Origin of the sequence: Kitasatospora sp. NPDC051164 (assembly GCF_044455625.1) — a bacterium.
Lineage (GTDB): Bacteria > Actinomycetota > Actinomycetes > Streptomycetales > Streptomycetaceae > Kitasatospora.
This window is the reverse complement of the sequence record NZ_JBITFB010000051.1, coordinates 1-41,443: the sequence shown is the minus strand read 5'-3', so window position 1 is coordinate 41,443 and position 41,443 is coordinate 1. Positions and strand designations below refer to the sequence as shown.

The 41,443-nt window shown below is 73.4% G+C and carries 38 protein-coding genes; 15 read left to right on the top strand and 23 right to left on the bottom strand.

All coding sequences use genetic code 11. The features are described 5' to 3' along the window. A partial coding sequence (locus ACIBEC_RS43485) for a hypothetical protein (RefSeq protein ID WP_360507989.1) occupies positions 1-289 on the top strand: 289 nt, incomplete at its 5' end. Positions 290-455: 166 nt separating this feature from the next. On the opposite strand, the gene ACIBEC_RS43480 is transcribed toward ACIBEC_RS43485, so the two are convergent. Beyond that, the gene (locus tag ACIBEC_RS43480; protein WP_360507986.1) at positions 456-1,460 is read right to left on the bottom strand and encodes a stage II sporulation protein M; all 1,005 of its coding nucleotides are present in this window, start codon (positions 1,458-1,460) and stop codon (positions 456-458) included. Between the two features lie 306 nt (positions 1,461-1,766). Here ACIBEC_RS43480 and ACIBEC_RS43475 point away from each other — a divergent pair, with 306 nt between their 5' ends. After that, complete coding sequence (locus tag ACIBEC_RS43475; RefSeq protein WP_360507983.1) at positions 1,767-2,771, top strand: RDD family protein; 1,005 nt, start codon at positions 1,767-1,769, stop codon at positions 2,769-2,771. A gap of 79 nt (positions 2,772-2,850) precedes the next feature. On the opposite strand, the gene ACIBEC_RS43470 is transcribed toward ACIBEC_RS43475, so the two are convergent. Continuing rightward, positions 2,851-3,486, bottom strand: a complete 636-nt coding sequence (locus ACIBEC_RS43470) for a hypothetical protein (RefSeq protein ID WP_360507980.1) — start codon at positions 3,484-3,486, stop codon at positions 2,851-2,853. A gap of 110 nt (positions 3,487-3,596) precedes the next feature. On the opposite strand from ACIBEC_RS43470, the gene ACIBEC_RS43465 reads away from it, so the two are divergent. Next, on the top strand, positions 3,597-4,109 hold the full coding sequence (locus tag ACIBEC_RS43465) for a SigE family RNA polymerase sigma factor (protein ID WP_360507978.1): 513 nt from the start codon (positions 3,597-3,599) through the stop codon (positions 4,107-4,109). Continuing rightward, complete coding sequence (locus tag ACIBEC_RS43460; RefSeq protein ID WP_360507975.1) at positions 4,106-5,191, top strand: hypothetical protein; 1,086 nt, start codon at positions 4,106-4,108, stop codon at positions 5,189-5,191. The genes ACIBEC_RS43465 and ACIBEC_RS43460 overlap by 4 nt, the downstream gene beginning before the upstream one ends. Before the next feature lie 120 nt (positions 5,192-5,311). Here the strand turns inward: ACIBEC_RS43460 and ahcY are convergent, their stop codons facing one another. The 6 genes from ahcY to ACIBEC_RS43430 form a co-directional block, all read right to left on the bottom strand. Beyond that, positions 5,312-6,760, bottom strand: a complete 1,449-nt coding sequence (ahcY, locus tag ACIBEC_RS43455; RefSeq protein ID WP_360507972.1) for an adenosylhomocysteinase — start codon at positions 6,758-6,760, stop codon at positions 5,312-5,314. Positions 6,761-7,150: 390 nt separating this feature from the next. Beyond that, the gene (locus tag ACIBEC_RS43450; RefSeq protein ID WP_360507969.1) at positions 7,151-8,128 is read right to left on the bottom strand and encodes a cation diffusion facilitator family transporter; all 978 of its coding nucleotides are present in this window, start codon (positions 8,126-8,128) and stop codon (positions 7,151-7,153) included. A gap of 84 nt (positions 8,129-8,212) precedes the next feature. Continuing rightward, entirely contained in the window at positions 8,213-9,460 is a 1,248-nt protein-coding gene (locus tag ACIBEC_RS43445; RefSeq protein WP_360507966.1) for an SIS domain-containing protein, read from the bottom strand. A 60-nt stretch (positions 9,461-9,520) separates the two neighbouring features. Beyond that, on the bottom strand, positions 9,521-9,703 hold the full coding sequence (locus ACIBEC_RS43440) for a Trm112 family protein (protein ID WP_280686052.1): 183 nt from the start codon (positions 9,701-9,703) through the stop codon (positions 9,521-9,523). Between the two features lie 136 nt (positions 9,704-9,839). Then, a complete protein-coding gene (locus ACIBEC_RS43435; RefSeq protein WP_360507963.1) occupies positions 9,840-11,225 on the bottom strand; it encodes a phosphomannomutase/phosphoglucomutase in 1,386 nt (461 codons plus the stop codon). Positions 11,226-11,357: 132 nt separating this feature from the next. Further along, positions 11,358-11,723, bottom strand: coding sequence for a DUF3499 domain-containing protein (locus tag ACIBEC_RS43430; RefSeq protein ID WP_350520082.1), 366 nt, complete (start codon positions 11,721-11,723; stop codon positions 11,358-11,360). Between the two features lie 163 nt (positions 11,724-11,886). Here ACIBEC_RS43430 and ACIBEC_RS43425 point away from each other — a divergent pair, with 163 nt between their 5' ends. After that, a complete protein-coding gene (locus ACIBEC_RS43425) occupies positions 11,887-12,339 on the top strand; it encodes a metallopeptidase family protein (protein ID WP_360507960.1) in 453 nt (150 codons plus the stop codon). Positions 12,340-12,446: 107 nt separating this feature from the next. Here the strand turns inward: ACIBEC_RS43425 and ACIBEC_RS43420 are convergent, their stop codons facing one another. The 3 genes from ACIBEC_RS43420 to ACIBEC_RS43410 all read right to left on the bottom strand — a co-directional run bounded on the left by ACIBEC_RS43420 (position 12,447) and on the right by ACIBEC_RS43410 (position 18,651). After that, entirely contained in the window at positions 12,447-14,174 is a 1,728-nt protein-coding gene (locus ACIBEC_RS43420) for a DUF5719 family protein (RefSeq protein ID WP_360507957.1), read from the bottom strand. 6 nt (positions 14,175-14,180) lie between these two features. Beyond that, the gene (locus ACIBEC_RS43415; RefSeq protein WP_360507954.1) at positions 14,181-18,170 is read right to left on the bottom strand and encodes a glycosyltransferase family 2 protein; all 3,990 of its coding nucleotides are present in this window, start codon (positions 18,168-18,170) and stop codon (positions 14,181-14,183) included. Between the two features lie 208 nt (positions 18,171-18,378). Next, positions 18,379-18,651, bottom strand: coding sequence for a WhiB family transcriptional regulator (locus tag ACIBEC_RS43410; RefSeq protein ID WP_063349134.1), 273 nt, complete (start codon positions 18,649-18,651; stop codon positions 18,379-18,381). A gap of 770 nt (positions 18,652-19,421) precedes the next feature. Between ACIBEC_RS43410 and ACIBEC_RS43405 the strand changes: the two genes are divergently transcribed. From ACIBEC_RS43405 to ACIBEC_RS43395, 3 genes are read left to right on the top strand one after another with little or no spacing between them, the layout of a single operon-like run. Then, entirely contained in the window at positions 19,422-19,949 is a 528-nt protein-coding gene (locus tag ACIBEC_RS43405; protein ID WP_360507998.1) for a cysteine dioxygenase family protein, read from the top strand. Positions 19,950-19,990: 41 nt separating this feature from the next. Further along, positions 19,991-20,950 (top strand): 2-phospho-L-lactate transferase, encoded by a 960-nt coding sequence (cofD, locus tag ACIBEC_RS43400; protein WP_360507951.1) that lies wholly within the window; start codon positions 19,991-19,993, stop codon positions 20,948-20,950. Then, positions 20,947-22,245, top strand: a complete 1,299-nt coding sequence (locus tag ACIBEC_RS43395; RefSeq protein WP_360507948.1) for a coenzyme F420-0:L-glutamate ligase — start codon at positions 20,947-20,949, stop codon at positions 22,243-22,245. Before cofD ends, ACIBEC_RS43395 begins: the two co-directional genes overlap by 4 nt. Positions 22,246-22,319: 74 nt before the next feature. On the opposite strand, the gene ACIBEC_RS43390 is transcribed toward ACIBEC_RS43395, so the two are convergent. Beyond that, the gene (locus tag ACIBEC_RS43390; RefSeq protein WP_396290432.1) at positions 22,320-23,258 is read right to left on the bottom strand and encodes a DNA-3-methyladenine glycosylase family protein; all 939 of its coding nucleotides are present in this window, start codon (positions 23,256-23,258) and stop codon (positions 22,320-22,322) included. 40 nt (positions 23,259-23,298) lie between these two features. On the opposite strand from ACIBEC_RS43390, the gene ACIBEC_RS43385 reads away from it, so the two are divergent. After that, a complete protein-coding gene (locus ACIBEC_RS43385; RefSeq protein ID WP_360507945.1) occupies positions 23,299-23,799 on the top strand; it encodes an SgcJ/EcaC family oxidoreductase in 501 nt (166 codons plus the stop codon). Between the two features lie 117 nt (positions 23,800-23,916). Here ACIBEC_RS43385 and ACIBEC_RS43380 read toward each other — a convergent pair whose 3' ends face one another. Further along, a complete protein-coding gene (locus tag ACIBEC_RS43380) occupies positions 23,917-25,038 on the bottom strand; it encodes a peptidoglycan recognition protein (RefSeq protein WP_360507942.1) in 1,122 nt (373 codons plus the stop codon). Positions 25,039-25,142: 104 nt separating this feature from the next. Here ACIBEC_RS43380 and ACIBEC_RS43375 point away from each other — a divergent pair, with 104 nt between their 5' ends. From ACIBEC_RS43375 to ACIBEC_RS43365, 3 genes are all read left to right on the top strand, one after another. Then, positions 25,143-25,934, top strand: a complete 792-nt coding sequence (locus ACIBEC_RS43375; RefSeq protein WP_360507939.1) for a TIGR03089 family protein — start codon at positions 25,143-25,145, stop codon at positions 25,932-25,934. Positions 25,935-25,971: 37 nt separating this feature from the next. After that, positions 25,972-27,246, top strand: coding sequence for an LCP family protein (locus tag ACIBEC_RS43370; RefSeq protein WP_360507936.1), 1,275 nt, complete (start codon positions 25,972-25,974; stop codon positions 27,244-27,246). 237 nt (positions 27,247-27,483) lie between these two features. Next, a complete protein-coding gene (locus ACIBEC_RS43365) occupies positions 27,484-29,067 on the top strand; it encodes an LCP family protein (RefSeq protein WP_360507933.1) in 1,584 nt (527 codons plus the stop codon). A gap of 121 nt (positions 29,068-29,188) precedes the next feature. Here ACIBEC_RS43365 and ACIBEC_RS43360 read toward each other — a convergent pair whose 3' ends face one another. The 3 genes from ACIBEC_RS43360 to ACIBEC_RS43350 form a co-directional block, all read right to left on the bottom strand. Further along, positions 29,189-30,229: a glycosyltransferase family 2 protein gene (locus ACIBEC_RS43360; RefSeq protein WP_360507930.1), complete on the bottom strand. Its 1,041-nt coding sequence runs from the start codon at positions 30,227-30,229 to the stop codon at positions 29,189-29,191. A 272-nt stretch (positions 30,230-30,501) separates the two neighbouring features. Next, positions 30,502-33,075, bottom strand: coding sequence for an FtsX-like permease family protein (locus ACIBEC_RS43355; RefSeq protein WP_360507992.1), 2,574 nt, complete (start codon positions 33,073-33,075; stop codon positions 30,502-30,504). A gap of 16 nt (positions 33,076-33,091) precedes the next feature. Beyond that, positions 33,092-33,880, bottom strand: coding sequence for an ABC transporter ATP-binding protein (locus tag ACIBEC_RS43350; RefSeq protein WP_360507927.1), 789 nt, complete (start codon positions 33,878-33,880; stop codon positions 33,092-33,094). Positions 33,881-34,437: 557 nt separating this feature from the next. Between ACIBEC_RS43350 and ACIBEC_RS43345 the strand changes: the two genes are divergently transcribed. Then, the gene (locus ACIBEC_RS43345) at positions 34,438-35,790 is read left to right on the top strand and encodes an LCP family protein (RefSeq protein WP_360507924.1); all 1,353 of its coding nucleotides are present in this window, start codon (positions 34,438-34,440) and stop codon (positions 35,788-35,790) included. A gap of 405 nt (positions 35,791-36,195) precedes the next feature. Here ACIBEC_RS43345 and ACIBEC_RS43340 read toward each other — a convergent pair whose 3' ends face one another. From ACIBEC_RS43340 to ACIBEC_RS43330, 3 genes are all read right to left on the bottom strand, one after another. Then, positions 36,196-36,987 (bottom strand): arylamine N-acetyltransferase, encoded by a 792-nt coding sequence (locus tag ACIBEC_RS43340; RefSeq protein WP_360507922.1) that lies wholly within the window; start codon positions 36,985-36,987, stop codon positions 36,196-36,198. Between the two features lie 161 nt (positions 36,988-37,148). Beyond that, positions 37,149-37,643 (bottom strand): peptidylprolyl isomerase, encoded by a 495-nt coding sequence (locus ACIBEC_RS43335; RefSeq protein ID WP_360507919.1) that lies wholly within the window; start codon positions 37,641-37,643, stop codon positions 37,149-37,151. A gap of 71 nt (positions 37,644-37,714) precedes the next feature. Then, the gene (locus ACIBEC_RS43330) at positions 37,715-37,873 is read right to left on the bottom strand and encodes a hypothetical protein (protein ID WP_360507916.1); all 159 of its coding nucleotides are present in this window, start codon (positions 37,871-37,873) and stop codon (positions 37,715-37,717) included. A gap of 85 nt (positions 37,874-37,958) precedes the next feature. On the opposite strand from ACIBEC_RS43330, the gene ACIBEC_RS43325 reads away from it, so the two are divergent. Further along, positions 37,959-38,336: a MerR family transcriptional regulator gene (locus tag ACIBEC_RS43325; RefSeq protein WP_360507914.1), complete on the top strand. Its 378-nt coding sequence runs from the start codon at positions 37,959-37,961 to the stop codon at positions 38,334-38,336. 8 nt (positions 38,337-38,344) lie between these two features. Here ACIBEC_RS43325 and ACIBEC_RS43320 read toward each other — a convergent pair whose 3' ends face one another. Continuing rightward, positions 38,345-39,004 (bottom strand): class I SAM-dependent methyltransferase, encoded by a 660-nt coding sequence (locus ACIBEC_RS43320; RefSeq protein ID WP_360507911.1) that lies wholly within the window; start codon positions 39,002-39,004, stop codon positions 38,345-38,347. Between the two features lie 71 nt (positions 39,005-39,075). Here ACIBEC_RS43320 and ACIBEC_RS43315 point away from each other — a divergent pair, with 71 nt between their 5' ends. Then, the gene (locus tag ACIBEC_RS43315) at positions 39,076-39,690 is read left to right on the top strand and encodes an NAD(P)H-dependent oxidoreductase (RefSeq protein WP_360507908.1); all 615 of its coding nucleotides are present in this window, start codon (positions 39,076-39,078) and stop codon (positions 39,688-39,690) included. A 9-nt stretch (positions 39,691-39,699) separates the two neighbouring features. Here ACIBEC_RS43315 and ACIBEC_RS43310 read toward each other — a convergent pair whose 3' ends face one another. The 3 genes from ACIBEC_RS43310 to ACIBEC_RS43300 all read right to left on the bottom strand — a co-directional run. Continuing rightward, positions 39,700-40,212, bottom strand: a complete 513-nt coding sequence (locus ACIBEC_RS43310; protein ID WP_360507906.1) for a GNAT family N-acetyltransferase — start codon at positions 40,210-40,212, stop codon at positions 39,700-39,702. A 70-nt stretch (positions 40,213-40,282) separates the two neighbouring features. Next, complete coding sequence (locus ACIBEC_RS43305; protein ID WP_360507904.1) at positions 40,283-41,149, bottom strand: oxidoreductase; 867 nt, start codon at positions 41,147-41,149, stop codon at positions 40,283-40,285. Positions 41,150-41,353: 204 nt separating this feature from the next. Continuing rightward, positions 41,354-41,443, bottom strand: a 90-nt coding sequence (locus ACIBEC_RS43300) for an acyl-CoA dehydrogenase family protein (protein ID WP_144385854.1), incomplete at its 5' end; no start/stop codon positions are given.

Here is a 41,443-nt window from a genome sequence, read left to right as displayed (position 1 = left end):
CCAGGAAGTCCTGAGGCCGGGGATGTCAACATATCTGGCGTTGACTTTTGGCACGCTGTTGAGTTCTCAAGGAACGGACGCTTCCTTCGGACCGCTTTCCAGCGGACCCTCCGGGCTTCGTTCTTTCGTGTTTCCAGCTTACCAGATGTTTTCCGCTCCGTTTTCCGGAGTTTCATTCATCCGATTCCCGCTGGCGGGATTTCCTGCAAACTTCGCTCCGAAGCTTATCAAAGCTTTCGGTGTGCTCAGTTCGTGGGATTTGCTTCGTCGGAGGGCGCGCATTTCGTGAAACGCGCTCGCCTCGATTCGGCGGTGTCGTAGACACTAACGCCCGGGCCCGACCGTTGTCCAGTCAGTCCCAACCGTTCAAACCTACTAGCCCGCCCTCACCACGTCAATGGTTTGGCCGGGATGAGAGAAGACTAGCAGGTCAGAGGAGTGCTGATCACATCGCCTCAGGCCGCGACGGGCTGCAGGTCCGCCCGGTCGGCCGCGTCCACATCACCGGATTCTCCGCCTTCCGCGGCCTTTCGGCCCAGCACGAGGGCGTACAGAAGGAAGGCCAGCTCTGCCAGCGCACCGATGGCGATGCGCGCCCAGGTGGGCAGGCCGGACGGGGTCACGAAGGCTTCGAGGATGCCGGAGACCGCCAGCACCGTCGTCAGCCCCATCGCCATTCCGATGATCGAGCGGCCCTGCTCCGCCAGGGCCACCGCGCGCGTGCGCGGACCGGGGGCGATGACGGTCCAGCCGAGGCGCAGGCCGAGGCCGCCGGCCACGAAGACCGCGGTCAGCTCCAGCAGGCCGTGCGGGATGAGCAGACCGAGGAAGACGTCGAGGCGTCCGGCGGAGGCCATCAGCCCGACCCCGATGGCGAGGTTCACGACGTTGCCCCACATCACGTAGAGCACCGGAATGCCCAGCGCGATCCCGTAGAGCAGGCACTGCACGGCGATCCAGGCGTTGTTCGTCCAGACCTGCGCGGCGAAGGAGCTGGCCGGCCGGTCCGAGTAGTAGGCCTCGTACTGTCCGCCGGGGCGGGTCAGCTCCCGCAGGCGGTCGGGGGCGACGAGGCTGTTGCGGACCTCCGGATGGGTGGCCACCCACCACGCGAGCACGGCGGTGGCGAGCAGCGAGACGATCGCGACCGGCACCCACCAGCGGCGCGCGCGGTAGAGCGCGGCCGGGAAGCTCACCGTGTAGTAGCGGGCGACGTCCTGCCAGCCGTTGGTCCGGGAGCCGGTCACCGCGCTGCGGGAACGTGAGACCAGGCTGGTCAGGCGGCTCAGCAGCGCCGGGTCGGGCGCGGCGGCCTGGACCTTGGCGAGGTGGCCGGTGGTGCGCTGGTAGAGGGTGACCAGTTCGTCGGCCTCCTCTCCGCTGAGCCGGCGCCGGCGTGCGAGGGCGTCCAGCCGGGCCCACTCCCCCTGGTGGGTGGCGACGAAGACGTCCAGGTCCATTCGGCGGCTCCATGATCGGCGGTGGGCGCGGACGTGCGTGCGCGGGCGGGCGGGTACGCGGCGGGCAGGCACGTACGGACAGGTGCGGCCCAGCATGCCAGCAGGGGCCCGGGTCGCGGCCTCCGGGATCTCACTTCCCGTGCGCCCACCGGGCCCCGTATGTTTGCGGCTGCGGATCAGACTGCGGCGGGCGGAGCCTGGGGGGCCGATCCGGGCCGATTCCCTCCCCGGCGCTGCCGCCCCCGGCGGTCCCGGATCCCCATGGGCGAGCCGTACGGGCTCCAAGAACGTGAACGGACAGGTGTCTTGAGCGACCTGGTGACGGGTGAGGCGGTCGTCCTCGGCCTGCAGACGGCGAAGCTTCCGAGCCGGGCATTGGCGATCGTGCTCGACCTGCTCGTGGAATTCGCCGCCCTGCTGGTGGTCACGCTGCTGCTGGGCGTCGTGCTGGTCGACATCGACAGCGCGGCGCTGGCGGCCGTCATGATCGGCCTGATGGTGTTCTTCCTGGTCGCTGTCCCGGTGATGGTCGAGACCTTCAGCCACGGACGCTCGCTCGGCAAGGCAGCACTCGGCCTGCGGGTGGTGCGCACCGACGGCGGCCCGGTGCGGTTCCGGCACTCGCTGGTGCGCGGGCTGGTCGGTTTCTTCGAGCTGATCGCGCTCACCGGCTCCCCGGCCGTGATCACCTCGGCGGTGCACTCGGAGGGCAAGCGGCTCGGCGACATCTTCGCCGGGACGGTGGTCGTGCGTGAGCGCACCCCGGGGGCGGGCGGCTCCGCCACCCCGCTGCCGCCGGTGCACCCGCACCTGCTGCAGACGATGGGCCACGAGCTGGTCGCGATGGACTTCTCCGCGGTTCCGGAGCCGCTCTGGCTCGCTGTCCGCCAACTGCTCGGCCGGATCGGCCAGTTGGACCCGGCGGTGATGAGCCGGATGACCGCCCGGCTGGCCGACGACCTGTCCGACCGGATCGGCCACCCGGTGCCCCCGGGGCTACACCCGGCGGCGTACCTGGGCGCGGTGCTCACCGAACGCCAGCGGCGGGAGTGGCTGCGCGCCCAGCAGCAGCTGTGGGCGGCCGCGCCGATACCCGTCCAGGTGCCCGTGCCCCGCCCGGCCTCCGGCCCGGTGCCCGGCACGGCCGACGGACGCCCCCTGCGGGTCCTCGGCATCCCGACGGCGCCCGTACCGACCGCACCCACCCCGGTCGCACCGGCCGCACCGGTCGCCGCTGTCGCACCGGCGGCCCCGCCGGCGCCGTCCTTCGACAAGCCCGCCGCCGGCACCGGCTTCGCCCCGCCCTCCTGAGGTCCCAGGCGTTCTGACGCCCGACGAGGACCCCGAGACGAGGACCCCAAGGGGGCAAGCACCCGAACCCGGCGGCCCGCTACTCCTCGTCCCCCACCCGCCAGGCGTTCGGCGGAGACTCCAGTTCCTCCAGCTCGACCCCGTCCGCCGACAGCACTACGTCCCCCGCCAGGTGCACGACCTGCTGCTCCCCCGTCTCCAGGTCCCCGACCTGGTACCGCTCGACGAGCAGCGGCCCCGAGTCCGTCTCGTGGGTGTCGACGCCCTCCAGCAGCCATCCCTGGTCGAGGGTGCGGGGTGCCAGCACCGGCTCGGTGAACGCCACCAGCCGCACCCGCGCGCTCGCCCCTTCCCGCAGCCGCAGCAGCCGGGCGGTGGCGACCAGGAAGCCCGGCGAGCGGCCGGTGAAGGCGTGCGCCCGGTCGTGTCCCTCCACCGTGTGCTCGCCGCCCGGGTCGGCCGCGTCGGTCCGGACCCAGGCGACTCCGTCCACCGCGCCGCCGCGCACCTGCCAGCCCCCGGCCCGCAGTTCCATCCGCAGCGGCCGGGCCCGGGAGTCCAGGGTGAGGTCGACGCCGCCGATCACCCGGCCGTCCGGCGCGTAGGTCTTGGAGACGTACCGCCACCCGGCCGGCCCGGGAGCGCAGCTGAAGCGCTCCTCGCCGAGCAGGACGTGGTCGTGCGTGTCGGAGAGGGAGTAGCGGCCGTTGGGCATGCCCGAAAGCCTACGTGCGCACGTCGCGTGCAACCTTCTCCGGTGGTGCGCGCATTAGGGGGGTGGACGGCGCCGGAGCGGTGCCGCCGTCACGACGAGAGGGGGTGCGGATGGCGAAGCAGACGCGCGACGAGGAGTTCACGGAGTACGTGGCCTCCAGGACCGGCTGGCTGCGGAAGGTCGCCTATCTTCTGTGCGGGGACTGGCACCGGGCCGACGACCTGGTCCAGGAGACGATCACCAAGCTGTACGTGAACTGGGCGAGAGCCGCGCGGATGGAGAACCGGGACGGCTACGCGCGCCGGGTACTGGTCAACACCTTCCTGGCCGAACAGCGCTCCCCGTGGTGGCGCCGCACCGTCCGTTCCGGGACCGATCCGGACGCGGCGGCCGGCGGTGTCGACCTGGACGCCGCCCTCGACCTGCGCCGCGCCCTCGCCGCCCTCCCGCCCCGCCAACGGGCCACGGTGGTGCTCCGCTACTACTGCGACCTGTCGATCGAGCAGGCCGCCGAGGCCCTGGGCTGCTCCTCCGGCAACGTCAAGAGCCAGAGCTCCCGCGCCCTGGACACCCTCCGCAGCAGGCTCACCGCCCGTCCCGCCGTCGCCGAGAGGATGTCATGAGCACCATCGACCCGCACGACCTGGCCAACCGTCTGGCGGCCCTGGCCGACGAACCGGCACCGCCTCCGGGCTTCGCCGCCGGCCGGTCCCTGGCCGAGGGCGCGACGCGGCTTCGCCGGCGCAGGCTGGCCGTGATCGGCACCGTCGCGGGCGCGACGGCCGCGGTGGTGGCCGGCGGCGCCCTCCTGCTGCCGGGCAGCGGCACCGCCGCCCCCGTGCTGCCCGCCGCACCCACGGTGGCCACCACCGCACCCCCGACGCTCGCGCCGTCCCCGACCGCCGCACCGGATCGGGCCGGGGCCGACCCGCTGACCCCCGAGCTCCGGTTCGGCTGGCTGCCGGAGTGGGCCGGCGGTGACAACGGCGTGGGGTACCAAACCGCCTTCCACGGAATCGAGTTGCAGGCGAGCGGCCGGGGCGAGAACGCTCCGCAGCTAAAGCTCTCGCAGTACCCGGCCGGGTCCCGTCCCCCGATGACCGGAGCACCCGGAAGCGCGGTCCGCACGGAGGAGGCCGAGCCGGTCGACGGCCGGACCGCCTACTGGGTGGTCTCCGACGCGCAGCCGGACTACCAGCACACCCTGCGGTGGCTGACGCCCTCGGGCAGCTGGGCGGAGCTCGCGGGCTCCGGCGGCCGGCCCGCGGACATCACGCGGGAGGTCCTGCACAAGGTGGCCGCCGAGGTCCGGTACGGCACGTGGGACGTCCCGCTGCCGGTCCGGATCACCGGACTGCCCGCGGCGTTCGAGGTCACCAACGTCCAGCTGGCGCGTCCGGACGCAAACGCCAAGGTCCCCTGGAGCATGTGGCTGATGCTGGAGGCGGAGGGCAGGAACGTCTGGTTCAGCGTGAAGCCGTCCACCCCCGGGGCACCGGCGTCGCCGACCGGGAAGGACGGGTCGCCGAACACCGGCCCGAACCCGCCGTCGTGCTCCGCGGACAACGGGGTGCAGGTGTGCGTCGGAGCCGGGGCCGAGCTGCCGCCCTCGCTGGCGCAACTCGGCGGACTGCCGTGGATGCTCGCCCACACCAAGGCCCTCGGCCCGGACGCGAGCGCCTGGACGACCGACGTCATGCGCTGAGCACGACCGGAACGCGCCGAGCGGGACCGGAACGCGCCGAGCGGGACCGGAACGCGCCGGTGGCCGGCACCCCCACGCGGGGGTGCCGGCCACCGGCGTTCGTACCTCAGCGGCACCGCATCAGTAGCGGTACTGCTCCGGCTTGTACGGGCCCTCGACCGGAACGCCGATGTAGTCGGCCTGCTCCTGGCTCAGGGTGGTCAGCTTCACGCCCAGCGCGTCGAGGTGCAGGCGGGCGACCTTCTCGTCCAGGTGCTTCGGCAGCACGTAGACGCCGATCGGGTACTGCTCGGTCTTCGTGAACAGCTCGATCTGCGCGATCGTCTGGTTCGCGAAGGAGTTGGACATCACGAAGGACGGGTGGCCGGTCGCGTTGCCCAGGTTCAGCAGGCGGCCCTCGGACAGCATGATGATGGTGTGGCCGTCGGCGAAGCGCCACTCGTGGACCTGCGGCTTGACCTCGGTCTTCACGATGCCGGGGAGCTTGGCCAGGCCCGCGATGTCGATCTCGTTGTCGAAGTGGCCGATGTTGCCGACGATCGCCTGGTGCTTCATCTTCTCCATGTGCGAGGCAAGGATGATGTCCTTGTTGCCCGTGGTGGTGATGAAGATGTCCGCGATCGAGACGACGTCCTCCAGGGTGGTGACCTGGTAGCCGTCCATCGCCGCCTGCAGCGCGCAGATCGGGTCGATCTCGGTGATGATCACGCGGGCGCCCTGGCCGCGCAGCGACTCGGCGCAGCCCTTGCCCACGTCGCCGTAGCCGGCGACGACGGCGACCTTGCCGCCGATCAGCACGTCGGTGGCGCGGTTGATGCCGTCGATCAGCGAGTGGCGGCAGCCGTACTTGTTGTCGAACTTCGACTTGGTGACGGCGTCGTTGACGTTGATGGCCGGGAACAGCAGGTTGCCGTCACGGTGCATCTCGTACAGGCGGTGGACACCGGTTGTGGTCTCCTCGGTCACGCCCTTGATGGTGGCGGCGACCTCGGTCCACTTGTTCGGGGTGTCCTTGAGGGTGCGGTTGAGCAGCTCCAGGATGATCCGGAACTCGTCGTTGTCCGCGGTGGACGGGTCCGGCGCGGCGCCGGCCTTCTCGAACTCGACGCCCTTGTGGATCAGCAGGGTGGCGTCGCCGCCGTCGTCGAGGATCATGTTCGGGGTCTTGCCGTCAGGCCAGGTCAGCGCCTGCTCCGTGCACCACCAGTACTCGTCCAGGGTCTCGCCCTTCCAGGCGAAGACCGGCACGCCCTGCGGGTTCTCCGGGGTGCCCTCCGGGCCGACGGCGATAGCGGCGGCCGCGTGGTCCTGGGTGGAGAAGATGTTGCAGGAGCACCAGCGGACCTCGGCACCGAGCGCCGTCAGGGTCTCGATCAGCACGGCGGTCTGGATCGTCATGTGCAGCGAGCCGGTGATGCGGGCGCCGGCCAGCGGCTGCGACTCGGCGTACTCGGCACGGATCGCCATCAGACCGGGCATCTCGTGCTCGGCCAGCTGGATCTCCTTGCGGCCGAACGGCGCCAGGGAAAGGTCGGCGACCTTGAAGTCACCGGTGATGTCGGTCGACATGCGTCTGCTCCTCGCTGATGGGGTGGGGCCAAAGGTCCGGGCATGTGTCGCGCGCGGCAGGCCGTACGGGGGCACGGCCACGCCTGGGCCACCGGATCCCCGCGGTGGCGGACCGGCTCCCTACTGCGCAGCACAAACCGTCGGAGGACCTCTCTCCCTCGACCGGCGCACACGTTACGGGTGCGGACCGCCGATCGACCGCCATCAGCAGCGACGTTCTGGCTCTGGGGACGAATCTACACCGATGGCCCCATCGGCCGTCTGCCGATGACCGATTTCGGTCCCCGACCCGACCGGAGCTCGAGCCCCGCCCCAGGCCGTCCCCGACGGCCCCGAGTACCGCCCCGAGTGCCCGTCGCCAGGCCCGTCAGCGCACGGCCCCGGGGACCGTCAGTGCGCGGCCTCCGGGCCCGGCCCGCCGGGCGTGGCGGCCGGGTCCTCGCCCGCCGCGGCCTTCTCGGCGCTGTAGACGTCGGGCTCCAGGTAGATCGCGCGGGCGATCGGGACGGCGGCCCGGACCCGCTCCTCCGCCGCGTCGATCGCCGCCGCCACCCGGGCGGCGCTGTCCTCGGCGTTGACGGCGATCTTGGCGGCGACCAGAAGTTCCTCCGGGCCGAGGTGCAGGGTCCGCATGTGGATCACTCCGGTGACCGCGCGGCCGTCCACCAGCGCCTCGCGGATCCGCCGCACCGACTCCTTGTCGGCGGATTCGCCGAGCAGCAGCGACTTGGTCTCCAGGGCGAGCACCGCGGCGATCACCACCAGCAGGAGGCCGATGCACAGGGAGCCGATGCCGTCCCAGACGCCGTCCCCGGTGATCACGGTGAGCGAGACGCCGAACAGCGCGAGCACCAGGCCGATCAGCGCGCCGGCGTCCTCCAGCAGCACGACCGGCAGCTCCGGCGCCTTGGCGGTGCGGATGAACTGCGTCCAGCTTTGGTCGCCCTTGACCTTCGCCGACTCGCGCACCGCGGTGAGGAAGGACCAGCCCTCCATCGCTATGGCGAAGACCAGCACGCCGACCGCCCAGCCCCAGGAGTCCAGCGCCTCCGGGTGGTTGACCTTGTGCCAGCCCTCGTAGATCGCGAACAGGCCACCGACGCTGAACAGCACGATGGCCACCAGGAAGCCGTACACGTAGCGCTCGCGGCCGTACCCGAAGGGGTGCTCCTCGTCCGCCACCCGGCGCGCCCGCTTGCCGCCCACCAGCAGCAGCACCTGGTTGCCGGAGTCGGCCACCGAGTGCACGCCCTCGGCCAGCATCGAGGAGGAGCCGGTGAAGCCGAAGGCGGTGAACTTGGCTGCCGCGATCGCCAGATTCGCGGACAGCGCCGCCACCAGTGCCTTGGTGCCGCCTTCGGTACTCATGCCAGGGGTCCTCACGGGTCGGTCTCGGTCAGCGTCGTCGAGCGCTTACCGTACCGGCCCGGCGGCCCGGCCCGGTCGACCGTCTCAGGACTGCGCGGCGGCGAGGCCCAGGTAGACGGCGGCGAAATCGGTCAGCGCGACCAGGTCGGCCAGCCCGTGCAGGGCGTCCGGCCGGGTGCTCGCGTACTCGGTCAGCCGGACGTCGTGCGCGGCGGCCAGCCGGTGCGCCCGGCTCACGCCGAAGCTGCGCGGGCCCGCGTCCTCCTCCGGCACCTCGGCCGGTCCGTCCTGCTCCTCCGGCGATCCGCCGGCCGGGCCCGGGACGTGCCGCAGCAGCAGGACCTGCAGGTGCAGCGGGTCCGGCTCGTCGACCCGGTCGCGGAAGAAGTCGTCCGGGTCCGCGCCCGCGCCCAACTGCCCGGTGAACATGCCGCGGTGGGCGGTGAGCACCTGCGGCAGCTCCCCGGCCAGGGCCGGGCGGCCGGCCCGGTCGGCCAGCTGGGCGGCGAAGCGGGCGGCGGCCGCTCCGGCGATCGGGCCCTCGGCCCACAGCAGCGGAACCGTCCCGGCCAGCCGCGCGGCCAGGCCCTTCGCCGGGTTGGTGTACGCGGCGGCGTCCGGGCGGCAGCGGACGGCGGTGGCGTCCAGCAGGTCGGCGACGCCGGGCAGCGCGTCGTACGGCAGCTGGGTGAGGCCGATCTTCTGGGCGAGCGCCAGCAGCGGGGTGAGGTGGGACCATAGCGCGGCCGGGTCCTCGGCCGGCAGGTCCGGCTCGGCGGCCGCGGCGGGCGGGCCGTCCTCGGGCAGCACCGAGGTCACGTACGGCAACGGCAGCGCACGCACCTGCAGCGCGGCCCCGGCCAGCGGGCTGCCCGCCGGGGCGGTCACGACGATCGCGCAGCCGCGCGCGTAGGCCTGCTCGGCGAGGCCGATCAGGCCCTGCTCGCCGCCGTCGGCGGAGCTGATCACCAGCAGGTCGAGCGGGCCGGCCCAGCCGGGCAGCTGCCAGCCGAGCCCGGCGGTGAAGACGGGCGGGGCGCCGGCCCGGTCGGCGCGCGGGGCGGTGGCCTCGGTCGGCGGCAGCGGGACGACCAGGCTCGCGGTGCCGGCCAGCACGGCCACCATCTCGGCGGCGGTCAGCGCGCTGCCGTGTCCGGCGATCAGGACGGCGCGCGGTCGGCCGTCCGGGCGCAGCCGGTCGAGGCCGGCCGTGTCGGCCTGCCGCAGCGCGGTGCGGACCCGGGCGCCGGCGCCGGCCAGGGCCAGCAGGGCGCGGTCCTGGTCGGCGCGCAGGAGGGCGGCCGGGTCGTCGAGCAGGGTGTCGTCGAGCATGCGGCTGGCCTCCGGCTGCGGTCCTGGGCGGCTGGCGGGGTGGGGCTTCGCCCCCAAGGATCAGGCCGGGCGGCGGGCCTCGTCCACCAGGAGGACCGGAATGCCGTCGCGGACCGGGTACGCGAGGCCGCAGTCCGCGCCGGTGCAGACCAGCTCGGGCTGCTCCTCGGTGCCGCCCTCGGTGAGCGCGGCCCGGCACTGCGGGCAGACCAGGATCTCCAGCAGGAAGGATTCGAGCTTCATGGGGCTCTCCATAGTTCGGTGACGGCACGGAGGTGCCCCGGCCGATAGGCAACCCTACCGGCCGGGGCACCACGTGCTGAGGTCAGGCGCGTCCGCTCGGGCACGTCCGCTCAGGCACGTCCGCTCGGGCGCTCGTTCAGCCGCGGACGATGGCGAGCACGCCGTCGCGCAGCTCGGCCATCTTCGCCGGGTCCTTGGCCTCGACGTTGAGGCGCAGCAGCGGCTCGGTGTTGGAGGCGCGCAGGTTGAACCACCAGTCGGGGCCGGCCACGGTCAGGCCGTCCAGCTCGTCGACGGTGGTGCCCTCCAGGCCGGCGTAGGCGGCGCGGACGGCGGCAGTGCTGGCGGCCTGGTCGGCGACGGTGCTGTTGATCTCGCCGGAGGCAGCGTAGCGGTCGTACTCGGCGGTGAGCTCGGACAGCGTGTCCGGCTGCCCGCCGAGCGCGGCGAGCACGTGCAGGGCGGCCAGCATGCCGGTGTCGGCGCGCCAGAAGTCGCGGAAGTAGTAGTGGGCGGAGTGCTCGCCGCCGAAGACGGCGTCGGTGACGGCCATCTCCTGCTTGATGAAGGAGTGGCCGACCCGGGTGCGCACCGGCTTGGCGCCCAGCTCGCGGACCACCTCGGGGACGGTCCAGGAGGTGATCAGGTTGTGGATGACGGTCGGCTCGGCCTCGCCGGCGGCCCGGGCGCGGGCGATCTCGCGGGCGGCGACCAGGGCGGTGATCGCGGACGGGGAGACCGGCTCGCCGCGCTCGTCCACGACGAAGCAGCGGTCGGCGTCGCCGTCGAAGGCCAGGCCCACGTCGGCGCCGACCTCGCGGACCTTGGCCTGCAGGTCGACCAGGTTCTTCGGGTCGAGCGGGTTGGCCTCGTGGTTGGGGAAGGTGCCGTCCAGCTCGAAGTACATCGGGACGAGCTCGATCGGCAGGCCGTCGAAGACGGTGGGCACGGTGTGGCCGCCCATGCCGTTGCCCGCGTCCACGGCGACCTTGAGCGGGCGGATCGCGGTGAGGTCGACCAGGCCCAGCAGGTGGTCGGCGTAGCCGCGCAGGGTCTCCTGCTCGGAGAGCGCGCCGGGCTTCACGTCCCTGGCCGGGATGGTGACGGTGTCGTCCTCGGCGGTCCAGGACTCGACCAGCTCGCGGATCTCGGACAGGCCGGTGTCCTGGCCGACCGGGGCGGCGCCGGCCCGGCACAGCTTGATGCCGTTGTACTGGGCCGGGTTGTGGCTGGCGGTGAACATCGCGCCGGGCAGGTCGAGCTTGCCGCTGGCGTAGTAGAGCTGGTCGGTCGAGCAGAGCCCGATCTGCACCACGTCGGCGCCGTAGGCCGCGGCGCCCTGGGCGAAGGCCAGGGTGAGCGACGGGGAGGAGGGGCGCATGTCGTGGCCGACCACGATCGCGGACGCGCCGGTGACCTGTACGAACGCGGCACCGAAGGCCCGGGACAGGCTCTCGTCCCACTGGTCCGGGACGACGCCTCGGACGTCGTACGCCTTCACGAGCTGCTTGAGGTCGCGCACTGCGGCTCCACCCTGGTCTCTGTACTGGTCGGTCGGGATACGTCGGGCCACCGCCCGCCCGGTCGACGGGCGCGGTGGCGGTAGACGGGCAGCGTACCCGGGCCGGACGAACGCCCCGTGCCGGGAGAGGCGTCAGTTGTCGGGCGAGCGCAGCACCCGGAGGTGGCCGCGGCGGCTGCCCTCGGTGGACTCGCCCTCGGGCGCGCGGCCCTGACGGGGGGTCTGCGGGCGGGCGGCCTCGCGCACGGCGTTGGCGAGGGCCTCCAGGTCGTCGCTGCTGCGGCGCAGCGGCCCGGCCTCGGCGGCGAGCCGGACGACCTCCCAGCCGCGCGGGGCGGTGAGGCGCTCGGCGTGTTCGGCGCACAGGTCGTAGCAGTGCGGCTCGGCGTAGGTGGCGAGCGGGCCGAGGACGGCGGTGGAGTCCGCGTAGACGTACGTCAGCGTCGCGACGGCCGGCCGGCCGCACGCGGTCCGCGAACAACGACGTACAGAGCTCACGAGGGTGGACGGTACCGCACTCCCCGCCGGGGAGCGAAGACCGCCTGCCCGGAGGGTGTGCCGTGTCGTCTCCGAGCGCCGGGGCCGCGTATCGACCGCCCCGGGCGATTCCCCGTCGGAGTGGTCCACTTCCGACCGTCCAAGGACTACTCTCGGCAGTGATATGGACAGCTCCGCACCGCAGTCATCGACAGGCCCCGCGCGCCGCCCCCGGCACCGCGACCGGCACGGCAGGGGGCTGCGCGGACCGCTGGCGCCGCCGCAGGTGCCGATCTCGCTCACCCGCTCCGAACTGTTCGACGACTACGTGCGCGAGTCGGTGGAGCGGTTGGAGCGGCGTTGGCCGCAGCTGATCGAGGTGGAGTTCGCCGTCCAGGAAGTGCCGCTGCGCGAGCCGGACGGCGCCGACGCCGAGGACGGTGTGCCGCTGGGGCGGGTCTCGCCGGGCAAGCAGGGACACAAGAGCCAGATCGTCGTGTACCGGCGGCCGGTGGAGATCCGGGCGAAGACCCGGGAGGACCGCGCGGCGCTGGTGCACGAGATCCTGATCGAGCAGGTCGCCGAGCTGCTGGGGCTCTCACCGGACGCCATCGACCCGCGCTACGACGAGGACTGAGCCGGGGACCGAGGCCAGGACCGAGACGGGGATCGAGCGGTCGGGGGCGGCACCCGGAAGGTGCCGCCCCCGTCGCTTGCTCGGTTTGTTCGGCGTGCTCGGCTTGCTCAGTGCAGGACGATGCCCGGGTCCTGGGCGGCCTGCGGGACCTTGACGGTGCTGTGGTCGTCGCGCAGCGCCTGGACGGTGAACATCGGCACGTCCTTGGTGGGGATGGAGAGCATCCGGGCGGCGACCACCGGGCCGCCGGAGACGGTCTCCACGGTGAGCGCGAAGACGCCGTTCAGCCCGGCGGGCTCGGGCGCCGGGAGGGCGACCGTGCCGCCTGCCGGGAGCTGGACCTCCTTGGTGGCCGGGGTGCCGCCGCCGCTTCCGGCCGAGGCGGTGACCCGGACGGTGGCGGCGTCGCCGGTGGAGGTCAGGTAGAGCGTGGAGCCGCCGGCCCGGTTGTCGGCGACGGTGGCGCGGGCGCCGACCGGGTCGCTGCCGGTGAGCCAGGCCGCGTCGGTCTTGCCGTTGGCCGCCGCCCGGTCGACCCGCAGCCCGGCCACGACCGGGGTGGGGTGCTTGGGGTCGCTGGGCGACAGCCGCAGCCCGGCGACCTCGTCCCGGGTGACCTTGCCGAGGTCGACGGCGGCCACCATGCCCGCCTTGACGTGGATCGACTCGTTGCCGGCCGGGGTGAACCAGCCGTTCTTGCCGGAGAGCTGGATCTTCAGGTCGGCGTCGTCCTCCGGCGGCGCCCAGATCACCAGGCGCGCGGCGGCGGTGTCCGCGGGCAGGCCGGGCAGCGCCTGGGTGGCGGCCGGGGCGGCCGAGGCCGGGATCCAGTCGGCGCCCTTGTTGCCGTCGGCGGCGTGCAGCGCGGCGCCGACCCGGCCGGAGCGGACCACCACGTGCACGGCGAGGTCGGTGACGGCGCCCTTGCTGAGGGTCGACAGCAGGACGGACTGGGAGCTGCCGGGGGCGACGGTGAGGCCGTTGGCGGCGTCGTTCTCGATCAGGCCCTTGTCGCCGTACAGCTTGATGTCGACCACGGCGGCGGAGGACTCGGTGTTGACCAGGCTCAGGTAGTCGACCCGGTCACCGGCCGTGCTGGCCCCGGCGAACCAGAAGCTGGTGCCGGCCGGGGTGCAGGTGAGGCCGGACAGGCCGAGGCCGCGCTGCTCGGTGACCACGGTGGTCTGGGTGACGGTGAAGCCCGGGGCGAGGGCGCCGGTGGCGACCGCCCCGGTGCCGGACGCGGTGTCCCCGTTGGCCGCCGGGCCGGTGGCCGGGGTGCCGGGCTTGGTCAGGGTCAGCCGGGCGTCCGCGGGCGCGGCGTTCTTGTCCTGGGCCGGGGCGGTCGGGGCGCCCGAGCCGGTCGGGGCCGGGGTGGCGGGCGCGGTGGCCGCCGGGGCCGAGGGGGTTCCGGAGGGCTGGGCGGCGGGCACGGCTGGCGCGGCCGCGTCGGAGAGCCAGCCGGCGCCGCCGGTGGCGGAGCCCGTCCCGGGCGGGGTGTAGGCAGAGAGCGTGGTCGAGCCGGTCAGGCCCTGCAGAGGCTGCGGGCAGACCGCCCCCGTCCGCTCGACCTGCGCGGTGGTCGGGGCCGCGGCCCCGTCCGCCGTGGCCGGGGCGGCCGGCGGGCGCACCTCGGCGATGCCGAACACCGCCGCGAGCACCACGGCCGCGGCGAGCAGGGACGGGGTGGTCTTCGTCCCGCCGGTCCTCCCGGCGGGACGGCCGGCAGGATCGGCGGCGGGAGCGGACGCGGCCGGCTCCGGCGCGACGGCGGTCCCGACGGGCTCAGGGGCCTCGTCGGCGCCGGACTTCTTCCTGAATGCGGGCTTCTTCATCGCGGGTCAGCTCCCCGATCCGGGCTGGTGCGGGTACCGGCCGGTGCCGTTGGGGTCATTCGGGTCGTAGGAGGGCTCGGCCTGCGGCTGCCCCGGGGGCCAGGGCTGCTGGTGCTCCGGCTGCTGGTACCCGTCGTAGCCGTACTGCTGGTGCTCCGACGGGTACGGCTGCTCGTAGCCCTGCTGGTCATAGCCCTGCTGGGGGTAGGCCTGCTGCTGGTGGCCGTCGTACCCCTGACTGTCGTACCCCTGGCCGTCGTAGCCCTGGCCGTCGTAGCCCTGGCCCTCGTATCCCTGGGCCCCGTAGCCCTGGCCGCCGTACGGCGCGGCCACCGGCTGCTGGGCCGCGTACTGGTCGTAGCTGTACGGGTCGGCCTGCTGGTACGTCTGGTACGGGTCGGTGTACGGCTCGGCCTCCTGGACGGCGGCGGCCGCCTGGACCGCCTCGGTCACCGGTTCGCCGGCCGGCTGCGCCGGGATCACGCCCGGCCGGCTCTCGTACACCCCGGCCTCGTCGGCGCCGGGCTCGCCGCCCTCGCCGCGCTCGGCCATCCGGCGGGCCCGGCGGCTGCCGGGAGCGGGAGCCTGCGCCTGGGCGGCGGCGGCCAGCGCGGCGGCGGCCACCACCTCCTCGGGCAGGTCGTCGTCCTTGTGACTGCGGCGGCCGGGCAGGGCCAGCACCAGGATGGTCAGGCCGAGCAGCACCTGGGCCCAGATCCAGCCGGTGTGGGCGAGGCTGCCCTCCCGGGTGACGGTCAGTTTGCCGCCGCCGGCCGGGAGCTTGAAGCCCTGCGCCCAGCCGTCGACCGTGGTGGGCTCCAGCGCGGTGCCGTCCACGGTGGCCTTCCACTCGGGGGCGGCGGACTCGGCGAGGCGCAGCACCCGGCCGTCCGGGCCGGCCGGGACGGTGGCCGCGAGGTCGCGGGTCCCGGACGGGACGGCCACCGGGTCGGCGCCCGGGCTGGTGATCACCGCGCGGACCGCGGGCGCTCCGCTGACCTGCCAGAGCGCGGTGCCGTTGTCCTGGTTGGTCTTGACCAGGCCGGGCGTGGTGTCCAGGACGTCCTTGAAGACGCCGATCACCGGCTGCTCGACCAGCACGTAGGCGATGCCGTAGCCGGCCAGGGCACCGGCCTGGTCGGCGCCGGAGCCGGCCAGCAGGCTGCCGACCGTCTTGTTCAGGCCGTCCTGGGTGCCGGTCGCCGGGTCGACGGTGGACTCGGCCTGGCCGAGCGTCAGGCCGGCGCCGCGCAGCACGGTGTAGCGGACGGCGCCGCCGCTCTTCTCCCCGGTGACGACGAGGGTGCGGGCCCGGTCGGTGGTGCCGGCCTCCTCGGCGATGAAGGCGGGCACCTGGCCGGCGTCGGCGCGGTTCAGCGGCTTGCCGGCGCCGGTCAGCGCCCACCACAGGCCGGTGCCCAGCGGGGCCAGCACGGCCGCGGCCACCACCAGGGCGGCCACCGGCTGGCGCCAGCCGAAGGCGATCCCGGCGACGCGGGCGTTGGCGCCGTCGGCGCCGATCGCGGCCGCGGCCAGCAGGGCGATGCCGGCGATCAGGGTGGCCGGGCCGGCCCAGGCGGGCACCGCCTGGCCGCCGGAGGCCGGGGTGACGGAGGTGCCCGCCACCGCGACCGAGAAGACCAGGCCGGCGCCGGCCGCGCCCCAGGCGGCGAGCACCGCACGGCGGCGGTCGGCGCGCAGCAGCGCGGCGAGCGCGGCGAGCACGACACCCGCCGACAGCCAGATCGGCGGCACGCCCGCGCCGCCCGGGTTGACCAGCAGCAGGCCGGCCGCGCTCGCGCCGGTGCCGTGCAGGCCGGGCAGCCCGGCCTCCAGCAGCAGCGACTTCGGGTGCGACAGCACCTTGAGCGACCAGGGCGCCAGCACGGCGACCGGGACCGCGAGGATCACCAGGACGCGCAGGCCGAGCAGCCGCAGCGCCGCACCGCCGGAGCCGAAGGCGCCGCCGCGCAGCACCGCGACGACCAGCACCGCCAGGCAGAGCGGCACCGCGAGCGCCCAGGTCAGCGGGACGAAGGCGGTGGCCAGGGAGAGCAGCAGGACTGCCATCCAAACCGGTCGCCAGCCCGGGCGGGCGCCCTTGGCGGCGCTCTCGTCCCGGATGCCGAGGCCGGCCGCGATCGCCGCGGCGCGGGCCAGCGGCGGCAGCAGCACGGCGAGGACGGCGGTGCCGATCCGGCCCTGGGCGAGCGCGCCGGTCGCGGCGGGCAGCAGCGCGTAGGTGGCGCTGGCCCAGGCGCGGACCAGCTTGGAGTCCAGCAGCGGCCGGGACACCAGGTAGGCGCTGACCGCGGACAGCGGGACGGTGAGCACGACGAGCACGGTGAGCGCGAAGTCGGCGTGGTCGAACAGCAGCCAGGAGAGCACCGCGAGCACGCCGAGGTACGGCGGTGCGGCGGCGGTGGAGCCGGTGCCGACCGGGTGCCAGGCGTCCGCGTACATCGACCAGAGGCCGCCCGCGCCGTCGGAGGCGGGCAGCAGGGCGCCGCCGAACAGCTCGCCGCTGCCGAACAGGCCGCGGCAGGCGACCAGGGCGAACACCAGCAGGGCCGCGAACAGCACCGGTGCCGGGCGCCGGGCGAGCTTCTTGATCAGCGCGAACTGCTCGACGACCAGGTCCTCGGAGTCGTCGTCGCCGCCGGCCTCGACCGAGCCGTGCCGGCTGCCGGTGTCGTCGCCGCCCCCTATCCCGAGCGAGCCGATGACGCCCTCGACGGCAAGCCGGGTGGTGGCGCCGGGCGCCGGGAAGAGCGTGCGGTCGTCCAGGGCGTCCGCGGCCCTGGTCCGGGCGCGGCGTTTGCGGGCGGCCAACAGCCTTGGGAACCGGACCAGTTCGTGGCCGAGCCCGGCGAGCTCGTCGACGGCCTGGCGCGGGTCCTTGCCGAGCAGGTTGGTGACGGCCCGCAGCAGGGTGCCGAGCACCAGCCGCAGCAGGACGTAGGGGAAGAGCGCGCCCCGGCAGTTGGTGAGCAGGGTGTAGACGGCGCCGGCCTTGTCCACCCGGTGCGGGTGGGAGGAGGCGCAGTCGATGGCGCGGCGCTCGCGGGCGGAAGCCTCGGCGTGCCGCAGCACGGCGTCGGGGGCGACCACGACGCGGTGGCCGGCGGCGTTGACCCGCCAGCAGAAGTCGGTGTCGTCCCGCATCAGCGGGAGGGCCTTGTCGAAGCCGCCGAGCTCCTCGAAGACGTCCCGGCGCACCAGCATGCCGGCGCTGGAGACGGCGAGCACCGGACGGACCTGGTCGTGCTGGCCCTGGTCCTGCTCGCGGCGGTCGAGGCCGGTCCAGCGCCGCCCGGAGCGGGCGATCGTCACGCCGACCTCAAGGAGCTGGCGGCGGTCGTACCAGCTGCGCAGCTTGGGGCCGACCACGGCCGCGCTGGGGGTGGAGTCGGCGACCTGGAGCAGGCGACGCAGCGCGTCGGTCTGCGGCTCGCAGTCGTCGTGCAGCAGCCAGAGCCACTCGACCGGCTCGGTCTCGCGCGGGCCGCCGCGGCCGAGGTCGTCCTCCTGGGCGAGCGGGTCGCCGAAGTCGTCCCAGCCGCCGGTGACCGGGTCGTAGCCGGAGGGGTCGAGCCGGTAGGACAGGTCCTCGGGGCGCAGCGGCGGGCTGTTGAAGACGGCTTCGGCGACGGCGGTGCCAAAGCCGGCCCGGCGGCCGAGGACAAGCGGGCCGCTCTCGGGGAGCCAGTCGGCGAGGGTGTCGGCGAGCAGCTGCTGGGAGTTGTCGGTGGAGCCGGTGTCGACCGCGAGGACGCGCTGGACCTGGCGGTCCTGCCCGAGCAGGCCGGCCAGCGTCTGCGGGAGCCAGCGGGCGCCGTCGTGCGAGACGATCACGGCGGTGACCAGGTGGCGCGGGTAGGCGGGTGGCCGGGAAGCGGTGAAGCCGCTCTGGTGGCTGTAGACGGTCATCGAGTGCGCGGGCCCCAGTTCTCGGTGGACACAGCCGGTGAACGGCAACCGGATGGCGCACCACACTAACGGCTCCTGGTGGACGGTTCGTCCGGGGTGCCGGTGCGGGGACGGTGAAGGAGGCCGCGGGGGAGACCGTGGAGGAGGCGGTGGGAGGGGCGGCGGGGGAAGGGGCGGGAACACGAAAGCGCCCCACCACCGCGGTGAGGCGCCCGTACAGCTGTGCGATTGTCCGTCCCTGTCGAACGGTCAGCGGGGCCCGGGGGCCGCCCCGTCAGACCGCGCTCTTCTTGAGCCGACGGCGCTCGCGCTCGGAGAGGCCGCCCCAGATGCCGAAACGCTCGTCATTGGCGAGGGCGTACTCCAGGCACTCCGAGCGGACCTCGCAGGCGAGGCAGACCTTCTTGGCCTCGCGGGTCGAGCCGCCCTTCTCGGGAAAGAAGGACTCCGGGTCGGTCTGAGCGCACAACGCGCGCTCCTGCCAGCCGAGTTCCTCCTCTTCCTCCGCGATGCCGTCCCCGATCAACAGCTCAAAGAGCTCGCTCATGTGGCGCGCCTCCTCTGCCCCTACTTGGCGTCCCCGTGGTTGCCGTTGCCTCGTGCGGCTGACGACACGAGTGAAATTACAGTTGCGTCACTCTGGCCCAGTCAAGCCGAGCTCTGGTATTGGGGCCAGGATTCACTCCCCGGCACCAAGCCGTTACGAATAGTGTACATATACGGACACAACGGACCTTCTGCCGTAAGGCCCTGAACAGTGCCGAACCGTCCGCAACCATTCGCCAGGTGACCCTTGGTCACCACCACAGGCCGGTCATCGGCCTGCCTTCCCGGCGATCTTCCCATCGAAACATAGAGAGTGATGAACCACCCCATCAGGGCAAGATCCGGACCGAATCCACTCGAATGCCGCATCCTTCCGTTTGACACCGACCCTGCGGATGCGGTGTCCTTTCCCCTATGTCAGAGTTCGCCAGCCCCCGGAGCGGTTCCACGCTCCGCCGTGCCGTGAACTCTTGTTGTCGCCTCTGTTCCTGCTGTATCTAGGCGCCCGCGTCCCACCGCGCGCCGCCCCCAGGAAGCACAGAGGCCGCCCGCGATTCCCGCCCCAGGACATCCCGGATCCGGCTGATCCCGACGAACCAGCCGACTCCTCCGAGGACGACTCCCGTGCGCATCATCCGCATCCGCCAGCGGAACCGCGACCGCAACAAGCTCGCCCGCCTTGGCCTCACCCCCAGCCACTTCCCCCGCCACCCTGACCGGCACCGCCGGACGGACGGGCAGCGCTGGACGGACGGGCTCAGCGACGTCTCCATCGCCGGCGACCCGCTCGCCTTCCCGCACCTGGCCCGCACCGACCTGCCCGCCCACCCCACCACCGTCGCCGGCTACGCCCGGCTGGTCCGCGAGATCGCCGCCGACCGCGCCCGCTGGGAACCGCTCGTCCGCTACGACGCACTGACCCGCTGGTACGCCCGCCTGGCCACCGGCCCCGGCTACGAGATCTGGCTGCTCAGCTGGCTGCCCGGCCAGAGCAGCGGCTTCCACGACCACGGCGAGTCCTCCGGCGTGATGACCGTCGTCCGGGGCGAGCTCATCGAGCGCTCCCTCACGCACGCGGGCGAGGGCGCCCGCACCCTGAAGCCCGGCGGGCAACGCGTCTTCTCCTCCGGCTACCTGCACGAGGTGGTCAACGGCGCCCTCGAACCCGCCGTCTCCATCCACCTCTACACCCCCGGCCTCACCGAGATGAACCAGTACGGCGCCACCGCCCTCCCCGAGCAGCACGCGCAGCAGCACGCGGACCAGCAGCAGGCGCAGGCGCAGGCCGAGGCGCACTGACGCCGGGCTGACGGACGGTCCGATCGTGGCAGGATGACCCCATGCGCATCGTGGCACTGGCAGGCGGAATCGGCGGAGCGCGCTTCCTGCGCGGGCTCCTCGCGGCGGTCGGACCGCAGGACGAGATCACCGTCATCGGCAACACCGGCGACGACATCCACCTCTACGGCCTCAAGGTCTGCCCCGACCTCGACACCGTGATGTACACCCTCGGCGGCGGCATCCACGAGGAACAGGGCTGGGGCCGGACCGACGAGACCTGGTCGATCAAGAACGAGATGAAGGAGTACGGCGTCGGCCCCGAGTGGTTCGGGCTCGGCGACCGGGACTTCGCCACCCACCTCGTCCGCAGCCAGATGCTCACCGCCGGATACAGCCTCACCCAGGTGACCGAGGCGCTGTGCGTGCGATGGAAGCCCGGCGTGCGGCTGCTGCCGATGAGCGACGACCGGGTCGAGACGCACGTGCGGATCACCGACGAGCAGGGCACCCGGGCGATCCACTTCCAGGAGTACTGGGTCAAGCTGCACGCCGCCGTGGACGCCGAGGCGATCATCCCGGTCGGCGCCGACACCGCCAAGCCCGCGCCCGGCGTGCTGGAGGCGATCGCGGCGGCCGACATCATCCTCTTCCCGCCGTCCAACCCGGTCGTCTCGATCGGCAGCATCCTCGCCGTCCCCGGCATCCGGGAGGCCGTCGTCGCCGCCCCGGCGCCGGTCGTCGGGCTCTCCCCGATCATCGGCGGGGCGCCGGTGCGCGGCATGGCCGACAAGGTGCTCGCCGCCGTCGGCGTCGAGGCGACGGCGGAGGCGGTCGCGCTGAACTACGGCTCCGACCTCCTCGACGGCTGGCTGGTCGACACCGCCGACGAGGCGTCGGTGGCCGCGGTCGAGGCCGGCGGAATCGCCTGCCGGGCCGTCCCCCTGCTGATGACCGACATCGAGACCACCGCCCAGATGGCCTGGGCTGCGCTCGCACTGGCGGATCAGGTCCGCTCGTGACCGCGCCGCTGCAGATCCTGGGCATCGAGGGGATCCCGGAGGTCGATGCCGGGGCCGACCTCGCCGAGCTGATCGCCAAGGCCGGGACGTATCTGGACGGCGACATCCTGCTGGTCACCTCAAAGATCGTCAGCAAGGCCGAGGGCCGGCTGCAGCACGCCGCCGACCGCGAGGCCGCGATCGACGCCGAGACCGTCCGGGTCATCGCCCGGCGCGGACCGGTCCGGATCGTCGAGAACCGCAACGGCTTCGTCATGGCCGCCGCCGGCGTCGACGCCTCCAACACCGCCCCCGGCACCGTGCTGCTGCTGCCCGAGGACCCGGACGCCTCGGCCCGCGCGCTGCGGGCCCGGCTGCAGCACCTCACCGGCCGCCGGCTCGCCGTCGTCGTCACCGACACCTTCGGGCGGCCCTGGCGCAACGGGCTCACCGACGTCGCGATCGGCGCCGCCGGACTGTCCGCCCTGGACGACCACCGCGGGCGCACCGACAGCCACGGCAACGCGCTGGAAATGACCGTCACCGCGACCGCCGACGAACTCGCCGCCGCCGCCGACCTGGTGAAGGGCAAGGCCACCGGCGTCCCGGTCGCGGTCGTCCGCGGGCTCGGCCACCTGGTCACCGCCGAGGACGGCACGGGCACCCGGCCACTGGTGCGGCCCGCCACGGACGACATGTTCCGGCTCGGCACCTCCGAGGCACTTCGGCAGGCCGTCACCCTGCGGCGCACCGTCCGCTCCTTCACCGCCGAACCGGTCGACCCGGCCGCCGTCCGCCGCGCGGTCGCGGCCGCCGTCACCGCGCCCGCCCCGCACCACACCACGCCCTGGCGGTTCGTGCTGCTGGAGTCACCCGACACCCGCACCCGGCTGCTCGACGCGATGCTCGCCGCCTGGCAGCGCGACCTGCGCGAACTCGACGGCTGGGACGAGGCCAAGATCGCCCGTCGCACCGCCCGCGGCGACGTCCTGCGCGACGCGCCGTACCTGGTGGTGCCCTGCCTGGTGATGGACGGCTCGCACGACTACCCCGACACCCGGCGCGCCGGCGCCGAACGGGAGATGTTCACCGTCGCCGTCGGCGCCGCCGTACAGAACCTGCTGGTCGCCCTCACCGGCGAGGGCTACGGCTCCGCCTGGGTCTCCTCCACCATGTTCTGCCGCGACACCGTCCGCGCCGCCCTGGACCTGCCCGCCGACTGGGACCCGATGGGCGCCATCGCCGTCGGCCGCCCCGCCGAGCCGCCCCGCGAACGCCCGGAACGCAGCGCCGACACCTTCGTCGAGGTGCGGTAGGGATCAGCGGCCCCGGGAGATCCCGCGGCGGTTGCCCACCGACCCACGCGGGTGTACACCGGGGCGGCCTCTCCTCAGCGGTGGCGGTGGTCGTTGGGGGTGAGGCGGGGACCGTAGCGGGGGGCGCGGGCGCCGACGGCCAGCAGGAGGCGGCAGAGCCGGTGGCGGTGCGGGCGGAAGGGCTCCAGGAGGGCGAGCATCTGGGCGTCGTCGCTGCGGGGGCGGCCGGCCAGGGCCCAGCCGACCAGGTTGGGCAGGTGGAAGTCGCCGACCGAGACGGCGTCCGGGTCGCCGTTGCTGCGCTGCAGGGTCTCGGCCGCCGTCCAGACACCGATGCCCGGCACGGCGGTGAGACGGGCGAACGCCTCCCCGTGGCCCATCGCCGACGCCTCCTCCAGGCGCGGCGCTAGCCGGACCGCCCGCATCACGGTCGCGGACCGCTTCGGGTCCACGCCCGCCCGGTGCCACTCCCAGCTCGGTATCAGCGCCCACTCCCGGGCCGACGGCGCCACCCGCATGCCCTCGGCCGGGCCCGGCGCCGGGGTGCCGAAGTCCCGCAACAGGGTCCGCCAGGCGCGGTAGGCCTCGTCGGTGGTGACCTTCTGCTCCAGGATCGCCGGGACGAGGGACTCCAGTACCAGACCGGTCCGGCTCAGCCGGACCCCGGCGGTACGGCGCTGCGCGTCCCGCAGCGGACCGGGCGGCAGCACCAGCGCCTCCGGCTCGTCCTCCGCGCCCAGCAGCACGGGAAGCCGGTCGAGCAGCCAGTCCGCGGCAGGACCCCAGGCGGTCGCCTCGACCTCGCCCGCGGCGGGGTGCGACAGCACGCGCAAGGTACCGACACCCGCCGGGGTACGGGAGGCGCGCCAGACGGCGCCGTCCCCGGCGGTCCGGTACGACGGGTCGGCGGGGCCGCGGCGCAGTGGCAGCAGCGTCCGGGCCACGTCCAGCGGGAAACCCGGCCGCCAGCGCCGCACCGAGCCGCCGGCCGTACCGTCCGTACCGCCCGCCACTGCCGTCGCCTCCTTCGCTGCCGTCACCGACCATGGGGATATGAACGATACGCGGCTGCCGGAACTGCCCTCCGAGGACGAGATCGCGGTGCGGGCGCTGTACCGCCGGATGCTGGAGGGATGGAACCAGCGGGACGGCGCGGCCTTCGCCGGGCCGTTCGCGGTGGACGGGGAAGCGATCGGCTTCGACGGGAGCGGACACCGGGGACGGTCGGTGATCGCCGCCGAGCTGGGCCGGATCTTCGCCGACCACGCGACGCCCCGGTACGTGGCCACCGTACGGCGGGTGCGGGCCCTCGGGGCCGGGGTGGCGCAGCTGGAGGCCGTCGCCGGGATGGTGCCGGCCGGCGCGCAGGAGCTGGACCCGGGGCTCAACGCGGTGCAGACGGTGATCGCGGTGAACGCCGGGGCGGGGTGGCGGATCGCGCTGCTGCAGAACACCCCCGCGCGGTACGACCTCCGGCCGGATCTGGGGGCGGGGCTGACGGAGGAGCTGCGGGGGTTGGTACGGCGGTGGAGTGAGGTGGGGGGCGGCAACTGAGCGTTCGCGATCGGGTGGCCCCGACGCGCCTGCCGCGCGCGGTTCCCCGCGCCCTGTCGGGGCGCGGGGACAGGGGAAGGGGGGAAGGAGCCGGGCGCGGGAGGCGGCGTCGGCGGGTCAGGGGCTCTGGGTCTGGAGGCGGGTCGCCGCCGCGCGCAGGGCCGGGAGTTGGGCGTAGAGGGCGTTGCCGGGGCATTCGGTGTTGAAGGCGTCGCGGTGGCCGGAGACGGTGTCGAAGTCGACGACGGTGCCTTTGGGGTAGCGGCTGGCGTCGGAGGCCGAGGTGAGCTTGGTGTGGCCGTCGGCGGGTTGGCCGGTGAGGCCGAGTTTCCAGGCGGTGATGGCGGCCAGGCCGTCGAGGAGGGGCTGGGGCGGCTGGTCGCCGCCGTAGGTGCCGATCGCGGCGATGCCGGAGGAGTCGGTGTTGAAGCCGAGGGTGTGGGCGCCGTGGACAGGCTGGTCGACGCCGCCGGCGCGGCCCTCGTAGACGGTGCCGCAGCGGTCGACCAGGAAGTTGTAGCCGATGTCGCGCCAGCCGCTGGTTTTGACGTGGTACTGGTAGATCGCCCGGATCACTCGGGGGGCGTCGCTGCAGGCGTAGTCGGTGGCGGTGGCGGTGTGGTGGACGAAGACCTCGCGGACCGGTCCGGTGTACTCGAAGCTCTGGTCGCGCAGCGACTCGTCGGCGCCCCAGCCGGCCCGGGTGACGATGGCCGGGCGCGGGGCCTGGTGCCCGTCGGCGGGCTCGGGGGGCTCGGCGGGCAGGGTCCGTGCGGCCGGTGCGGTGGCGCCCCGGCCGGGGTCGACGAGTTCGAGCCGCAGTCCGGGCGGCGCTCCTGCCGGGCCGGGCCGGACGTCGACCGCGACGCCGTCGCTGCGGCCGGTCCACAGGGGTGCGGTGGCGCCGTGCGGCGAGTGGTCGGGGCCGTCCTCGGGCTCGGCTTCGAGCCGCCGCCAGTCGCCCCAGCGGCCGGTGTCCGCGTCCCGGGTGCGGATCCGGATGTCGGCGCCGGCGAGTGCGTCCGGCGGGCCGTCCCAGCTGACACCGAGGAGTTCGAACGGCCGGGTGGCGTGCGGGGCGAGGCCGTGGCCGGCGGGCAGCGGGAGCGAGGTGGTCGAGCCGCCGTCGGCGAAGTCGCGGCGCTGGGGGCCGGACGGGTCGGCGGCGGAGGCGGCGGGTTGGACGAGCAGGGCAGCGGTGCAGCCGGCGAGCAGAACGGCTGGTAGTGAAAGGCGCATAATTCGGATCGTCGCCGCAAACCGGACCGCTCGCCACGCCGCCCCCCGGCCGTTCGGCCACCCCTCCCGGCCTCCCACTCGAAGGCCGTAGGCTGGGGCGCACCATGACTGCGCCTTTCGCTGCCGATGCCCACACCCCCGTCGAGCTGCTGCACGCATTCCTGCGCGGCGGCCCCCCTTCGGTCGATCCCGCGGCCCCGCTGGTCACCTTCTACGACGACGCCACCGGCGAACGGGTGGAGTTGTCCGCCCGGACCTTCGACAACTGGGTGGCCAAGACCGCCAACCTCCTGCAGGACGAGCTGAACGCCGGCCCGGGCGACCGGGCGGCGCTGCTGCTGCCCGCCCACTGGCAGAGCGCCGTCTGGCTGCTCGCCTGCTGGTCGGTCGGAGTGGCGGCGGTGCCGGGCGGCGACCCGGCCGCCGCGGACCTGGTGGTCAGCGGTCCGGACGGGCTGGCGGCCGCCCAGGCCTGCGAGGGCGAGCGGGTGGCGCTCGCCCTGCGCCCGCTCGGCGGCCGTTTCCCGCAGCGCCCGGACGGCTTCCTCGACTACGCCGCCGAGGTGCCCGGGCAGGGCGACCGCTTCGCGCCGTACTCCCCCGTCGCCCCGGACGGGCAGGCGCTGGAGACCGCGGTGGACGGGCTGCCGCTGAAGCTGACGGGCGAGCAGACCGTCGCGCTGGCCCGGGAGGGAGCGGCCCGCCTCGGCCTGAAGCCCGGCGACCGTGTGCTGTCCACCCTCTCGTACGACGACTGGGCTGGCCTGGAGGCCGGCCTGCTGGCGCCGCTGGCGGCCGGCGCCTCGGTGGTGCTGTGCCGCAACTCGCAGGCGCTGGACGCCGAGCAGTGGGAGAAGCGGACCGAATCCGAACGGGTGACACTGCGCCTCGGGTGACCCCCCGGCCCGGGCCCGGCGGGTAGGTATCCCTGCCATGGCCGAGGACGACACCGAGCACCCCCCGACCGACGACTCCCCTGCGGAGACCTCTCCGACGGACGTTCCCCCCGCGGACGCTCCCCCGGACGGGACCGGACGCCCGCGCAGGCGCCGGCGGTGGCTGATGATCACCGCCGGCGTCGTCGCGTTCCTGCTGGTCGCGACCGGGGCGCTGCTCTGGATCGCCTACCGCAAGCTGGACGGCAACATCCGGACCGACGCGGCCACCGACCGGCTGCTCGCCAAGCTGGAGGCCGAACGGCCGAGCCGCACCGCCGGCGCGCGGGGCGCCGAGAACATCCTGCTGATCGGCAGTGACGACCGCTCCGGCGCGAACGGCTCCTACGGCTCCGACGCGGGCACCCAGCGCTCGGACACCACGATCCTCCTGCACCTGGCCGCCGACCGGAAGCACGCGACGGCGGTCTCCGTCCCACGCGACGTCATGGTCAGCGTCCCCGCCTGCGAGAAGCCGGACGGCACCCACAGCAAGCCGGCGCTGATGCAGTTCAACTGGGCCTTCGAGACGGGCGGCCCGGCCTGCTCGATCCGTACCGTCGAGCAGCTGAGCGGGATCCGGATCGACCACTACGTGATCCTCGACTTCAGCGGCTTCAAGACGATCGTGGACGCGATCGGCGGGGTCGAGGTGTGCGTGCCGCAGCCGATCCACGACAAGGACGCCAAGCTCGACCTGCCCGCCGGCCGGCAGACCCTGCACGGCGAGCAGGCGCTCGGCTACGTCCGGGCCCGGGAGAGCCTGGGGGACGGCAGCGACACCCAGCGGATGGGCCGTCAGCAGCAGTTCCTGGCCGCGCTGATCCGCAAGGTGGAGTCGCAGGGCGTGCTGCTGAACCCGGCCCGGCTGTGGCCGGTGCTGGACGCGGCGACCTCCTCGGTCCGGGCGGACGGCGGACTGTCCTCGCTCGGCGCGCTGTACGACCTGACCCAGGACCTGCGCGGCGTCCCCACGGCGAACGTGACCTTCCTGACCGCGCCGCGCCGCCCGTACCGCTACGACTCGGACCGGGACGAGTTCGTGCAGCCGCAGACCACCCAGCTGTTCACGGCGCTGCGCGACGACCAGCCCGTCGCCGTCCGGCCGCCCGGGTCGGCGCCGTCGGCGGGCGCGGCGGCGAACGCGAGCCCGGGCGCGGGACCGAACGCGGGCTCCGCCGAGGCGGCGATGGCGGCGGCGTCACCTTCGGCGGGCGCCTCGCCCACGTTCGAGGGACGCACCGCCGACGTGGACGCCTGCGCGCAGCACTGAGCGGGCCCCCCGGGGCGGCGCGGTACGGGTCCGCCCCGGGCCGCCCCGCGCCGCAGGTCGGCGCGGGTGTGTCCGGAAATCGTCTGGTGAAGAACGGAATTTACCTTCGCTTTGTTCACACATGATGCAGATCACACCCGGAACGATTCCCCCATTCAGCTCGTCTACTGTGTCCGGATCGGCCCGTTCAGGACGGGTGGGCCGGAGCCGTGACCGGTCGAAGGTAGGGAACCCCCCGTGCACGAGGAGCAACCGGAATCCGGGCGGTACCGGGTGGACCCGGCGCCCGGTGTCCCCCGGCAGCGCCGCCGGGCTGCCGAGGCACCCGAGGCACCGGCCGGAGAGGGCCGCCGGGACACCCGGCGGCGGGCTGCCGCCCTCGCCAAGCGCAACCGGCGCCGGCGCGCGCTCAAGTGGACCGCCGGGACGGGCGCCCTGGTGATGGCCGCGGGCTGCGGCGGGGCGTACTACCTGTACCAGCACTTCAACAACAACCTGACCTCGGTCAAAGTCCAGCTGGGCGACGAGGCGGAGCGCCCCAAGGCCGCCGGGGAGGCGCTGAACATCCTGGTGATCGGCACCGACAGCCGGGAGGGCCTCGGCCGCGAGTACGGTGACGCGGGCAGCACCGGGCACGCCGACACCACGCTGCTTTTCCACATCGCCAAGGACCGCTCCAACGCGACGGTGGTCAGCCTCCCGCGCGACCTGATGCTGCCGATCCCGGAGTGCCAGAGCGCCCAGGGGAAGAAGATCCCGGGCTCGGCGCGGGACATGTTCAACAACAGCCTCGGCCAGGCGGGACGGGACGCGGGCTGCACCTGGAAGACCGTCGAGAAGAACACCGGGATCCGGGTCGACCACTTCGTGCAGGTCAACTTCGAGGCGGTGAAGACCCTGTCCACCGCGGTCGGCGGGGTCGAGGTCTGCGCGGCCAAGGACATCAACGACAAGGACTCGCACCTCAAGATGACCAAGGGCCGGCACGTGGTCCAGGGCGAGGAGGCGCTGGCCTTCGTCCGCACCCGGCACGCGGTCGGCCAGGGCGGCGACCTCAGCCGGATCCCGCTCCAGCAGCAGTTCATCAGCTCGATGATCCGCAAGATCAAGACCGACGACACCCTGACCAACCCCGCCAAGCTCTACAAGCTCGCGGACGCCGCCACCAAGGCGCTCACCGTGGACGACGGCATCGGCAGCGTGGACAAGCTGAAGGACCTCGCGCTGGACATCAGCAAGGTGGACACCAAGAACATCACCTTCGCCACCGTGCCCGTCGTGGACGACCCCCAGGACAAGGACCGGGTGATCTTCAAGCAGCCGGACGCCTCCCAGGTGTTCGCGATGATCGCGGGCGACCGCTCGCTGACCGAGACGGCCGCCCCGCCCGCGCCCGACGGCGCCGGCTCGGCCGCCCCGACGACGCCCGCCGCCACCGCCCCGGCGGTGGACACCAAGGGCGTCCAGGTGACGGTCCGCAACGGCAGCGGCAAGCGCGGGCAGTCCGGGCCGACCGTCGAGAAGCTCCAGGCGAAGGGCTTCGCCAAGGCCGCGGTCGGCAGCGACGCGCCGGTCGCCGCGAGCACCACGGTCTCCTACCCGGCGGGCCAGGAGGCCGAGGCCGACGCCCTGGCCGCCGCCCTCGGGCTGCCGGGTGACGCCGTGAAGCCGGCCGCGAAGACGGACCCGAAGGCCGGGCTGCTCCTGGTGCTCGGCAAGGACGCCCTGAGCGCGCCCGCCACCCCGGGGGCGGTGCCGACCGCGGCGCCCGAGGACCTCCAGCGGGTGCAGGCGGACGACGTCGACGCCTGCGCCAAGTAGCTGCCGGGGCAGGAGGGTTCCGTCCGCCTCGCGGTGCCCTTCGCCGGTTCGGGCACCGCCGGTGGCCGCCCCCTCGTCCGGCAGCGGCTCGCCCGCGCGGCCGACCCGGCGCGACGGGGCGTCAGCCGGTCTTGGAGAGCAGGTTCTTCGAGGACGGGCTGACGCTGGCGATCACCCGGCGCGCCAGTGAGCGCGGCGAGGTGAGGAAGCCGAAGCCCCAGCTGAGGTGCATGGTCGCGAACGCCACCGGCAGCAGTGTCCTGGCCTTGACGGACAGGCCGCGGCCCTCGGTCACGGCGCCGCCGACGATGCCCAGCAGGTAGGCGCCGGGCACCGCGAGGAAGGCCGGGTGGACGGCCGCGCCGAGCACCAGCCCGAGGGTGACCGCCAGCAGCGCGGCCGGCGGGGCGAGGTAGCGCAGGTTGACCGAGCCGCGGTGGTAGCGGGTGACCACCCGGCGCCAGCGGCCGTAGTCCTTGTACTGCTTGGCCAGCGCCCGCACCGAGGGCCGGGGCCGGTACGTCACCTTGAGCTGCGGGGTGAACCAGACCAGGCCGCCGTCCTGGCGGATCCGGTAGTTCAGCTCCCAGTCCTGGGCGCGGATGAACTCCTCGTTGTAGCCGCCGAGCTTCTCCAGCACCTCGCGCCGGAACACCCCGAGGTAGACGGTGTCCGCCGGGCCGGCCAGGCCTCCGGTGTGGAAGGCGGCGTTGCCGACACCGAGCTTGGAGGTCATCGCGGCGGCGACCGCGTTCTCCCACTCGGTCTCGCCCTCGGCGTGCATGATGCCGCCGACGTTCGCCGCGTCCATCTCGCCCAGCAGCCGGACCGCGGTCGCGATGTAGCCGGGGGTGAGCAGACCGTGGCCGTCCACGCGCACCACTATCGGATGGCGGGAGCCCCGGATCGCGGCGTTCAGCCCGGCGGGCGTCCGGCCGGTGGGGTTCGCCACCGTCCGCACCCGCGGGTCCTCGGCCACCAGCTCGGCGGCGATCTCGTCGGTACGGTCGCTGGAGGGACCGAGGGCGATCACCACCTCCATCGGCCCCGGGTACTCCTGGTCCAGGATGCGCCGGACAGCCGTGCGCAGGTGACGTTCCTCGTTGAGCACCGGCATGATCACGGAAACAGCCGGCAGCTCCTCAGCAGCCTTGGTGTTCATCGGGGCCACCGTACCGGTGCGGACGCGTCCCCGTCTTGTCCCGGTCCGGGCGGCCGCGCACTCCTCGCGGCGCGGCACCGGCACTGTGATCAAGGTCACCGCGCTCTCCCGTCGGCGCGGGCCCTGACCGGGGCGGACGCGGAGTTGGTGGGGCCCTCGGCGCGGCACGCGGCAGGGGCCGGGTGCGGTGCGCACCCGGCCCCTGTCCCGCGTCCCCGTTCCGACGCCCCCCGGCGCCGGAACGGGTCCGTCGCGCTTCAGTCCGCGGCGATTCAGTCCGTCGCGATGGCGGTGAGGACGTTCATCCGTCCCGCCCGGAAGGCCGGGACGAGCGCGGCGACCAGGCCGATCACCACCGAGGAGACCAGGGTGATCGCGATCGTGGTGGTGGGGACGGAGAGCGTCCCGAGGCCCTGGTCCCGCAGGACCCCCTGGGCGGTGACGCCCCAGGCGAGGCCCAGCCCGGTGCCGAGGACGGCGCCGAACACCGCGATCACCACGGACTCCAGCCGGATCATCCGGCGCAGCTGGCGGCGGGAGAGCCCGATCGCCCGCAGCAGGCCGATCTCCCGGGTCCGCTCGACCACCGACAGTGCCAGGGTGTTGACCACACCGAGCACGGCGACCGTGATCGAGAGGGCGACCAGCCCGTAGATCAGGTAGAGCAGGGTGTCGACCTGGGACTGCACCAGCTCCTTGTAGCCGGCCCGGTCCTTGATGGTCAGCTGCGGGTACTCCTTGAGCCCGTCCTCCAGCGCGGTCAGCGTCCTGTCGACGTCGGCGCCGGAGGAGGCCTTGGCGAAGAAGGTCCACACCGGCGGCTGCTCGGCGGCGGGGACGACCTCGGCCATGGTGTCCATGGCGACGAAGGAACCGTCGCCGAACAGCTCACCCTTGGCGAAGACCGCGCCGACCGGCAGCACCTGGGTGTGGCCCTTGCCGTAGTCGACGGTCACCTGGTCGCCGACCTTCAGGCCGTGGTCCTTGGCGAAGGTCTCGCCGATCCCCAGCGAGCCGCGGCCGACCGAGTCCGCCGCACCGGAGTTGACGGTCGGACGGAAGTCGGTGCCGAGGAATCCGGGCGGCACGGCGGTCAGGTCGGTCTTCGCCTTCTGTCCGTCCGGCAGCCGGACCTTGGCGGCCTGGAAGCCCTTCTGGATGGTGACGTGGTCGATGCCCGGGGTGCGGCGCACGATGTCCAGCATCTCCGGGGTGACCTCGGTGCCGCCGCCCGCGATGATGTAGTCCACGCCCACCGACTTGTCGATCTGTGCGCCGGCCGAGGTGACGGCCGAGGAGCTGAACACCGCGGAGGCGATCACCAGCGCCAGGCCGATCATCAGCGCGGCGGCGGTGGCGCCGGTGCGGCGCGGGTTGCGCATCGCGTTGCGCTGGGCGAGCTTGCCGGACGGGCCGAACAGGGCCGGCAGCACCGCGCCGAGCACCCGGACGATGGCCGAGGCCAGCAACGGGCCGAGCACCACGAAGCCGACCAGGGTGAGCACCACGCCCAGGCCCAGGTACTGGCCGCCGGTGGCCGCCTTCTCCGACCGCGCGCCGAGCACCAGCAGGGTGCCGCCGCCCGCCGTCAGCAGCAGGCCGACCGCCGTACGGACCAGGTTGGCGCGGCCCTCGGCCGGGGTGCCGTGGTCGCGCAGGGCGGCCATCGGCGAGATCCGGCTCGCCCGGCGGGCCGGGAACCAGGCCGCGACCAGGGTGACCACGATGCCGAGCGCGTAGCCGGCGACGAACACGTCCGGCCCGATCTGCAGGTCGGCCGCCTTGAGGTCCATGCCGATCGCGTTCATCAGCTTGATCAGACCGACCGCGACGCCCAGGCCTGCCGCGACCCCGAGGGTCGAGCCGAGCACGCCCAGGATCAGCGCCTCGACCAGCACCGAGCGGTTGACCTGCCGGCGGCTGCCGCCGATGGCGCGCAGCAGGCCGATCTCCCGGGTGCGCTGGGCGACCAGCATCGAGAAGGTGTTGATGATCAGGAAGCCGCCGACGATCGCCGAGACGAAGGCGAAGCCGAGCATCGCGTACTTCATGAAGGCGAGGCCGCTGCCGACCTGCTTGGCGTTCTCGTCCTTCTGCTCGGCCGCGGTCTTGGCCTGGTAGCCGCCGCCGACCTTGGCCAGCGCCGCGGCCTTGAGCTGGTCGTTGCTCCGGCTGCCGTCGCCGAAGGCCTCGATCGACGTGTAGGCCGGCTCGCCGAGCAGCTGCTGCTGGGCGGTCGGGGTGTCCAGGAAGCCGAGGGCCGCGCCCGGGTTGGTGGCGGTGAAGGTGGCGATGCCGGCGATGGTGAAGTCGTGCTTGCCGCCGGAGTTCTCGACCCGGATCCGGTCGCCGAGGCCGAGCCTGGCCTTCTTCGCGGTGTCCGCGTCCAGCACCAGCTCACCGGAGTTCTGCGGCGCGTGGCCGGAGGTGATGGTGACCGGGTTGCGCGGGGTGTCGGTCCAGTTGCCGAGCAGGGTGGGCGCGCCGCTGGTCGGGCCGACCAGCTTGTTGGTGGCCGGGTTGACCAGGATCGCGTTCCCGACCATGACCTGGCCGACGGCCTTCTTCACGCCCGGCACCGCGGCGACCTGGTCGGCGAGCGCCACCGGGACGGTCGACGGCTTGGCGGCGGCCTGCTGCTCCTCGTCATCGGCCGGCTTGGGCGGCTGGACCGAGACGTCGGAGGCGGTCGCGGCGAAGAGCTTGTCGAAGGTACTGGTGGCGGTGTCGGAGAACACCAGGGTGCCGGAGACGAAGGCCACCGACAGCACGACGGCGATGAGCGAGAGCGCCATCCGGCCCTTGTGGGCGAAGAAGCTCCGCAGTGAGGTCTTGAGCAGCATGATCGTGTCGTCCCGTCGCTCAGCTGGTGCGCTTGCCGTCGAAACGGCGCATGCGTTCGAGGACGGAGTCGGCGGTGGGCGCGTGCATCTCGTCGACGATCACGCCGTCGGCGAGGAAGAGCACGCGGTCCGCGTAGCCGGCGGCGACCGGGTCGTGGGTGACCATCACCATGGTCTGGCCCAGCTCGTCCACCGAGCGGCGCAGGAAGGTCAGCACCTCGGCACCGGCCCGGGAGTCCAGGTTCCCGGTGGGCTCGTCGCCGAAGATGATCTCGGGGCGGGCGGCCAGCGCCCGGGCCACCGCGACGCGCTGCTGCTGGCCGCCGGAGAGCTGGGTCGGGCGGTGCTTGAGCCGGCTGGCCAGGCCGACGGTCTCCACCACCTGGTCCAGCCAGGCCTGGTCGGGCCGGCGGCCCGCGATGTCCATCGGCAGCGTGATGTTCTCCAGCGCGTTCAGGGTCGGCAGCAGGTTGAACGCCTGGAAGATGAAGCCGATCTTGTCCCGGCGCAGTCTGGTCAGCTGCTTGTCCTTGAGGCCGGTGATCTCGGTGTCGCCGATCCAGATCCGGCCGGTGCTCACCGTGTCGAGCCCGGCCAGGCAGTGCATCAGGGTGGACTTGCCGGAGCCCGAGGGGCCCATGATCGCGGTGAACCGGCCGCGCTGGATGTCGACGTCGACCGCGTCGAGCGCGGTGACCTTGGTCTCGCCGGAACCGTACGCCTTGGTGACCTGACGGGCCGAAGCGGCGACGGCGGAGGCTCCGCCGGGAAGCTGGGGGTCGTACACGGCTGCTGCTGCCGTCGTCACTGGAGTCTCCTAGAGGAAAAATGCGCTCACCCGTTGGCCCCCAGCCTCACGAGCCCGCCCGCCTCACGACATGGCGCGGGCGGTAGTCCTCGACCGGGAGTTGTCTCCACCCTCCCGGTGGACCTGGCCACCGGACGCGACCGGATCGGGCCGCTTCCTGGCGGTGGGGATGTAGGAACCACGTTAGGAGTGGACGGCGGACCGCTCGTCATCCGACGGAATGAAGCGGCTCAACCAAGGTTCTACGGGGCGCGGCGCGTCTCCCCCTAGGGGTCGCCGCGGCCCGTCTCGGGGACGCCCCGTACGGGCCGCGGCCGCGGTTGCCGGCCGGTCAGCGCCGGTCGGTAGCCGGTCGGCGCCGGTACGGGCAGCCGCTCCGGGGCCGTGGCGAGGCCCCCGACGACCGGGGCCGGCAGAGCAGCGCGTACTGCCGGGCGTCCGGGCCTTGGCGGACGTTGCGGCGGAACGATCCGGTACGTGCATCAAAACTGCTACAAGAGGCCTGGCCGGCCCCCCGGGGGGAGTCAGCCCGGCCGGGGTCGGGCATCCTCGACGGCATGAACACGTGGCAGGAGGGCCGCCCCGGGGGCGGCGGGAACCCGTACGGCGGCAACGGCGGAGGCGGCGGGAACCCGTACGGCGCAGGCGGCGGAGGCGGCACGGCGGCCGAGCCGCCACTGCCGTCCTCGCTGAATCCGCGCGGGCCCGGGGCGTCCACGCCGCAGCAGCTGGGCCAGGGGCAGCAGGGGCCCTCCCGGTTCGGCGGCGTCCCGCAGCAGGGGGCCGGCGCGCCCGGCGTCCGCCCCGGCGGCCCGGCCGGTCCCGGATATCCGGGCGGGCCCGGCGGCCCGGATGGGCCGAGTGGTCCCGGTGGTCCCGGTGGTCCCGGCAGTGCCCGGCCGGCCGGTGCGCCGGCCGCCAAGCGCTGGCCGCGGCGACGGATCGTGAAGTGGTCGGTCTTCGGCCTGCTGATCGCCGTCATGGTGACCTCCGTCTCCACCTGGTTCTGGGCGGACTCCAAGCTCAACCACGAGAGCGTGCTCGCCGACTACCCGGGCCGCCCGGCCGCGGGCAAGGGCACCAACTGGCTGATCGTCGGCTCCGACAGCCGCCAGGGCCTCACCGACTCCGAGCAGGACGACCTGCACACCGGGCACGACGAGGGCAAGCGCAGCGACTCGATGATGATCCTGCACGTCGGGGACAACGGGAACACCCTGATGAGCATCCCGCGCGACTCCTGGGTGCCGATCCCCGAACACCCGGGCAGCAACGGCAAGCCGGTCAAGGGCACCACCGCGAAGATCAACTCGGCCTTCGGCGCCGGCGGCGGCCGCCTGCTCGTCCAGACCGTCGAGCAGAGCACCGGCATCCACATCGACCACTACGCCGAGATCGGCTTCGCCGGCTTCGTCGGCATCGTCGACTCGATCGGCGGCGTCGAGATGAAGATCGACCAGCCCGTCAAGGACAAGGACTCCGGCCTCGACCTCCAGGCCGGCGACCAGACCCTCACCGGCAAGCAGGCCCTGGCCTTCGTCCGTCAGCGCCACCAGATGGCCGACCAGGACCTCGGTCGGATGCGCAACCAGCAGAAGTTCCTCGGCGCCCTCGCGCACCAGGCCGCCTCCCCGGGCAACCTGCTCAACCCGTTCACCTTCTACCCGCTGGTCGACTCGGCGCTCGGCACCCTGATCGTGGACGACGACTGCGGGCTGACCGACCTCGGCTCGCTCTTCCTCGCCATGAAGGACGTCAACGGCGGCAGCGGCAAGACGATCACCGTCCCGATCGGCAACGCGGACTACCGAACCAAGACCGGCGAATCCGCGGTGCTGTGGGACGCCAACAAGTCCAAGCAGGTCTTCGACGCCTTCAAGAACGACACCGCGGTGCCGGACGTCAAGTGAGCGAGTGGTGACTTCGAGTGACGACGGCGCCACAATGAGTGAATGTCACGTGCCACCGCACTGATCTACCGCCGTCGCCACCGCCTCCTGGGCCGCCTGGTCCAGGAGGCGCTCGCGTTCTACGGCATGGAGGTGCCGGCCGCGGGTTCACCGATGATCGAGCAGACCACCGTCACCTGCTCGTACGTCACCTCGCCGTCGTCGGCGCTCTGCTCGATCATCGGTGAACCACCTTGCCGGAAAGTCGAGTTCGACCGCGGTTCGACCCGCGTCCGAGGAGAGCGTAAGGCGACGGCGGCGACGGCCGGCGCGATTGCCCGGTTCCGGCCCGGACGATCGCACCCCCGGCTACCCTGCCCCTCCCGCGACCCGGCCGGGCCCGCTCCGGTCCGGCCCGGTCCGGCCTCAGCCGGGCAGGCGGTCCAGCGCGATGCCGAAGTGCTCGCGGTAGGCGGCCGGCGTCTCGGCGGCGGTGAGCTGCCGCTCGCTGCGGGTGCCGTCGGGGGCGGTGCGGATGAGCCGGGTGCCGCTGATCGTGGTCCGGCCGCCGTCCTCGGTGGGCAGGGAGCAGGCGGTCGAGCGGGTGAAGTGCGAGTCGGGCAAGGTGCTCTGCCACCAGCAGGTCGGGGCGAAGTCGGCGAGCGGGTACGGACGCGGGTCGAGGCGGTACTGCGGGGCGCCGTCCATCCGGACGTCCAGTTCGCCGTGGGCGCCGTGCGGGGCGACGGTGAACGTGCCGTGCGGGTCGGACTGCGGGCCGCGCTGGTCCAGGCGCAGTGGGTGCCGGGAGAACCGGCCGAAGCCGACGTCTGCCAGCCAGGGCTCGTCCAGGTCGACCCGCAACGCGAGGTGGCCGAACGGCGGGCCGGGGCGCTCCCCGTCGAAGACCCGTCCGGCCAGCAGGCTCACCCGGTAGCCCAGGGAGCGCAGCAACTCGGCGAAGGCGCCGTTCAGTTCGTAGCAGAACCCGCCGCGTCGCCGGTCCACCACCTTGGCCACCAGGGCCGCCGGGTCCAGGACGACGGGCTCGCCGAGGTGGATGCTCAGGTTCTCGAAGGGGACGGCCCGCAGGTGGGCCTGCTGCAGCCGTGCCAGCGCGCCCGCCGACGGCTCCCCGGGGTCCGGCAGGCCGATCCGCTCCAGGTAGGCCGTCCGTTCGGCGGGTGTCAGGCCCTCGCGCACCGTGTCGTGATCCATCCGCCCATTCCAGCCGGGACGGGGGCACCAGGCCATCGGTCCTTGGGCTTAGGACCTGGCGGCGGTGCTCCCGGGACCGGAAACGCCACCGCCCCGGAAAGGAAAGTCGGACCTGCTGACTTCCCACTCCGGGGCGGTACGCATTGCCAGGGCAGCGGTGATTACTCGACCACGCCGGACTTGGCGATCTTGATGGTGGCCGAGGTGCGGCCGCTCTGCGAACCGAACGACTCGATCTTCTTCACCAGGTCCATGCCCTCGACGACCTCGCCGAAGACGACGTGCTTGCCGTCCAGCCAGTCGGTGACGATGGTGGTGATGAAGAACTGCGAGCCGTTGGTGTTGCGGCCGGCGTTGGCCATCGACAGCAGACCCGGGCGGTCGTGCTTGAGCTTGAAGTTCTCGTCCGCGAACTTCTCGCCGTAGATGCTCTTGCCGCCGGTGCCGTTGTGGTTGGTGAAGTCACCGCCCTGCAGCATGAAGGCCGGGATGACGCGGTGGAAGCCGGAGCCCTCGTAGCCGAAGCCGTTCTGGCCGGTGGCCAGCTCGCGGAAGTTCTGGGCCGTCTTCGGGACGACCTCGTCGAACAGCTTGAAGACGATGCGGCCGGCCGGCTCGTCGTTGATGGTGATGTCGAAGAAAACGTTGGAACTCATGCAGGGATCATGGCATGAGCGGTCGGCTCCCGCGCGGTACCCCCGGGCGGGCGCGGGCGCGCCCCGCCGTGTTATCCGGCGTGCCGCCCCGCGGGCTGCCCTGCCGGCTGTCCCGCCGGCGCGGGGTAGTCGGTGTACCCCTCGGCGCCGCCGCCGCACATCAGCCCGTCGCGGAGCGGGCCGAGTGCGGAAGGCTGGAAGAGCCCCGCGGTTTCCGTGTTCGTCCTCATGCCGGAACGGTGGAAGCTAACATTGATGTCAGGTTCAAGAGGCCTTCACTCGGCTCGGCCAGGCACGGATGACGGGACGGACGGCATGCGGATCGGCGAACTGGCCCGGCGGACGGGCGTGAGCGAGCGCTCGCTGCGCTACTACGAGCAGCAGGGCCTGCTGGCGGCCCGCCGCACCGCCGGCGGCCACCGGGAGTACCCGGAGGCCGCCGTCGACCGGGTGGTGCACATCCAGGAGCTGTACGCGGCCGGGCTGCACAGCCGCACCATCTACAAGATCCTCCCCTGCATGCAGGACGCCGACGGCAGCCCGAGCGAGATCGCCACCCCGCTGCTGGTCGAGGAGCTCACCGCGGAGCGCGAGCGGATCGACCGGATGATCACCGACCTGCTGCGCTCGCGCGAGGTACTGGACGAGGTGATCGTCACCGCCTCCGGGCAGCCGGCGTCCGAGGTCGCCTGACCACCCGGTCAACTGCCGGCCTCCGGCTTGCGGGCCAGCAGGTAGGCCTGCGGGACCTTCTCCTCGCCGTCCGGCTCGCGGACCGTACGGCAGGTGACCGGCAGGCCCGCCTCACGGGCCAACTCCTCGACGTGCTCGGGCCGCAGGCGACGGAAGTCCAGCGACACGGGGTGGCCGAAGGGCTGCTCCAGCCGCAGGGGCTCGTCGCCGACCTGGAAGGCGACCAGCAGCCGACCCCCGGGGGCGAGCACCCGGGCGAACTCGGCGAACACCTCCGGGAGGCGCTCCGCCGGGGTGTGGATGATCGAGTACCAGGCCACCGCGCCGGTCAACTCGCCGTCCTCGAAGGGGAGGTCGAACAGCGAGCCGACGGCGAACGGCACCTCCGGGTAGGCCGCCCGCGCCAGCTCGACCATCCGCGGCGAGAGGTCGATCCCGCACACGTCCAGGCCGAGCCCGTGCAGGTGCTGCGTCACCCGGCCCGGGCCGCAGCCGAGTTCGGCCGTCCTGGCGTCCGGGCCCTCGGCGCGGACCAGGTCGGCGAAGAGCGCCAGCACGGCCCGGTCCGTCGGCATGGAGTCCATCGCGTCCCGGAAGCGGTCGGTGTACTCGATGGCGATGGCGTCGTAGAACGCCCTGGTCGTGGCGAGGAAGTCCGGCTCGGTCATGCTCCGGCACCCTACCCGCGGGCCTCGGCTCGTAGCATCACGTTCGCCAACCAACGGGAGGGGAACGGACGATGAGCACGATCGGGGTCTACCTGGCGCATCCGCGGCCGGGCAGCTTCAACCACGCACTGTACGACGCCGTGGTCGACGAACTGCGGGAGCGCGGCTGCGAGGTACGGGCCCACGACCTCTACGCGGAGGGCTTCGCACCGCTGCTGACCGCCGGGGAGACCGGCACGGTGGACGCGGCGGACCACGCCGACGATGCCCACCTCGCCCTGCACCGCGCCGAAGTGGCCACCCTGGACGCGCTCGTGCTGATCCACCCCAACTGGTGGGGCATGCCGCCCGCCGTCCTGGTCGGCTGGACACAGCGGGTCCTGGTCCCCGGCGTCGCGTACAAGCTCGGCACGGCCGACGGCGAACCGGCCGGGCTGCTGCGGGCCGGGCGGGCCCTGGTGCTGAACACCTCGGACACGCCCGAGGAACGCGAGCGCAGCGAGTTCGGCGACCCCCTGGAGCGGATCTGGGCGGCCTGCGTGCTGCCGTACGTCGGCGTCAGCGACGTACGGCGGACGGTGTTCCGCACGGTCACCGACTCGCCCGCCGCCGTCCGGGGCGAGTGGCTGCGGCAGGCGCGGGAGCAGGCGGCGGCGCTGCTCGACCGAGGGGGGCCGGGGGCCTGAGGGGGGAGGCTAGAGGTCCAGCTCCGCCACCGTCTGGTCGCCGCTCAGCTCGCCGGTCGGGCGGAAGCCGAGACGGTCGTAGAACTCCGCCGGGCCGTCCGGGCCGGGCACGTACGTGACGGTGGCGCGGGTGCCGCCGCGGCGGCGGATCTCGGCGCAGACCTGCTCCACCGCGAAACGGCCGTAGCCGCCGCGCTGCGCGTCGGCGTCGATCAGCAGACGCCACAGACCGGAGCGGGCACGGTCGTCGGGCCGCTCCGGGTGGAAACGGAGGTCGAAGAAGGCCATCACGAAGCCGACCGGCACCTCGCCGTCCATGATCAGCCGGGGCCAGGCGGTCTCCCCGTACGCGTACGCCTCGGCCAGCGACTTCACCACCGGCGCGACCAGTCCCTCCTGGTCGGGGCGCACCCGCAGGGCGAGGGCGGCGTCGATGTTCCCGGGGGTGACGGCGGCCAGGCTGAGCTTGGCAGAGGCGGAGGGCGTGGCGGTCGCGGAGGGCGTGGCGGAAGCGGAGGACATGGCGGGCAGCCTAGGGAGCGGGGCTGCCCGCCGTCGCGCGGTTTTCCTCAGGAGCGGGGAGGCCCCGCCGTCACTCGCCGGCCGGGAAGTCGGTGCCGCGGCCGACCGCCGCCCAGGCCTCGGCTTCCTGCCGCGCGCCGTCCAGGTTGCCGAGGACGGCGTCCACGGCGTCGCTGCCGAGCGCGAGCCGCAACGGGGTCCGCTCGGCGGCCAGGGCGGCCAGGATCGCGGCGGCGGCCTTCGCCGGGTCGCCGGGCTGCTTGCCGTCGGAGTCCGGCAGGCCGGTGCGGACCGGGCCGACCACCGGCTCGTACGCGGCGATCGGGGCAGTGTGGGCGAGCGCGCCGCCGCCCGCGAAGCCGGTCCGGAACGCGCCCGGTTCGACGACCAGCACCTTGATCCCGAACCCGGCGACCTCCTGCGCCAGCGCCTCGGACAGGCCCTCCAGCGCGAACTTGGTGGCCGAGTAGGCGCCCACGCCGGGGAACGAGAAGCGGCCGCCCATGCTGCTCATCTGCACCACCGCGCCGGAGCCCTGGGCGCGCATGTGCGGCAGCACGGCCCGGGTGAGCGCGGCCGGGCCGAAGAAGTGCAGGTCCATCAGGTCCCGCAGGTCGCGGTCGGTGTACTCCTCGACGGCGCCGATCAGGCCGCGCCCGGCGTTGTTCACCAGGACGTCGATCCGGCCGTGCCGCTGCACGGCCTCCGCGACGACGGCGGGGATCCGCTCCTGGTCGGTGACGTCCAGCCGGACCGGGATCACCCGGTCCGGATGCGCGGCGGCCAGCTCCGCCAGCGTCTCGGGGCGCCGGGCCGCCGCGACGACGGTGTCGCCGGCCGCCAGGGCGGCCTCGGCGATCGCCTGGCCGAAGCCGGAGTTGGCGCCGGTGATCAGCCAGACCTTGCCGGCCGGGTGCTGCTCGGGGGTGTTGCCCATGTTCCGTGATCTCCCGCGATTGTCGTTCGCTGCCTGTCAGTTGACGATCATTTATGACATCGGGTGCTGGGATCCGTCCAGGATGGTTCGATGCCGGACGACATGACGCGGGGCGACAGGACGTCGGACGGCAGACGGCCCCCGACCGCGGACGGGCGGTCGGGGGCCGTGGGCACCGGGGTCGCTCGTTGCGACCCGGCCGGATTACGGGAGGTTGCGGGCCATGACGATGCGCTGGACCTGGTTGGTGCCCTCGTAGATCTGCGTGATCTTCGCGTCCCGCATCATCCGCTC

Bases quoted from the DNA above. Each gene is read 5' to 3' on its own strand.
- ACIBEC_RS43480 (WP_360507986.1), bottom strand. From the start codon at position 1,460: ATGGACCTGGACGTCTTCGTCGCCACCCACCAGGGGGAGTGGGCCCGG.
- ACIBEC_RS43470 (WP_360507980.1), bottom strand. From the start codon at position 3,486: ATGCCCAACGGCCGCTACTCCCTCTCCGACACGCACGACCACGTCCTG.
- ACIBEC_RS43465 (WP_360507978.1), top strand. From the start codon at position 3,597: ATGGCGAAGCAGACGCGCGACGAGGAGTTCACGGAGTACGTGGCCTCC.
- ACIBEC_RS43460 (WP_360507975.1), top strand. From the start codon at position 4,106: ATGAGCACCATCGACCCGCACGACCTGGCCAACCGTCTGGCGGCCCTG.
- ahcY (WP_360507972.1), bottom strand. From the start codon at position 6,760: ATGTCGACCGACATCACCGGTGACTTCAAGGTCGCCGACCTTTCCCTG.
- ACIBEC_RS43450 (WP_360507969.1), bottom strand. From the start codon at position 8,128: ATGAGTACCGAAGGCGGCACCAAGGCACTGGTGGCGGCGCTGTCCGCG.
- ACIBEC_RS43445 (WP_360507966.1), bottom strand. From the start codon at position 9,460: ATGCTCGACGACACCCTGCTCGACGACCCGGCCGCCCTCCTGCGCGCC.
- ACIBEC_RS43440 (WP_280686052.1), bottom strand. From the start codon at position 9,703: ATGAAGCTCGAATCCTTCCTGCTGGAGATCCTGGTCTGCCCGCAGTGC.
- ACIBEC_RS43425 (WP_360507960.1), top strand. From the start codon at position 11,887: ATGGACAGCTCCGCACCGCAGTCATCGACAGGCCCCGCGCGCCGCCCC.
- ACIBEC_RS43420 (WP_360507957.1), bottom strand. From the start codon at position 14,174: ATGAAGAAGCCCGCATTCAGGAAGAAGTCCGGCGCCGACGAGGCCCCT.
- ACIBEC_RS43410 (WP_063349134.1), bottom strand. From the start codon at position 18,651: ATGAGCGAGCTCTTTGAGCTGTTGATCGGGGACGGCATCGCGGAGGAA.
- cofD (WP_360507951.1), top strand. From the start codon at position 19,991: ATGCGCATCGTGGCACTGGCAGGCGGAATCGGCGGAGCGCGCTTCCTG.
- ACIBEC_RS43385 (WP_360507945.1), top strand. From the start codon at position 23,299: ATGAACGATACGCGGCTGCCGGAACTGCCCTCCGAGGACGAGATCGCG.
- ACIBEC_RS43380 (WP_360507942.1), bottom strand. From the start codon at position 25,038: ATGCGCCTTTCACTACCAGCCGTTCTGCTCGCCGGCTGCACCGCTGCC.
- ACIBEC_RS43375 (WP_360507939.1), top strand. From the start codon at position 25,143: ATGACTGCGCCTTTCGCTGCCGATGCCCACACCCCCGTCGAGCTGCTG.
- ACIBEC_RS43370 (WP_360507936.1), top strand. From the start codon at position 25,972: ATGGCCGAGGACGACACCGAGCACCCCCCGACCGACGACTCCCCTGCG.
- ACIBEC_RS43360 (WP_360507930.1), bottom strand. From the start codon at position 30,229: ATGAACACCAAGGCTGCTGAGGAGCTGCCGGCTGTTTCCGTGATCATG.
- ACIBEC_RS43345 (WP_360507924.1), top strand. From the start codon at position 34,438: ATGAACACGTGGCAGGAGGGCCGCCCCGGGGGCGGCGGGAACCCGTAC.
- ACIBEC_RS43340 (WP_360507922.1), bottom strand. From the start codon at position 36,987: ATGGATCACGACACGGTGCGCGAGGGCCTGACACCCGCCGAACGGACG.
- ACIBEC_RS43335 (WP_360507919.1), bottom strand. From the start codon at position 37,643: ATGAGTTCCAACGTTTTCTTCGACATCACCATCAACGACGAGCCGGCC.
- ACIBEC_RS43330 (WP_360507916.1), bottom strand. From the start codon at position 37,873: ATGAGGACGAACACGGAAACCGCGGGGCTCTTCCAGCCTTCCGCACTC.
- ACIBEC_RS43325 (WP_360507914.1), top strand. From the start codon at position 37,959: ATGCGGATCGGCGAACTGGCCCGGCGGACGGGCGTGAGCGAGCGCTCG.
- ACIBEC_RS43320 (WP_360507911.1), bottom strand. From the start codon at position 39,004: ATGACCGAGCCGGACTTCCTCGCCACGACCAGGGCGTTCTACGACGCC.
- ACIBEC_RS43315 (WP_360507908.1), top strand. From the start codon at position 39,076: ATGAGCACGATCGGGGTCTACCTGGCGCATCCGCGGCCGGGCAGCTTC.
- ACIBEC_RS43310 (WP_360507906.1), bottom strand. From the start codon at position 40,212: ATGTCCTCCGCTTCCGCCACGCCCTCCGCGACCGCCACGCCCTCCGCC.
- ACIBEC_RS43305 (WP_360507904.1), bottom strand. From the start codon at position 41,149: ATGGGCAACACCCCCGAGCAGCACCCGGCCGGCAAGGTCTGGCTGATC.